Raw genomic sequence first — 54,784 nt, forward strand, 5'->3', positions numbered from 1 at the left:
GTGATGGGCGACGACGAAGAAGTGAGCGGCCTGCGCGGTGCGCGACCGATTGCCGAACTGCTCAAGTCGCGCAACGTGCGCCTCGACTGGGTGCTCGACGAAGGCCTGCTGATTCTCGACGGCGTGCTGCCCGGCCTTTCGAAGCCGGCTGCGCTCATCGGCCTGGCCGAGAAGGGCTACGGCACCTTCTTTCTTTCGCTCGATACGGCTCCCGGCCATTCGTCGATGCCGCCGCAGCGCAGCGCCATCGGCAGCATGAGCGCAGCGCTCGCCCGGCTCGAGGCCAACCCGATGCCCGGCGCGATCCAGGGCGTGGCGGCGCAGATGTTCGGTGCCCTTGCGCCCGAGATGGGCGGCGTCAACCGCGTGATGCTTTCCAACCTGTGGCTCACAGAGCCGCTGGTGCGCAGCCAGCTCCAGAAGAGCCCGAGCAGCAATGCGATGCTGCGCACGACCACGGCGCTCACCATCGTGCGCGCCGGCAACAAGGACAACGTGCTGCCCGGGCGCGCCGAAGCAGCGGTCAACTTCCGCATCCTGCCGGGCGACACCATCGACAGCGTGGAAGCGCACCTGCGCGAGGCGCTTGGCAACGACGAGATCAAGATCAAGCGCTACCCGGGCAATTCCGAGCCTTCGCCCGTGTCGCCGACCGACAGCACCGGCTACCGTGCCATCCAGCAGGCGGTGCGACAGTCGTTCCCCGACGTGGTGGTGGCCCCGGGCCTCATGACCGCTGCCACCGATTCGCGCCACTTTAGCCTGGTGAGCGACGCCGTCTACCGTTTTTCGCCGTTCCGAATGAAGAGCGAAGACCTGGCGCGCTTCCACGGCAACAACGAACGCCTGGCCATCTCCAACTACGGCGAGATGATCGGCTTCTATCACCAGCTCCTGCGCAACACCAACGCTGCGCCGGCGCAATGACGACCACGACCTCTTTTCCCTTCCATCTTCAAAGGACCTCACCATGACCAGCGCCGTCATCGTTTCCACTGCCCGCACGCCGCTCGCCAAGAGCTGGAAGGGTGCCTTCAACATGACGCACGGCGCCACGCTCGGCGGCCATGCGGTGCAGCACGCCATCTCGCGCGCCGGCATCGAAGCCGCCGAAGTCGACGACGTAATCATGGGCTGCGCAACGCCCGAAGGCGCCACCGGCTCCAACATTGCGCGCCAGATCGCGCTGCGCGCAGGCTGTCCCGTGACCACCTCGGGCATGACCATCAACCGCTTCTGCTCGTCGGGCCTGCAGACCATTGCCACCGCCGCCCAGCGCATCATTGCGGGCGAGGGCGACGTGTACGTGGCCGGCGGCGTCGAGAGCATTTCGTGCGTGCAGAACGAAGCCAACAAGCACATGCTGGCCGACCCCTGGCTGGTAAAGCACAAGCCCGAGATCTACTGGAACATGCTGCAAACGGCCGAGCAGGTCGCCAAGCGCTACAACATCGGCCGCGACGCCATGGACGAGTACGGCGCCGCCAGCCAGCAGAAGGCCACCGCCGCGCTCGAAGCCGGCCGCTTCAAAGACGAGATTGCTCCCATCACCGTGCTGGCCGGCGTGGCCGACCCCGTGATGGGCCTGCGCACGAAGGAAGTCACCGTCGAGAACGACGAAGGCATTCGCCCCGGCACCACAAAGGAAGGCATCAGCGGCATCCGCCCGGCACTGCCGGGGGGCCTCATCTCGGCCGGCAACGCCAGCCAGTTTTCCGATGGCGGCGGCGCCTGCGTGGTGGTCGACGAGAAGTACGCCCAGCAAAAGGGCCTGAAGCCCCTGGGCCGCTTCCTCGGCTTTGCCGTGGCCGGCTGCGAACCCGACGAAATGGGCATCGGCCCGGTCTTCGCCATTCCGAAGGTGCTCAAGCGCCTGGGCCTCACGGTCAACGACATCGACCTGTGGGAGCTGAACGAGGCCTTCGCGGTGCAGGTGATCTACTGCCGCGACAAGCTCGGCATTCCGGGCGACCGCCTGAACGTGGACGGCGGTGCCATCGCCGTGGGCCACCCCTACGGCGTGAGCGGCCAGCGCCTGACGGGCCACGCGCTCATCGAAGGCAAGCGCCGCGGCGCGAAGAAGGTGCTGGTGACCATGTGCATCGGTGGCGGCATGGGTGCTGCCGGGGTGTTTGAAGTTCTCTGACTCTCCTCCGGCCGGCGGCGCATAGCGCGTCGCCGCTTCCGCCACCCCCTTTCCGGGGGCGACATCGGCGGGCCGGCTGAGCCGGTTCGGCGGTGTTCCTGGCACAGAACCCGCGCATCCATTCACACCGAGATCCGATCATGAGCCTGCGTCCCACCCTCGACTTCCTGCTCTACGACTGGCTCGACGCGGAATCGCTGAGCCAGCGCGAGCGCTTTTCAGACCATTCGCGCGAAACCTTTGACGCGGTGCTCGACACCTGCGAGCGCATTGCACGCGAAAAGTACGCCCCGGCCAATCGCATCGTCGACACGCAGGAGCCGCATTTCGACGGCGAGAAGGTCGTGCTGCCGCAAGCCACGCACGATGCGCACAAAGCCTTCGTCGAATCCGGAATGATGAGCGCGGCGCAGGACTACGACATCGGCGGCATGCAGCTGCCCTACACGCTGCAGGCCGCGGCCAACAGCTTCTTCGCGATGGCGTCGGTGAGCATCGGCTCCAACATGCTGACGAGCGGCAACGCCAACCTGCTGATGGTGCACGGCACCGAGATGCAGAAAGAGGTGTTCGCCAAGAACGAATTTTCGGGCCGCTGGGCGGGCACCATGTGCCTGTCGGAGCCGCAGGCCGGCTCTTCGCTGAGCGACGTGACCACGCGCGCTGTGCCCGACGGCGACGACTACCAGAACGATCCGCTCGGGCCACGCTTTCGGCTCACGGGCAACAAGATGTGGATCTCGGCCGGCGACCACGAGTTGACGGAGAACATCGTGCATATCGTGCTTGCCAAGATTCCGGATGCCAACGGCAAGCTGGTGCCGGGCACGCGCGGCATCTCGCTGTTCATCGTGCCCAAGCGCATGGTGAACACGAATGGCGAGTTGACCGGCGAGCGCAACGATGTTGCACTGGCAGGCCTCAACCACAAGCTCGGCTGGCGTGGCACCACCAACACGCTGCTGAACTTCGGCGAGGGCAAGTACCCCGTGGGCGGCAAGGCGGGCGCGGTGGGTTACCTGGTCGGCGAGCCCGGCAAGGGCCTGCACTGCATGTTCCACATGATGAACGAGGCGCGCATCGGCGTCGGCACCGCGGCCACCATGCTCGGCATGGCCGGCTACTACGCGTCGCTCGAGTATGCGAAGACCCGGCCGCAGGGCCGGCTCGTGAAAAAGGCCGAGCAACCCGGCACCGCAGTCGCAAAAGATTCGGCCAGCCCGCAGGTCCGCATCATCGAGCACGCCGACGTGCGCCGCATGCTGCTCGCACAGAAGGCGTACTGCGAAGGCGCGCTGGCGCTGGAGCTGTATTGCGCCCGGCTGGTCGACGAGCAGAAAACCGGCGGCACGCAGGCGTCCGACGATGCGCGCCTGTTGCTCGAGGTGCTCACGCCCATTGCCAAGAGCTGGCCCAGCGAATGGTGCCTCGAAGCCAACTCGCTCGCCATTCAGGTTCACGGCGGCTACGGCTATACGCGCGATTTTCCGGTAGAGCAATACTGGCGCGACAACCGCCTGAACATGATCCACGAGGGCACGCACGGCATCCAGGCGGCCGACCTGCTGGGCCGCAAGGTGCTGATGGAAAAGGGCCGGGGCCTGCAGCTGCTGGCCGGCCGCATCACCGACACCATCAACCGCGCAGCCGAGGTGCCGGCGCTTGCGGCGCACGCCCGCACATTGAAGGTGGCCCTGCAGCGCATAGCCCGCGCGACCGAAGCCGCGTGGTCCACCGGCGACCCGGCCGATGCGCTGGCCAATGCGGTGCCATACATGCAGGCGTTCGGCCACACCGTGCTGGCCTGGATCTGGCTGGACGTGGCGCAGCGGGCACTCGAAATCGACGCGCAAAAGGCGAGGGCGGTAACAGCTGGCAAGATTGGAGCCACGGACTATTTCTTCCACTACGAGCTGCCGAAAATCGGCGCCTGGCTCAACGTGGTCGAAAGCCGCGATCCCACCTGTACAGCATTGCCAGAGGAAGCCTTTTGAAGATGGCCAACGCCGCCCCCAACAACAACACCCCCAACCCCGCCAAGCCACCCAAGCCGCACGCCCGGCTCGAAAAGTGGATCTGGATCCTGATCTACGGCGGCCTGTTTCTCGTGATCCTTGGCATTGCCACCGGCCGCACCGAACCGGCGCTCGGCTGGTCGATGGCCGTGCCCGGCGCGGTGGTCGCGCTTGTGGGCGTCGTGCTCATCTATGTGCGCTCGCGCCTGGGCGACAAGTAGCACGCATCTCTTCTGAACATCCTGAATATCGGAGACACCCAATGACCCCTCGCACCACCAAGCAGCTGTTCGACCTTACCGGCAAGACCGCCCTCATTACCGGCGGCTCGCGCGGCCTTGGCCTGCAAATGGCGCATGCGCTGGGCGAGGCGGGCGCGAAGATCATGCTCAGCTCCCGCAAGGCCGAAGACCTGGAGCAGGCCGCGGCCGAGCTGCAATCCGCCGGCATCGACGCGCGCTGGATCGCGGCCGATTGCTCGAAGGAAGAAGACACGCGCCGCCTGGCCGACGAAACGCTGCAGCGCATGGGCGCGATCGACATACTCGTGAACAACGCGGGTGCCAGCTGGGGCGCGCCGGCCGAGAGCCATCCGGTCGAGGCGTGGGACAAGGTGATGAACCTCAACGTGCGCGGCTATTTCATCCTGTCGCAGCATGTCGCCAACGGCTACATGATTCCCAAGAAGACGGGCCGCATCATCAACATTGCATCCATCGCAGGCCTGAACGGCAACCCGCCCGAAATGCAGACGCTGGCCTACAACACCTCGAAGACGGCGGTGATCGGCTTCACGCGCACGCTAGCCGCCGAATGGGGCAAGTACAACATCAACGTAAACGCCATTTGCCCCGGCTTCTTCATGACGAAGATGGCCGCCGGACTGATCAAGTCGCTCGGCGAGGAAAAGATGGCGTCGCATGCGCCGCTCGGCCGCCTGGGCGACGAAGAAGACCTGAAGGGCCTGACGCTGCTGTACGCAAGCGATGCCGGCAAGCACATCACGGGGCAGTGGCTCGCAGTGGATGGCGGTGTCAGCGTGGTGCTTGGTGCGTAAGCTTGGTACGTAATGACTGAAGATTCCACCGACATCAACATCCGCTCGTACACGAGCCAGATTCCGTTCGCGCGCCACCTGGGCTTCGAGCTCACCAAGTTCGAGGGCGGCGAGTCCGAGATCGTCTACACCGCCAAGCCCGAGCACCTGAACACCTTCGACGTGACTCACGGCGGCGCCTGCATGACGCTGCTCGACATCACCATGGCGGCTGCAGCGCGCAGCGTGGCGCCTGAAACCGGCGTGGTCACCATCGAGATGAAGACCAGCTTCATGCAGCCTTCGGTCGGCCCGCTGCACGCGCGAGGCACGCTCATTCATCGCACCGCGACGCTGGCCTTTACCGAAGCCAAGATCTACGACGAGCAGGAGCGCGTGTGCGCCCATGCCACCGGCACCTTCAAGTACGTGAAGCGCCGCTTGCCCACCGGGCCCGCCAGCGCGAACGCGATGCGGCCACCTTCGACCGACTGACCGACCACCGAACGAATCTCCAGGAGCCATACATGCCCACCAACAAACAGATCCACCTCGACAACCGCCCCGATGGCGAAGCCGTTGCCAGCAACTTCAAGCTCGTGGCCGCCGAAACGCCCGCGCTGGCCGAGAACCAGGTGCTGGTGCGCCACCACTACATGAGCCTGGACCCGTACATGCGCGGCCGCATGAACGACTCCAAGAGCTATGCGCAGCCGCAGCCGCTCGGCCAGGTGATGCAGGGCGGCACCGCCGGTGAAGTGGTGGAAAGCAAGCATCCCAGGTTCGCCCCCGGCGACAAGGTGGTGGGCTTTGGCGGCTGGCAGGAATACAGCGTGGTCGATGCATCGCAGCCCGGCGCGCTGAAGAAGGTCGACACCACGCACGTGCCGCTGTCGCACTACCTCGGCGCGGTCGGCATGCCGGGCGTCACGGCCTGGTATGGGTTGGTGAAGATCATTGCCCCGAAGGCCGGCGAGACGATGGTCGTTACCGCCGCCAGCGGCGCGGTGGGCAGCGCGTTCGGCGCGCTGGCCAAGGCGCGCGGCTGCCGGGTGGTCGGCATTGCGGGCGGCCCTGACAAGTGCAAGTACGTGACCGAAGAGCTGGGCTTCGACGCCTGCATCGACTACCGCCAGCACCCCGATGTGAAGAGCATGAGCGCCGCGCTCAAGGAAGCCTGCCCGAACGGCATCGACGGCTACTTCGAGAACGTGGGCGGCTATATCTTCGACGCCGTGCTGCTGCGCGCGAATGCCTTCTCTCGCGTTGCGCTGTGCGGAATGATCGCGGGCTACGACGGCCAGCCGCTGCCGCTCGCCAACCCGGCGCTGATCCTCATCAACCGCATGAAGATCGAAGGCTTCATCGTCAGCGAGCACATGGAAGTGTGGCCCGAGGCGCTGACTGAGCTCGGCACGCTGGTCGCCACGGGCAAGCTCAAGCCGCGTGAGTCGGTGGCGCAAGGCATCGAATCCGCCCCTGAGGCCTTCCTGGGTTTGCTCAAGGGCAAGAATTTCGGCAAGCAGTTGGTCAAGCTGATCTAGGCTGCCGGGGGCCACGCCAGCGGCCCGGCAATCCGGTGCCGCGGTTTTTCTGGAACTGACTTTTCGGAGGTTCTGTATGAAGAATGCTGGAACGCACGAGGTGTTCAACCAGCCCGCGCCGCTGGTGGACTACAACCTCTTCGAAACCAACAGGCCCCTGCGCGATGCGTTGCAGTTCAACGCGCCGGCGCTTCAGCTGGCGCAGCTGCATGAACTGGGCGCCGCCGTCGGCTCCGCCGACATGCAGACGCATGCGCGCCTGGCCAACACCCACACGCCCGAGCTGCACACGCACGATCGCTTTGGCCGGCGCATCGACGAGGTGGAGTTTCACCCCAGCTACCACGCGCTGATGAAGGCCGCAGTGGGCGCGGGCCTGCACGGCACACCCTGGACCGGCACTTCCGCCTCGCCGCACGTGCAGCGGGCGGCGGGCTTCATGCTCTTCACCGAGCTGGAATCGTCGGTTCTTTGCCCCATCTCGATGACCTACGCCGCGACGCCCGCACTGCGCAGCAATGCGGCGGTGTATGCCGACTGGGGGCCCAAGCTCGGCAGCCTTTGGTACGACCCGGCGCTCAAGTCGTTCAAGGACAAGCCCGGCGTGACCATGGGCATGGGCATGACCGAGAAGCAGGGCGGCTCGGACGTGCGGGCCAACACCACAAGCGCGGTGCGCGAGGGCAGCGACGCCTGGGGCGAGCGCTACGCGATCACCGGCCACAAATGGTTCTTCTCGGCGCCGATGTGCGATGCCTTCCTGGTGCTGGCGCAGGCGCCCGCCGGGCTGAGCTGCTTCTTCTTGCCTCGCGTGTTGCCGGAATGGATGGGGAATGGCGCCCGCAACGCCATTCACATCCAGCGCCTGAAGGACAAGCTCGGCAACAAGGCCAATGCGAGCTCGGAGGTCGAGTTCCTTGGCGCAAGTGCCTGGCTCGTCGGCGAAGAAGGCCGCGGCATTCCGCAGATTCTCGAGATGGGCACGATGACGCGGCTCGACTGCGCATTGGGCACCAGCGGCCTCATGCGCCAGGCGCTGAGCCTGGCCATCAACCACACCGTGCAGCGCAACGCCTTCGGCAAGCCGCTCGTCGAGCAGCCGCTCATGAAGAATGTGCTGGCAGATCTGGCGCTCGAAAGCGAAGCCTCTACCGCGCTTGCCATCCGCCTCGCCCGCGCGTTCGACCGGCAGGACGACGAACATGAACGGCTGATGGCGCGCCTGCTCACGCCGGTCGCCAAGTTCTGGATCTGCAAGCGCGGCAGCCACTTTGCGCAAGAGACCATGGAATGCCTGGGCGGCAACGGCTATGTGGAGGAGGGCGGCGAAGGCACCATGGCCCGCATCTACCGCGAGATGCCGCTCAACTCCATCTGGGAAGGCGCGGGCAACATCATGGCGCTCGACCTCCTGCGCGGCCTGCGCAAGGGCGACGCCGTGGCCGCGCTCGCCAAAGAGCTGGCGCCGGCACGCGGCCAGCACGCCGCACTCGACCGGTTGGCCGACGCGCTGCCTGCACGCATCGAGGCGATGGCCTCCGAAACCGAGGCGCGCCGTCTGGCACAGGACGTGGCCCTGGCGGTGCAAGCTGCGTTGCTTGCGCAGACCGCGCCGCCCGCGGTTGTAGGCGCGTTTTGCGCATCGCGCCTGGGCGGCGATTGGGGCAACGCATTCGGCACGCTGGGTGCGGCCACCGATTTCGATTCGATCATCGAGCGCGCCAGCCCGCGCTGATCGCATTTCCCCGAACAATTCAAAGAAAGAACACAAGGACCCCGATGGCCGAACTCATCCTGCACCACTACAACACCTCGCCGTTTTCCGAGAAGGTGCGGCTCATCCTCGGCGCCAAGAAGCTGCCGTGGAAGTCCGTTCTCATTCCGGCCATCATGCCCAAGCCCGAGGTGGGGGTGCTCACCGGCGGCTACCGCAAGACACCTTTCCTGCAGATCGGCGCGGACATCTATTGCGACAGCGCGCTCATTGCCGATGTGCTGGAGCATCTCCAGCCCGAAGCCACGCTCTACCCGGAACCAGAAAAGGGCATGTCGCGCATCCTCTCGCAGTGGGCCGACACCACGCTGTTCTGGGCTGCGATGGCCTGGAACCTGCAGCCCCGCGGCGTGGCCGAGGTGTTTGCCAAGGCGCCGCCTGAAGCTGCCAAGGCCTTCGGCGAAGACCGCGCGAAGATGAGCACGGGCAACATGACGCGGCTGCGCCCCGCCGACGCGACGAGTGCGTACAAGTCTTACCTGCGCCGCCTGTCCGACATGCTCGACGACAAGCCTTACCTGCTGGGCGAAGCGCCGTGCATTGCCGACTTTTCGGCGTACCACCCGCTTTGGTACACGCGCCGCATCGACTCGGTGCGGGGCATTCTCGACCTCACGCCCGCGGTGGTCGACTGGATGGACCGCATGGCCGCCATCGGCCACGGCGCGCCCGAAAAATCGAACCCGGACGAAGCCATTGCCGTCGCCAAGGCCGCAACGCCGCATACGCTGCTGACCGACAGCACCTTTCAGGACGACCATGGCATTCCGCTGGGAAGCGCCGTCACCGTCCGTGCGGAGAGCTTCGGCCTAGAGGAAACACCCGGTACGCTGGTGGCCGCCACGCGCACGCACTACACGCTGGAGCGCAGCCACGGGCGCGTGGGCACGGTGCACGTGCATTTTCCGCGCATCGGCTACGTGCTGAAGCAAGCCGAAGCCTGAAAGCTTGTTGCGCGGGGCACCTTCGTGACTGCGCCGCAGCGCTTTTCGTATTTCAATTGCCGCACCAACGTCAGTCAGAGACAAACTTTCAACGCAAGAAGGACACCGGCAAATGATTCAGGACTTCAAGGGCAAGACGGCCGTACTCACCGGCGCGGGTTCGGGCTTCGGGCTGGAGTGCGCACGCATCGGGGCCGCGCGCGGCATGAACCTGGTGCTGGTCGATGTGCAGCAGGACGCGCTCGACAAGGCCCAAGCCGAAATGGAAGCCGCCGGCGCGCAGGTGCTGGCCCGCAAGGTCGACGTGTCTGACGCGGCGCAGATGGAGGCACTGGCCCTTGCGGTGAAGGAGCGCTTCGGTGCGCCGCACTTCGTGTTCAACAATGCCGGCGTGGGCGCCGGCGGCCTGGTGTGGGAAAACACGGTGGCCGACTGGGAGTGGGTGCTGGGCGTCGACCTGTGGGGCGTGATTCACGGCGTGCGCCTGTTCACGCCGATGATGCTCGAAGCCGCCGCCAAGGACCCGGGCTACCGCGGCCACATCACCAACACGGCCAGCATGGCGGGCCTGCTCACGCCGCCCAACATGGGCATTTACAACGCGGCCAAGGCTGCGGTGGTGAGCCTGACCGAAACGCTTTACCAGGACCTGAACCTCGTGACCGTCCAGATCGGCGCGAGCCTGCTGTGCCCATACTTCGTGCCCACCGGCATCACGAGCAGCGAGCGCAATCGCCCGAATGCGCCGAAGGAAACCGAGCTCACCAAGAGCCAGCTGATCGGCCAGGCCATGAGCAACAAGGCGGTGAGCAGCGGCAAGATCACGGCGGCCGAGGTGGCGGCGAAGGTGTTCGAGGCCATCAGCGACAACCAGTTCTACGTATTCAGCCATCCGAAGGCGCTGGGCAATGTGCGCAGCCGCATGGAGAACATCGTCGAGGTCAAGAATCCGGCGGATCCGTTTCTCGAGCGGCCCGAGATCGGGCAGAAGCTGCGGGAGCAGTTGCGGGCGGCTTGATCGTTTGCGGCTACAACCGGGGCATGAATCCTTCCACTTCTCCCTCGATCCTTCAACTCCAGGACCTGGGCTTCGCGTACCCGGACCAGCCCGCGCTGGCGTCAGGGTGGTCCGTGGCCATCGGGGAGGGCGTCACGCTGCTGTATGGCGACACCGGCACCGGAAAGTCCACCTTGCTTCGCGTGATGGCCGGCGCGCTGGCTGCGACCGGGCGGCTGACGGCAGTGGGTGCGCGGCTCGACCTCGCACCCGATGCCTATCGCCGGAACGTCTTCTTCTGCGACCCAACGACGGAAGCCTTCGACCAGGTCACGGCCCACGCATGCACGGCAACGCTCAGCGAAGGTGATGCGGGTTTCGATGAGGCTTCATGGCAAACCCTCGTCGAAGGCTTCGCACTGACCCCGCATCTCGAGAAACCGATGTACATGCTCTCGACCGGCTCGAAGCGCAAGGTGTGGCTGGCGGCAGCACTGGCATCGGGACGTCCGCTGGTGCTGCTCGACGAGCCTACGGGTGCGCTCGATGCCCGATCGATTCATCACCTGTGGAATGCGCTGGCCCGCCGCGCCGCGCAGCCCGGCCGCGCCGTCGTGGTTGCGAGCAGCGAACGCGTCACTGCGGTGCCGCTTGCAGGCTGCATCGAGCTGCCGCTGCGCTGAAGCTTTCAGGCCGCCGGCGCTGAAGGAAGCTGCTTCTCCAGCAGCCGCAAGCCGAATGCCATGACCAGGAAGATCACGGCAACCACCACCGAGTTGAGCACCGCACGCCCGAACCCCAGGGCACCGACATCCATGAACGGATACGGATACCAGCTGACGAATGCACCGCGCGCGAAGGTGTAGACGATCCATGCCAGCGGCAGCAGTACCGAAAGACCGATGGTGCCGCCGTCGATGCGCGGCCGCGGGCCGACGAGCAACCAGCCGAGCACCGCGACGACCGGTGTCACGGTGTGCAGCAGAAAGTTGGCCAGCTGCCCGGACGGCGTCAACTCGCGCAGCCCGGTGAGCACGGTGTGGAAGACGATGCCCGTCACGGCAATGCTCAAGACGGCGGTCAGCCGCAGCGGACGGAACAGTCGGCCATCGTGCGCGGGACGAAAAGCGAGCAGGGCGCTTACACCGCCGATGAGGATGTTCGCGTCGATGGTGAAGTAGCTGAAGAGCCGCACGAAGCGCTCGAGATGCGTCGGGGCGGCTCCCGCGCCACCGGTGATTGCTGCGGCGAGTTCGAGGCCGATGCCCGCCAGCGCGGCGAGTGCGACAACGCCGTGAAGAAGGCGTGCCAGTGCGACGTTCATGTTCTTCATCTTGGGTGCCTTTCAGGTATGTGAGGCTGCATCAAGCAACTGCCGCGCGCTGCGACGCGATCCAGTCCCAGACGCCGCGAATCGCCGGTTCATTTTCGCGTCCCTGCGCCGTCGCGAGAAAGTAGCTTCCGGTGTCCAGCGCCGGCCCGAAGGGTTGCACCAGCGCGCCACTGCGTAGCTCTTCGGCCGCGAGGGTAAGGCTGAGCAGCGCCACGCCATGGCCTGCAAGGGCGGCAAGGATGGCGTGGGTTTCGTCCGAGAACGACAGGCCCGCGGCCTTCATCGATCGTCCGCGGGGCGGCGCAATGCCGGCCTCGCGAAACCATCTGGGCCAGGTTGCGGGCGCAGCCGCGCCGGGTTGCCAGTCGGCATGGATCAACTGGTGCTTCGGCAAATCGCTCACGCGCTTCAGGCCGAGCATCGGGCTGCACAGCGGTGCGTACTGTTCAGCCATCAACTCGCTCACAGTGAGACCGGGCCAGTTGCCGCTGCCCGAACGCACCGCGATGTCGGCATCGCCACGCGCCAGGTCCACGAGCGTATCGCTGGCGTGCAGCCGCAGCTCGATGCCGGGGCACGCCTTGCGGAAGCCGGCCATGCGCGGCAGCACCCAGCGGGCGGCGAAGGCGGTGTTGGTAGTAAGCGTGACGGCCTGCAGTGCGGCTGGCTGACGCAGCCTTTCGATTCCGGCTTCGAGCGCGTCGAAGCCCGCGTGCAAGTCGTCGAAAAGCCGCTGGCCCGCGGGTGTCAATGCCAGTTGCCGCGTGAGCCGGCGAAACAGCGGCCGGCCGAGCGTGTCTTCGAGCGCGCGCACCTGGTGGCTGATGGCCGATGGCGTCACGGAAAGCTCGTGCGCCGCCCGCTGAAAGCTCAGGTGCGCGGCAGCCGCTTCGAATGCGCGCAGCGAGAGCAGTGGCGGCAAGCGGCGCGGCCGGCGAACAGGTGAGCTGATTTCGTTCATCGATGGAGAAATGATCGTTTGTAGGAGTCTGGTCTCGTCTCTAGATTAGAGGCCCGTGCAGTCATTTTGAACGCACCAGACAGAACAGATCAACTCACTCATTGACGACCATGAACCTGCTCCATATCGACACCAGCGCCCGTCCCGGGCTTTCAGGCATCGACCCTCACGGCTCGCACACGCGCCGGCTTTCCGCGCGCTTTGTCGAGCGTTGGCGCCAGGCCCGCCCGGGCGACCGCATCGACTACCTCGACGTGGGCCAGCACCCGCCGGCACACGTCAACGGCCGCTGGATCCACGCGGCCTTCACTCCGCCCGCCGAGCGGGAGCCCTGGATGGCCGAGGCACTGGCCGAGAGCGACCGGCTCGTCGACCAGCTGATTGCCGCCGACGTGATCGTGGTGGGCTTGCCGATGTACAACTTCAGCGTGCCCGCGCAGTTCAAGGCCTACATCGACAACATCGTGCGTGTGGGCCGCACCTTTGGTTTCGACCGTGCGCGCGGCGCCGTGCCGTATTGGCCGATGCTCGCGGATGCGGGCAAGCGCATGGTGCTGCTCGGCGCGCGCGGTGACCACGGCTATGGGCCGGGTGGACGCATCGCGCACCTGAATCACACTGAAAGCTCGGTGCGTTCCGTGTTCGGCTACATCGGCATTACCGATGTGTACGAGGCGGCGGTGGAGTCCGACGAGTTCGGCGGCGAGGAACTCGCGCAATCGCTTCGCAAGGCCGAGCAGGAAGTCGACCGGCTGGTGGACCAACTTGGCGGAGCACTGGCGAACGAGCGCTCCGTCGACGCCGCGCTGGCCTAGGCGTTCATCTACCTCGGCCGGCTCATACCGCCACGGGGCTGCGCTCGGCGAACTGCCCGTTCCAGTACGGGTAGTAAGGGTAGGGCGGCGTCACGGCGCTGGCCGCATCGAGCCGCTTGATCTGCTCGGCGCTGAGCTGCCAGCCGAGTGCGCCCAAGTTCTGCTTGAACTGCTCTTCGTTGCGCGCACCGATCAGCACGCTCGACACAGTGGGCCGCTGCAGCAACCAGTTGAGCGCAATCTGCGGCACGGTCTTACCGGTTTCCTCGGCCACCTGGTCCATGGCATCGACCACGCGGTACAGGCGCTCGTCGTCCACGGGCGGTGCGAAGCCGGCGGTTTCGTGCAGGCGGCTGCCGGCGGGCAGCGGCTGGCCGCGCCGCACCTTGCCGGTGAGGCGGCCCCAGCCCAGTGGGCTCCACACGATGGCGCCCAGGCCTTGGTCGATGCCCAGCGGCATCAGCTCGAATTCGTAGTCGCGGCCGATCAGCGAGTAATAGGTCTGGTTGGCCACAAAGCGCTGCAGCCCGAGCCGGTCGGAGGCGGCAAGCGACTTCATCAGCTGCCAGCCCGAGAAGTTCGATGCGCCGATGAGCCGCACCTTGCCCGCGCGCACCAGGTCGTCGAGCGTGTCGAGCACCATTTCGACCGGCGTCATCGCATCGAAGGCGTGCAGCTGCAGGATGTCGATGTAGTCGGTGTCCAGGCGTTTGAGCGCAGCTTCCGTCGCGGCGATCAGGTGGTGGCGCGAGGCGCCGACATCGTTCGGCCCGTCGCCCGCTCTCAGCGAGAGCTTGGTCGAGATGATCGCCTTGTCGCGCCGGCCCTTGAGTGCGGCGCCGAGTATCGATTCCGATGCGCCGTTCGAATACACGTCGGCCGTGTCGAACAGCGTCACGCCGGCATCGAGCGCCAGGTCGACGATGCCGCGCGCGCCTTCGACGTCGGTGTTGCCCCAGGCGCTGAAAAGCGGGCCTTGTCCGCCGAAGGTGCCGGCGCCGAAGCCGAGCGCGGGGACCTTGAAGCCGGAGCGGCCGAGAAAGCGTTGTTCCATGATGGTGTCCTTGTTATGGTCGTTGAGTGGTTCAGGCTTGCGCCGAAGAGGCGCAGTCGGCCGGCGAGCCGTTGCTGCTTTCGCGCCGGTCGAGCGAACGGCTCCAGAGCGCAATCGCCAGGCCAACGAGCGTGAGCAGCGCCGCCACCCAGCCGAGCGCACGCAAGCCCGGGCCGTGGTCGATGACCACGCCACCCATCCATGCGCCGAGCGCATTGCCCAGGTTGAAGGCCGCGATGTTGAGGCTCGACGCCAGGTTCTGGCCCGCGCCCGAGGCCTTTTCGAGCACGCGCAGTTGCATGGGCGCCACCGTCGCGAAAGAAGCGATGCCGAGCAGGCCGACGAACACCACCGCGGTGAATGGCGTGCCGATGGTGAACTGCATCGCACCGAGCACCGCGGCCAGTGCCACCAGCGTGCCGATCACGGCAGGCATCGTTGCGCGGTCGGCCAGCTTGCCGCCCAGAATGTTGCCCACCGCAAGGCCGCCGCCGAACACTAGCAGGATCGGCGACACCGCCGATTCCGGCAGGCCGGTGACTTGCGTCAGCAATGGCTGGATGTAGGTGAACACCACGAACACGCCGGCAAAGCCGAGCACCGTCATCGCCAGCCCCAGCAGCACCTGGGGCCGTGCGAGCACCGCAAGCTCGTCGCGCAGCGGCGCCGGCTTGGCCTCGCCCTTGACGCGGGGCACAAAGATCGCGAGCACTGCAAACGCCAGCACGCCAATCAGCGTCACGGCCCAGAAGGTAGCGCGCCATCCGTACTGCAGGCCAAGCCATGCACCCGCCGGCACACCGAGCAGCGTGGCGGCCGTGAGACCAGTGAACATGATGGCAATGGCCGAGGCGCGGCGTTCCGGCGCCACGAGGCCCGTGGCCACCACCGAGCCCACGCCGAAGAAGGTGCCGTGCGCGAGCGAGGTGACCACGCGCGCAGCCATCAGCAGCTCGTAGTTGGGCGCCAGCGCGCAGGCCAGGTTGCCGAGCGTGAAGATCGCCATCAACGCCAGCAGCACGGTCTTGCGCGGCAGCTTGCGGGTGGCAATGGTGAGCATGGGCGCGCCGACCGCAACGCCGAGCGCATAGCCCGAAATCAGCAACCCGGCAGCGGTAATGGAGACATGGAGATCCGCTGAGACCTGCATGAGCAGGCCCATGATGACGAATTCGGTGGTGCCTATTCCGAAGGCACCGGCGGTAAGGGCGAGTAGAGCAATTGGCATGATGGCTCTACTGTGCGGGTTATCCCGATGGATGACTAGAATGCCGCCTGTACATAGACTTGTGAATTGAAGTCACAGTAATCGGAAGCCAAGGAACTACCATGCCGCGTATCGACGTGAATCGCTCCGGTGAAATGGAAGCCTTCGTGCAGGTGGTCGAGTCCGGCGGCTTTTCCGCCGCGGCGCGCCTGCTCGACATGACGCCTTCTGCCGTGAGCAAGCTGGTCGCGCGGCTCGAATTGCGCCTGGGTATTCAGCTGGTGCACCGCTCCACGCGCAAACTGCAACTGACACCCGAAGGCCTGCATTTCTATGAGCGCAGCACGCGCGTGCTGGCCGACATGGACGAGGCCGAGCGCTGCGCCGCAGCGGGCGCCGCGCCGCGGGGGCGGGTGAGCATCAACGCGAGCGTGTCTTTCGGGCACCACAAGCTGGTGCCGCTGGTGCCCAGACTGCTCGAGCTGCATCCGCAAATCACGCTGGACATTGCGCTGACCGACCGCATCGTCGATCTGATGGACGAGCGCGCGGACATCGCAATCCGCTGGGGGCAGTTGCCGCCTTCCGACCTGGTAGCGCGCCGCCTCGGCGAAACCAGCCAGGCGATCGTGGCCTCACCCGACTATCTTGCAAAGTACGGCACGCCGCACACGCCGCAGGAACTGGAAGCGCACAACAGATTGGGCTGGAGCTACCGGCGCAATACGCCGGATTGGCCGTTGCGCGTCGATGGGCGAATGATCTCGTTGCCCGTGGCAGGCCCGGTGCGCGCGGGCGACGGCGAAACCTTGCGGCAACTGGCGATTGCCGGTGCCGGCGTGGCGCGGCTGTCGCTGTATCACATCCAGCACGACATCGATGCGGGCCGGCTAGTGCCTCTGCTGCACGAATTCAACCCCGGCGAGGTGGAGCCGATCCACGCCGTGTACATCGGCAAAGCCGGCACCTTGCCTGCGCGGGTGCGCGCGGTGCTCGACTTTCTGGTGGCGTGCTCGGGCGTGGGGGGAGGGCGCTACACGGTCAAGCGAACCGAGCCGATGCCCGCAAATTCGGCCGTTACCTGATCGCCGCGGCGGCAGGGCAAGATGCCGACCCACGACCCTGTGGTAACCACGGTTCCGGCCGGTGCAGTTTGGCCGTGGCGCGTGATGTGGCGCAGCCAGATGGGCAGCAGCCATGCGGGGTCGGCCAGCGGATGGGTGCCTTCGCGCACCACGGTTTCCGAATTGCCGACTTTGGTTTCGCAGCGCTGCGAAGCCCAGTCGACGGCCGCATAAGGTTGCCATTCGCCGAGCACCAGGGCGCCGTGTACTTGCGAGTCGGCAAGGCGAAGCAATGGAGGTGTAGCGGCCAGGTCTTGCCAGCGCGAATCGACGATTTCGACCGAGACTGCCATGGCGTCGATCAGCGACGCGGCGTCTTGGTGGTCGAGCTTCGCGGCCATGGCGGGTGTCACGTCTTGTCCGAGGCGCAGGGCAATTTCAGCCTCGATGCCGGGCGAGTGAAAGGCCAGGTCGCTGAAGTCCGCCGGGCTCTTGCGCACGCCGTGTGGAGGCAGCGGCGCATGGGTGAGAGTTACGTTTCTGGAGGCACCGCCGGATTTCCAGTGGGCGGGGACGGTGCCACTCTGGAACCAGCCTAGCGCGGAAGCGATTGCGTCCTGCACTTCGTAGGCTTGGGCTGCGTCTTGCAGCGCATCGGTCCAGGGGGCGACATCGAGGGTGGTGTTGCTGGGGCGGGCTGCAACGAGCGCATCGGTCAGGGCTGTCATTTGTGAGGTCATCTTGTGATTTTGTCAGTTGCGTCCTGGGCGAGTGCAAAGGCCACCGGGTACTCCCCTCCGCGAATGTCCCCCGGCCTTCGGCCTCCTCCTTTATTTCGCTGCGCGGAGCACCCGATGCCCTGTGCACTGGGACACGCTGCTGGTGTGCCGTGATCAACGACTGCTCTGTGCAACGCACCCGTCGATGGGGTGCCTTGCGCAGCGAAATAAAGGAGGAGGGGCGCAGCCCCGGGGGACATTCGCGGAGAAAGGTACCCCGTCGGCGGGTGCGCGCCCTGAATCCCCGAACCCCTGAGCCCCTGAGCAAGGTAGCAAGTCAAGTATCGACATGCACCTTGCCATCCTTCACCACCTTGGCCCACTTGGCGATTTCGGTGGCGATGAACTGCTTGAATTTGTCCTGCGAGCCGCCACCGTCCTCCGCGCCATAGGTGTCGAGCTTTTCCTGCACGTCGGGCATCGCGAGCACCGCGTTGACATCGCGGTTGACCTTGTCGGCCACGGGCTGCGGCAGCTTGCCCGGGCCTGCCAGGCCGTACCAGGTGGTGGCCTCGAAGCCCGCGAAGCCTTGCTCCTGCATGGTGGGAACGTTGGGGTGGCCCTTGGCGCGTTTGGCCCGGGTCTGCGCCACGGCCAGCACGCGGCCGCTTTTTACATGCGGCGTGGCTGCGGTCATGGTTTCGAAGCTGTATTGAATCTGGCCGCCCATGAGGTCGGCCAGGAGCGGGCCGCTGCCTTTGTAGGGCACATGCAGCGCATCCACCTTGGCCTGCAGCTTGAACATCTCGAGCGCAAGGTGCTGTGCAGAACCGGCGCCCGCGGAGCCGAAGCTCACCGTGCCGGGCGAGGCCTTGCAAGCGGACACGATGTCGTTCACCGTGAGCGCCTTTTGCGCCGGGCTGGCAATCAGCAGGTTGGGCGTGACACCCACGAGCACGATCGGGACGAAGTCGCGTTCCACGCTGTAGCGCAGCTTGGGCTGCAGGCTGGGCGCGAGCGCGTGGCTGTTGATGTGAGCCATGAGCAGTGTGCTGCCGTCGCTGGGCTGCTGCGAGACGTATTCGGCCGCCAGCACGCCCGCCACGCCGCCCTTGTTCTCGACGATGACCTGCTGGTTCCACATGGTCGTGAGTTTTTGCGCCACCACGCGCGCAAGCGCATCGGTGCCCCCTCCCGGCGGAAACCCCACCACGATGCGCACCGGCCCGCTGGGCCACTCCTGCGCAAAGAGCCGGGGCACGCCCAGCGTGGCGGCCGCGGCACCCGCGGCTTGAATCAGCGAACGTCTCTGCATCATCTTTGTCTCCAGTGTGTGGTGGGTCTGATGCGCGCCGGTGTCGTTTGCGACTACGCGGCTTTTTGCAAGCTGGCAGGCGCTGCCGCGTGGCTGGCGAAATGGTCCATTGCCGCGTGCACGCCGCTGCCCGCCAGCTTGATGCCCGCGAGCTTCATGCCCATTTCGACGCCCGCCACCATGGCAACCAGCGTCAGGTCGTTGCTGTCGCCCAGGTGGCCCATGCGGAACATGCGGCCCTTGAGCTTGCCGAGGCCGGTGCCCAGCGAAAGATCGAAGCGCTGGTGAATCAGGCGGCGCAGCGCGTCGGCATCGACGCCTTCGGGCGTGATCACGCCGGTGAGCACGGGCGAATACACGGCCGGGTCGGCGCACTGGATCGGCAGGCCCCAGGCGTTGACCGCCGCGCGCACGCCGGCAGCCCAGCGCCGGTGGCGCGCAAACACGTTGTCCAGCCCTTCGCCGAGCAGCATGTCGAGCGACTCCGAGAGGCCGTAGAGCAGGTTGGTGTTGGGCGTGTAGGGCCAGTAGCCGTCCTTGTTCATCTCCACGATCTCGTCCCAGGCCCAGAAGGCGCGCGGCAGCTTCGCGCTTTTCGATGCTTCGAGCGCACGCGGCGAAAGCGCGTTGAAGCTGATGCCCGGCGGCAGCATCAAGCCCTTTTGCGAGCCGCTGATGGTGACGTCCACGCCCCATTCGTCGTGCCGGAAATCGGCACTTGCGAGGCCCGAGATGCTGTCGACCATCAGCAGCGCGGGGTGTCCCGCCGCATCGATGGCCTTGCGCACCGAGGCAATGTCGGATGTGACGCCGGTCGAGGTTTCGTTGTGCACCACGCACACGGCCTTGATCTTCTTTTCAGTGTCCTTGCGCAGGCGCGCCTCGATGAGGTCGGCCTGCACGCCGCGGCGCCAGCTGGGTGCGGCGGGCAGTTGTTCGTCCTTGCCCGTCCACGCGAGGAACTCGGTCGATAGGCCGAGCCGCGTGGCCATTTTTTGCCACAGCGATGCGAAGTGCCCGGTTTCGTACATCAGCACGTGGTCGCCAGGGCTCAGCGTGTTGGCCAACGCGGCCTCCCATGCGCCAGTGCCGGAAGCAGGGTAGATGGCAACCGGATGCCTGGTCTTGAAGATCTGCTTGATGCCGCCGAGCACCTTGACACCGAGCGTGCCGAACTCGGGCCCGCGATGGTCGATGGTCGGCAGGCTCATGGCCCGCAGGATGCGGTCGGGCACCGGGCTGGGGCCGGGAATCTGGAGGAAGTGGCGGCCGGTGGGATGGATGTCGAGTTGCAGCATGGACTGTCCTTTCGCTTTCAGTTTTGCATTCAAAACCGAATAAAGCATGCTGGTTTACCCTTAACAAGACGGATTGCAGCTGTGGTTTTTTGCATTCAAAATGCATTCAAGGGAAACAGACATGACTGCAGACATCATCGAAATCTCGCGCCTCGCATTGCACGACCAGGTGGCTTCGCGCCTGCGCACGATGCTGGTCGAAGGGCATATCGCGCCGGGCGCCAAGCTGAATGAACGCGAGCTGTGCCTTCAGCTGCGCGTGTCGCGCACGCCGCTGCGCGAGGCCATCAAGCTGTTGGCGGCCGAAGGGCTGGTCGACCTGCTGCCCAACCGCGGCGCGGTGGCAGTGAAGCTCACCGAGGCCGACGTGCTCAACACCTTCGAGGTGCTGGCCATGCTCGAAGGCATGTCTGGCGAGCTGGCGGCCAAGCGCATCACCGACGAAGAGCTGGCCGAGGTGCGCGCGCTGCACTACGAAATGATGGCCTGCTTCGCGCGGCGCGATCTCTCGGGCTACTACCGCCTCAACGCGCGCATTCACACCGCCATCAACGAGGCCGCGGGCAACCCGGTGCTGGCCAGCACCTACCGCTCCATCAACGCTCGCGTGCAGTCGCTGCGCTTTCGCACCAACCAGAACGACGCCAAGTGGAAGCACGCCGTCGAAGAGCATGAGCAGATGGTCAACGCGCTGGCCACGCGCGACGCACCGGCGATGCGCAAGGTGATGGTCGCGCACCTCATGCGCAAGCGCGACACGGTGCTGGAGCTGATGCGCGCCGGCGAAATCTACCCACAGACCCACAAAGCGAGCTGACCCCACACCATGCGCGTCGATCCCGCCAGCCACATCCAGCCCGCCGGAACCGTTCTTCCGCCCAACGAAACCTGCGATGCGCTCGCACGCCGGCTGCGCGCTGAAACGCAGGGCGAGGTGCTGTTCGACGACGGTTCGCGCGGGCGCTACGCCACCGACGCGTCGATCTACCAGATCACGCCGGTCGGCGCGTTCGTGCCGACCAATGAGCAAGACATTGCCACCGCCATCGACATTGCGCGCGACCTGAAGGTGCCTGTGCTCGCGCGCGGCGGCGGCACCAGCCAGTGCGGCCAGACCACGGGCGCCGCACTGGTGATCGACAACAGCAAGCATTTCCGCCGTGTGCTCGACGTGAATGTGGAAGAGGGCACCGCCACCGTCGAGCCGGGCCTGGTGCTCGACCACCTGAACGCGCATCTCAAGCCGCACGGCCTCTGGTACCCGGTGGACGTGTCGACCAGCGCGCAGGCCACGCTGGGCGGCATGGCGGGCAACAACTCCTGCGGCTCGCGCTCCATTGCCTACGGCAACATGGTGCACAACGTGCTCGGCGCGAGCGCCTGGCTTTCGAGCGGCGAGCTGGTCGAATTCGGCCCGCAGGCCACGCTGGCCCCCCGCGCTGCCGGGATTGCGCAGTTCGTGCATGGGCTGGCTGTCGAGCACCGCGAGCAGATCCACGCCCACTGGCCCAAGGTGCTGCGCCGCGTGGCCGGCTACAACCTGGACATCTTCGACAACCAGAGCGAGCGGCCCTACACGGCCGACGGCAGCGTGAACCTTGCGCACCTGCTGATCGGCGCGGAAGGCACGCTGGCCTACACCAAGAGCCTCAAGCTCAAGCTCGCGCCGCTGCCGCGCGCCAAGGTGCTGGGTATCGTGAACTTTCCGACCTTCCATGCGGCCATGGATGCGGCGCAGCACATCGTGAAGCTCGGCCCCACTGCGGTGGAACTGGTCGACCGCACGATGATCGAGCTGAGCCTTGCCAACCCGGCCTTCAAGCCCACGGTGGAAACGGCGCTCATCGGCAAGCCGGCGGCCATCTTGCTGGTGGAGTTTGCGGGTGCCGACAAGGCCGCGCTGCTGCCGCGGCTCAAGCAACTGGTCGAGCTCATGGGCGACCTGGGGCTGCCCGGCAGCGTGGTCGAAATGCCCGACGACGCGCGCCAGAAGAACCTGTGGGAGGTGCGCAAGGCCGGCCTCAACATCATGATGAGCCTGAAGGGCGACGGCAAACCGGTGAGCTTCATCGAAGACTGCGCCGTGCCGCTCGAGCACCTGGCCGAATACACCGATGCCCTGACCGAAGTGTTTGCCCGGTACGGCAGCCGCGGTACCTGGTACGCGCATGCCTCGGTCGGCACGCTGCACGTGCGGCCGATTCTGGACATGCGCGCAGACGGCGGCGCCAAGATGCGTGCCATTGCCGAAGAAGCCGCCGCGCTGGTGCGCAAGTACAAGGGTGCCTTCAGCGGCGAGCATGGCGACGGCCTGTGCCGCGGCGAATGGATCGAATGGCAGTTCGGCCCCGCCATCAACGAGGCGTTTCGCGCCATCAAGCAGAAGCTCGATCCGGCCAACCTGTTCAACCCCGGCAAGATCATCGACACGCCGCGCATGGACGACGGCGCGCTGTTCCGCTTTGCGCCGCCCACGGCGCCCAAGCCCTACCGGCGCATCGAACTCAAGCCCGTGCTCGACTGGTCGGCCTGGAACGTCAACGCCGATCCGGTGACCGAGCAGACCACCGCACCCGGCACCGGCGGCGACAGCACCGGCGGCTTGGCCAAGGCCGCCGAAATGTGCAACAACAACGGCCACTGCAGAAAGTTCGACGCCGGCACCATGTGCCCGAGCTACCGCGTGACGCGCGACGAGCAGCACCTCACACGCGGCCGCGCCAACACGCTGCGGCTCGCGCTCTCGGGCCAGCTCGGACCCGACGCCTTCACCAGCGAAGAGATGCACGAGACCATGGACCTGTGCGTCGGCTGCAAGGGCTGCAAGCGCGACTGCCCGACCGGCGTGGACATGGCGAAGATGAAGATCGAGTTTCTCGATCACTACAAGAAGCGCCACGGCCACACGCTGAAGGACAAGATCGTGGCCTACATGCCCGACTACGCGCGCACGGCCAGCCGCATGCCGTGGCTCATGAACCTGCGCAACACCTTGCCCGGGGCGGCCTGGCTGGGCGAAAAACTGCTGGGCTTTTCCGCTCGCCGGTCGCTGCCCGAATGGCGCTCCGACACCTTCTGGCGCGCCAAGGCCGACCTGCACGGCACGTTCGCCAGCCGCGAGGCCGTGCTGTCGGTACAGGCGAACGGCGGCAAGGCCGCGGTGCTTTTCGTCGATACCTTCAACGGCACCTTCGAAAGTGAGAACGCGCTGGCTGCAGCGCGCGTGCTCAAGGCCGCGGGCTACACGCTGCACACGGTCGAAAAAAGCGGCGGGCACCACTGCTGCGGCCGCACCTTCCTGGCGAGCGGCATGGTGGCTGAAGCAAAACGCCGTGCCGAGGCACTGATCGACGCGCTCAAGCCGCTGGCCGAGGCGGGCATTCCTATCGTCGGGCTCGAGCCGTCATGCCTGCTGACGCTGCGCGACGAAACCCTGGTGATGGGCTTTGGCAAGAAGGCTGAAACCGTGGCCAGGCAAGCCCTGCTGTTCGAAGAGTTCATTGCACGCGAGCTGAAGGCCGGCCGCTTCGCGCTTGCGCTCACGCCCGCGACGGCGCCGATCCTGCTGCACGGCCATTGCCACCAGAAGGCCTTCGGCGCGGTCAGCCCGGTGCTGGAGGTGCTGCGGCTCATTCCCGGCGCCGAGCCCGAGCTGATCGAAAGCTCCTGCTGCGGCATGGCGGGCAGCTTTGGCTACGAGGCGCGCCATATCGACGTGTCAATGCAGATGGCCGAGGCCAGCCTGTTGCCGGCGATCCGCGCGAAGCCGGGAGCCATTGTGGTGGCCGACGGCACCAGCTGCCGCCACCAGATCGGCGACGGCGCGCAGCGCGAAGCCGTGCACGTGGCCGTGCTGCTGGAGCGGCACCTCGCACCGCCAGCCCCGGTCGGTTGAACGGCCTTCGCGGGTGGCACAAAATGACGCGATGAACGATGAAGCAGCAGCGACAACAGCAGCAGCCGCAGTTGCGGCGGCGCCCGGCTTCGCGCTGTTCGACACGGCCATAGGCGCATGCGCGCTGGCCTGGGGACCGCGCGGGCTCATCGGCGTGCAACTGCCCGAAGAAAGCGGGGCGGCTGCCACCCGGGCGCGCATGCGGCGCCGCTTTCCGGATCTGACCGAGGCCGTGCCGCCCGAGAGCGCGCAGAAGGCAATCGCAGCCATCCAGGCCCTGCTGCAAGGCGCGCCCGATGACCTGAGCGGCATCGAGCTCGACATGAGCCGCGTGTCGGAATTTCATCAACGCATCTACGCCATTGCCCGCCGCATTCCGCCCGGGCAGACGCGCACCTATGGCGACATTGCGGCTGAGCTGGGGGACAAAGCCCTCTCGCGCGCGGTAGGCCAGGCCATGGGCCACAACCCCTTCGCGCCGGTGGTGCCGTGCCATCGCGTGCTGGCCGCGGGCAACAAGCCCGGCGGCTTTTCGGCGGGCGGCGGCACGCTGACGAAACTGCGCATGCTCGACATCGAAGGCGCGCGGCCGAACGGCATGGCGTCGCTGTTTTAGAAAAATCGGCGGCGGAGCAAATCAGCGGCTGGCGGACAATTTCTTTTCGCGCAAAGCGGCGGTGGTTACCGGAACGTGCACGCTCCAGCGCTTGTGAGGCAGCGCGACCTGCGCGCAGGTGACCATGACATTGCGCCCCGTCATGCCGTAGCTGCGGGGTGTCCACTGCGTCGCCAGAGGGACCTTGCACCTGGGGACGAGGATCTTCAGATTCGGATCGAGCGCTACCCAGCCGCCATGCCCGGCTGCGTTCTCCCTGGCGACAAAGCTGCGGGCCTCCTCCCGAATCTCGTACAGGCCGTGAATCTCGGCGTTGGAGCGGGCGTCTTCAATGCTCCATGAAGCCAAGCAGTGCGCCGATGCAAGGAGCAAACTGAGGGACAGGAGGAGGGGCCTGTGCACATGGCCGCTGGCAGCGCGTTTCCTCATTCCTGCTTCGACGCCGCCTGCTCGGCCCTCATGATCTGGTGCCGCTGCCAGTAGCGGCCGACGGCGCCCTTGAAGTTGTCTTTCTGCTTGCCCAGCCCGCCCACCTTCACCTTGGTGGTGCGCGCACCCAGCATGCCCTTGTCGTGGTGGGTGACGATCAGCATGTCGGCGAAGGCGTTGTCCTGGAAGGTCAGGTCCTTGACCTCGTCCCATCCGATCGTCGAACCGCCGTCGACGCTCTGGTGCAGCCCCTGGTAGCTCACCTGTACGCGCTCGTTGTTCTTCAGCGCAAATTCGACCGGCGGAAAGTGGCGCAGCACCACGGCGCGTTCTTCTTCCGTGGCGGGTTGGTAGCGGTAGGCAAGGCTCAGTTCGTGGTTCTGCACGAAGCGCTGCTCATAGTCGCTCCACATCCGCGCCTCGATGTCGGCGGCAGTCTCGATTTCGTCGGCCCAGCAAGCTCCCGGCGTGGTCGCGACAATGGCGCCATAAGCGCTCTCGGGCACGTGATGCCCCACGTTGCGCATGCGCTCCAGCAGCGGAGGGTGGGTGTCGTAGGGGTGCGGCACATCGGCGGTTTTCATCGTCTCGATGAAGGCCTCCGAGCCCGCATACGGCGGCAGGCCCGCGGCCACGAAGCCCGCAATGCCAAGCGCGCCGTCGTGCTGGCGGTTGTGCTCGAAGAGTTTCTGCTCCACGTCGTTGCGGTAGCTCGCATAGGCAGAAATCTTGATGAGCGACTGCACGATGGCGTTGGGCGCCGTCAGGCCCGCGGAGACACGGTCGGCCATGAATTCGCGTTCGCGGCTGTCGCGCGCCAGCGCGAACGAAAAGATCATGCGGTACAGGCGCAGCAAGAAGTGCGCAACGATGGTCAGGCCGCCGCTGCGCATTTCCCAGGTGTACTGGTCGAACTGCTGCAGCTTGGGGCCGAGCGCCGCGCTGCTTCGGGTGTCGCCGCCGCCCAGGTGGGCCAGTTCGTGTGCGAGCACCGCATCGGCTTCGGTCTGGTCGAGCACGCGCAGCAGCGGAATGCTCACGAACAGCGTGCGCCCATGCAGCGTACGGCCGCGGACGTCGCAGGGCGTCTCGGTCACGAAAAAGTTGGTGTCGATGCCGGCAACGATCTGGTCGGGCGGCGCGGTCTTTACGCGGGCGGCCAACTCGCGGATGCGATTCCACAGGCGCGGGGCATCGGCTTCGGCGACCACTTCACCCTCGATCACATTGCCGAAGGGCAGCTTCTTGAAAAGCGTGTAGATCGCATAGAACACGGCCATGGCCGCCGCAATGCCGGCAATGGCAATCAGCTTGACGTAATAGCTCTGCATGAAATACGCAGTGAGCCAGAACGACAGCCACACCAGCATCGCGCTCTGCAGCACGACCTCGACCGCGCTCGACACGGTCATGAGCCGCCAGCCCGCCACAAAGCTGGCATAGCGCAGGCCGCGGTTGGCAAAGGCGAGGGCGCCCAGCACCAGGGCCGCTGCCAGCAGCGCCGCGCCGAGCGCCAGCGTCCATATGGCTGCGCGGTCGGCCCAGTGGAACTGCCATTGCATCGAATAGGGGCTGCACACCTGGTCGCGAAAGTCCTTGTCTTCGGGGGCGGTGGCGCTGCAGGCCCCGGACAGCGGATGGCTGCGATAGAACTCGGCAGTCAATGCCTTGTCTTCTGCAGACAGGCGGGTGTCGGAAGCGATGCGCGCTTCGATTGCCTGCAAGAACTCGGCGTCTTGCGAGCGCAGCGCGTATTCGGTGAAAACCAGTGTCGCCGCCGGTATGGCGAAAAGCGACACCAGCGTGAGCAAGAACACGCGAAAAAGGTCTTTATGGATCGTGCGCGCGACGGCCATGGCTAGCTCCCTCCAGGAGACAGTTGTTGTGAATCGTTCTAAATTTCCGGGAAGCCGATAGCGTAGCCGCCGATTGCGTCGTTGCGAATATCCAGGAGGGCGGCGGTGCGAACCATCTGAATACCAAGTTCGTACTCTTTCGCCAGAATTAGCAATGGCCCGGCGCCGACCCCACGCCTGCACCGTTCGCCGCGCTTGGCGACAATCGGTTCGATGCGTTCTTCTCCCTTCTTCAAGATGGCCCTGTTGCTGGGCCTGCTCTCCGCCATCGGTCCCTTCGCCATCGACATGTACCTGCCGGCGCTGCCTGCCATCGGCCAGAGCTTGCGCGCCGACATCGGCGCGGTGCAGATGAGCCTCACGGCGTTCTTTCTTTCGCTGGGCGCGGGCCAGTTGCTGTACGGACCGATCTCCGACATGGTCGGGCGCAAGCCGCCGCTCTATGCCGGGCTGGTGCTGTTTGCGCTTGCGAGCATCGGCTGCGCGCTGGCCACCGACATCCATACGCTGATCGTGCTGCGCCTGGTGCAAGGCCTGGGGGCGGCGGCTGGCATGGCGATTCCGCGCGCGGTGGTGCGCGACCTGCACACCGGCACCGACGCGGCACGGCTCATGTCGCTGTTGATGCTGGTGTTCAGCGTGTCGCCGATCCTCGCACCGCTGGCCGGCAGCGCCGTGATTGCGCTCACGGGATGGCGCGGCGTGTTCTGGGCCGTGACCATTGCCGCGGCGGCGGGCCTGGCGATGATGGTCACGCAGCTGCAAGAGACGCGGCCTCCGTCGCAGCGTGTGGAAAGCAGCCTCGGCAGCGCCTTGTCGGCCTACTGGCTGCTGCTGCGCGACTGGCACTACCTTGGGCTGGTGTTCATCGGCAGCTTCGCGATGGCGGGCTTTTTTACCTACCTGGCGAATTCGTCGTTCGTGATGATCGACCACTACGGCCTGTCGCCCGCGATGTACAGCGTGGCCTTCGGCGTGAACGCAGCGGCCTTCATCGGCGCCTCGCAGCTCACGGGTTCGCTCGGCGAGCGCTTCGGGCTGGTGGGCCTCGTCAAGTTCGGCGTGGTGGCCTCGTGCGCAGCCATGGTTGCCATGTTCACTTACTTTGCGACGGGCGGCGACAACCTCTGGGTGCTGATCGTCCTTTACTTCATTGCCTCGGGCTTCATGGGCCTGGTGATCCCGACCACCGGCGTGCTGGCGCTGGAGATGCACGGCGCCATTGCCGGCACGGCCTCGGCGTTGCTCGGCACGCTGCAGATGCTGACCGGCGCGCTGGCCATGGCGGTGGTGGGCCTCTTTACCGACGGGCGTCCACTGCCGATGGTGACCGGCATGGCCGGCGGCGCGCTCATTGCGCTGGTGCTGACCTGGCTCACGCTGGGGCGCGTGCCGTCGCAACCCACCCGTAGCGCACAGGGAGCGCAAGAGGCTTGAACACGACGCGGGCAGGCGCCGAGGCCCAGGCGCCCAAGAACACCGAATCCACGCACCCGGTCGACGGGCTGGAGCAACCCGCGCGCCGCCGCGCGATGCTGGTCATCATCCTCGGCATCATGGTGGCGGTGCTCGACGGCACCATCGTCAACCTGGCGCTGCCCGGCATCGCACGCGAGCTCCAGGCCAGCCCCTCGCATGCGATATGGGTGGTCAACGCCTATCAGATCGCCACGCTGGTCATGCTGCTGCCGCTGGCGTCGCTGGGCGACCTGGTGGGCTACCGGCGTGTCTACCTGGTCGGCATGGCGGTGTTCACGGTGGCATCCATCGGCGCCATTTTCGCCAATTCGCTCGGTACCTTGATTGCCGCCCGCACCTTCCAGGGCCTGGGGGCGGCCGGCATCATGAGCGTGAATGCCGCGCTGGTGCGGCTGACTTTTCCCTCGGCGCTGCTGGGGCGCGGCATGGCCATCAACTCGATGGTGGTGGCCACGTCTTCCGTGGCGGGGCCCTCCGTGGCGGCGGCCATCCTGTCGGTGGCTTCATGGCAGTGGCTCTTTGCCATCAATGTGCCGCTCGGGCTGCTCGTGTTCGCGCTGGGCATGAAGGCGCTGCCGTTCAATCGCGTGGCGCCGGCAGCCGGCCTGCGCTTCTCGCCCGTAGACGTGGCGCTGAACGTGCTGATGTTCTCGCTGGTGTTCCTCGGGGTTGACCGCCTTGGCGTGCGCGAGGGCGTCGCGGCAGCCAGCGGTTCGCATGCCTCCGCCTGGCTCATCCTGCTGGCCGGGGTAGCAGTGGGCTTCTTCTATCTGCGGCGGCAGCGAACGCTGGCGGTGCCGCTTTTTCCGATCGACCTGCTGCGCATTCCGGTGTTTGCGCTGTCCATGGGCACCTCGGTGGCGGCTTTCTGCGCGCAGATGCTGGCCTATATCGCGCTGCCGTTCCTGCTGCTGGACGTGTACGGCCGCAGCCACATCGAAGCCGGCTTGCTCATTACCGCCTGGCCACTGGCCATCGTGGTCATGGCACCGCTGGCGGGCCGGCTGATCGGGCGCTACCCGGACGGGTTGCTCGGCGGCATCGGGCTGGGCCTGCTTGCCATCGGGCTGGCATTGCTGGCCGCGCTGCCGGCGCACCCGGGCAATGCCGACATCGCCTGGCGCATGGCGCTGTGCGGCCTGGGGTTCGGCCTGTTCCAGTCGCCGAACAATCACACCATCGTGACCTCGCCGCCGGCGCACCGCAGCGGCGCGGCCAGCGGCATGCTGGGCACGGCGCGGCTCACGGGGCAGACACTGGGGGCGGTGGTGCTGGCGGGCGTGTTCAGCGTGTGGAGTGCGCACGGCGGCCACGGGCCGGTGGTTGCACTGGTGCTGGCAGCCTGTTGCGCCGGTATTGCGGCGGTTTTCAGCAGCCTTCGGCTCAAGACGACAGGGCACCATGGCTGAATAGGGTAGGGTACGGCCCCATGACGGAAGTACCTGAAACCGTGGTTTGCCCGGGCTGCGATGCGGTCTTCAGCCGCACGCCCCTGAAGCCGCGCGAGGTTTCGCGCTGCGCCCGCTGCGGCACCGAGCTTTATCGCCACGCCGGCGACCAGCAGCGCCGCATCCTGCCGCTGACGGTGGCGTCGCTCATCATGTTTGCCATTGCCAACCTGTTTCCGATCGTCGAGATCGAGCTCCAGGGCCTGCGCAGCCAGACCACGCTGGTCGGCGCCGTGCTGGTGCTGAGCACCGAGGGCATGTCGCTGGTGGCGGTGCTGGTGCTGGCGACGACGCTGCTTTTTCCGCTGCTGCAGCTTTGCATACTGGCCTATTTGCTGGTCCCGCTGCAGCGCGAGCACCGGCCGGCCGGCTTTGCCGTTCTGGTGCGCGCCATGCAGATGCTGCGGCCCTGGGGCATGGTCGAGGTGTTCCTGCTCGGCGTGCTGGTCGCCATCGTCAAGCTGTCGAGCATGGCCACCGTGGTGGCCGGGCCGGCGCTCTGGGCCTTTATTGCGCTCACCGTCATGCTCACGGCGGTGCTTTCGTTCAATCCCAATGCCTTCTGGGAAATGACCTTTCGCCCGCCCGGCGAGCCGAAGGAGGGCGCTGCGTGATCGGCCCTTTTCTCCATACGCACGACGACGGCGACGAAACCCCGGTGGCCACGGCCGCTTCGCTCGGCCTGGTGGCCTGCCCGCATTGCGACGCCGTCTGGCGCGACGCCGCCGAGGGCGAGCCCTGCGGCCGCTGCGGCACCCGCCTGTACACGCGCAAGCCCTACAGCCTGAGCCGCACCTGGGCCTTCCTGATTGCGGCCTGCATCATGTACATACCGGCCAACCTGCTGCCGGTGATGATCACGCGCACGCTGTTCGGTGCGCAGTACGACACCATCCTGAGCGGCGTCATCTATTTTTGGGTTTCGGGTGCCTACGGGCTCGCGGCGATCATCTTCATCGCAAGCTTTTTGGTGCCGCTGTTCAAGCTCACGGTACTGATCTTGCTCGCGCTGCTGGCCCAGCGAGCGAGCGATTGGCGCAGGCCCGAGCGGGCCAAGCTCTATCACATCGTCGAGATCATCGGCCGCTGGTCGATGCTCGACGTGTTCGTGGTGTCGCTGCTCACCGGGCTGGTGCAGATCCAGGGCTTTGCGGTCATCAATGCGGGCGTGGGCATTGCGGCCTTCGGCTCGGTGGTGGTGCTGACCATGCTCGCCTCGCTGAGCTTCGACCCCAGGCTCACATGGGACAGCAAGGAACAGCAGCAAGCCGAGCGGCAACGAAATGAACCGGCACCCGACAACAGGGAAGAAAAACCAGCATGAGTGAAGAAGACGTCAAACCGAACGACAACCAGGCCCCGCCCGGCTTGCCGCCGCCCCGCGTGGTGCGCCGGCGCCAGTGGCTGCCTTCGCTGATCTGGCTGATTCCCATCGTGGCCGCGCTGGTCGGCGTGATGCTGATCGCCAAGATACTGATGGAGCGCGGGCCCGAGATCGTGCTCACCTTCAACACCGCCGAAGGCCTGGAAGCCGGCAAGACCGCCGTCAAGTACAAGGACGTGCAGATCGGCACCGTGCAGAGCCTCCGGCTTGCGCGCGACCGCTCGCACGTGCGGGTGATCGTGCAGCTCAACAACGAAGCCAAGAGCTTCACCGCCGAAGACTCGCGCTTCTGGGTGGTGCGGCCGCGGCTCGACACCTCCGGCATTTCAGGCCTGGGCACCTTGCTGTCGGGCGCATACATCGGCGCCGATGCGGGCGTGTCGACTGAAACCGCGAGCGAGTTCAAGGGCCTCGAGGTGCCGCCCATCGTCACGCGCGATGCATCGGGCCAGCAGTTTCTGCTGCGCGCCACCGACATCGGTTCGCTCGACGTGGGCTCGCCGGTGTACTTCCGGCGCATCAAGGTGGGCCAGGTGGCCGCCTATGAACTCGATGGCGACGGCCGCGGCGTGACGCTGCGCATCTTCGTCAATGCGCCTTACGACAAGTTCGTGGGCGTGAACACGCGCTTCTGGCAGGCGAGCGGCATCGATGCGCAACTGAGCGCGAGCGGCTTTACCCTGCGCACGCAATCGCTTGCCACCATCTTGCTGGGCGGCATTGCCTTCAAGGCGCCGGACGACGCCATGGGCCCGCTGGCCAAGGAAAACACGGCTTTCACGCTCGCCGAAGACGAAACCACGGCCATGAAGGAGCCTGACGGTCCGCCGCAAACGCTGCTGATGTACTTCAACCAGTCGCTGCGCGGCCTCACGCCGGGCGCACCGGTCGACTTCCGCGGCGTGGTGATCGGCGAGGTCAAGTCCATCGGCGTGGAGTTCGATCGCGCCGAGCGGGAGTTCCGCATGCCGGTGTTGGTGCAGGTCTACCCGGACCGCCTGCGCCGCCGCGCCGGCGAAAGCGGCGTGGAATCGCGCGCCACGCAGCAGGAGCGCCTGCGCTTCCTGGCTGAAAAGGGCCTGCGTGCGCAGTTGCGCAACGGCAATCTGCTGACAGGGCAGGTGTACGTGGCGCTCGACTTTTTCCCGAAGGCGCCGCCGGCAAAGATCGACGTGACGAAGAACCCGATCGAGCTGCCCACCATGGCCAACAGCCTCGACGAGATCCAGTCGCAGGTGCAGGAGATTGCGAGCAAGCTCAACAAGGTGCCATACGAGCAGATTGCCGCCGACCTGCGCACCACGCTCACCACGCTGAACAAGACGCTCACCAGCACCGAGCAGGCGGTAACGCGCATCAACACCGACGTAACGCCCGAGCTTGCCGCGGCCATGAAGGACGTTCGCAAGACGGTCAACAACGCCGAGCGCACGCTGGCCGACGATTCGCCGCTGCAGCAGGACATGCGCCAGACGCTGCGCGAGCTGACCCGCGCCGCCGGTTCAGTGCGCGTGCTGACCGACTACCTCGAGCGGCACCCCGAGTCGCTGCTGCGCGGCAAACCGGACGACAAGAAATGAAGAAAAATTCAAAACCGCTCCTTCTTGGTGCCGCTGCGGCCGCGCTGATGGTCCTTGCGGGTTGCGCGAGCAAGCCCGACAACTACTACACGCTGGCCAGCACGGTACCGGCGGCCGAGGCCGCCCCTTCGACCATCGGCACCGCTGCGCCTATCTACATAGAGCTGGCGCCGGTGGCGGTGCCCGAACGGCTCGCAAGGCCGCAGATGGTGGTGGGGCGCTCCAACGGCAGCGTGCAGGTCGATGTGCTCGAGCAGCACCGCTGGGCCGCGTCGTTCGAAAGCGAACTGCAAGATGCTTTGGCCAGCGGCATCGCAGCCCGGCTTGGCGCGCTCGACGTTACCAAGGGCGGCCGCCAAACATCTCAGCCCGTGTGGCGTATTGCGGTGCAGGTGCGCCAGTTCGACGCCATCGATGGCGGCCGCGTGGACGCAGGCTTCAGCTGGACGCTGCGGCGCACCGACGAGACCCGCACCATGGTCTGCCAGCTGAACGTGGGCGAGGGTGTCGCAAGCGGCATCGACGCGGTGGCGCAAGGCGCACAGCGCATCACGGCGGCAGCGGCGGCGGCCATTGCACGCAGCGTGAGCGCGGCAAGAGCGAATCCGTCAGCAACGGCTTGCCCGGCCTGAAAATGCCATAGCCAGGCCCAGGAGCGAACGCCATGGCACAGATCGGCAAGGCACCCTGCGACAACGCGCTGATCCTGCATGGCGCCAAGGCACAAGAGGGCACCTGTCCCGACGCCTCCAAGCCCTGGGTGCTGGCCGCCGCGATCATCGGCTCCAGCATGGCCTTCATCGACGGCACGGTCGTCAACGTGGCGCTGCCGGCCATCCAGGCAGATCTGCGGGCGACCGCATTCCAAGCGCAATGGGTGGTCGAGTCTTATGCCTTGCTGCTGGCCGCGCTGCTGCTGGTGGGCGGCGCGCTCGGCGACCATTTCGGGCGGCGCCGCATCTTCGCGGTCGGCGTCGGCATCTTCGCCGTTGCATCGGTGGCTTGCGGCCTTGCGGCCAACGTGCAGCAACTGATTGCCGCCCGCGCCGTGCAGGGCATCGGCGGGGCCTTGCTGGTGCCCGGCAGCCTGGCGCTCATCAGCGCTGCGTTTCCTGAAAAAGAGCGCGGCAAGGCCATCGGCGTCTGGTCGGGCTTCAGCGGCATTACCGCGGCCGCGGGCCCGGTGCTCGGCGGCTTTCTGGTCGACCATTTCTCGTGGGCCTGGGCCTTTCTCATCAACGTGCCGATGGCGCTCTTGGTGCTGTGGATCGTGTGGCGGCATGTGCCTGAAAGCCGTGGTTCGTCGGCCAGCGGCGGGCTCGACTTTTTGGGCGCGCTGCTCGCAACCGCCGGGCTCGGCGGCATCGTCTATGCGTTCATCGAGGCCCCCACGCAGCACTGGAATTCGCCCGCGGTGATCGCCGCCATGGCCATCGGCATCGCGGCCAGCGCGGGCTTCATTGCCGTGGAGCGCAAGGCGCAAACACCCATGCTGCCTCTGGCGCTGCTGCGCATCGGCAACTTCAGCGGCGCCAACCTGCTGACCTTGCTGTTGTACGCCGCGCTCGGCGGTGGCCTCTATTTCTTTCCGCTCAACCTGATCCAGGTGCAGGGCTACTCGGCCACGGCGGCGGGTGCGGCGCTGCTGCCGTTCATCCTCATCATGTTCGCGCTCTCGGGCTGGGCCGGCCAGCTGGTGGACCGCTTCGGACCGCGGCTGCCGCTGGTCATCGGTCCCGCGATTGCCGCGGTCGGCTTTGCATTGTTCGCGGTGCCCGGGGTCGGTGCGAGCTATTGGAGCGGCTTCCTTCCCGCGGTGGTTGTGCTGGGCTTCGGCATGACCGTGACGGTGGCACCGCTCACCACCACCGTAATGAATGCGGTGGGGCCGGAACAGGCCGGCGTTGCTTCGGGCGTCAACAACGCCGTGTCGCGCGCGGCCGCGGTGCTGGCGATTGCGGTGTTCGGCCTGGTCATGGCCTGGGCTTTCGACAGCGCGCTGGCCGAGAGCCTGCGCGGCATGGGGGCCTCGGCAGAGGTCTCGGCATTCCTGGAAGGCGAGCGCGACAAGCTGGCTGGCGCCGCGCTGCCGCCGGGCGTCGATGCGGCAACCGCCGCGGCCTTGAAGCGGGCCGTGGCCGAATCCTTCGTGGCCGGTTTTCGGTGGGTGATGCTGCTGAGCGCCGGGCTGGCGGTGCTCAGCGCCTTGAGCGCGTGGCTGATGATCGGCGGTGGGGCGGCAAAAGATCACGGCGGCGGATAGAAAAGCCTCGTTCTCGGCGGCTATTGCCGAGGCATCAACTCATAGAAGTCGAACCCGTTGCTGCGCCCGCCAAGGCACACCGCCAGGGTGTCCTCGATCTTGCGCCATTGCGCCAGCCGGTTGCGCCACTTGCGCACGCTGTGGCCCTCGTCGGGAAAGCTCATGTACTCGACCGGCCGGCCGAGCTTCTGGAGCGTGGCCACCACATCGTCCGAATCCTGCCGCAGTACGCGTACATCGTTGGCGCCGTGAATCACGAGCAGCGGCGCTGTGATGCGGTCGATCTGCGAGATAGGCGAATCCTGCAGCATGCGGGCGCGTTCCTCCGGCTTGTTCACATCGCCGAAAAAGAGTGCGAAGTAGTGGCGGTTGCGCCAGAAAGGCGGCCAGTTCTCGATCACGCGGGGCCAGTTTGCAACGCCTACGAGGTCGACGCCGCAGCGATAGTCGTGCGGCTTCTGGATAAGCTGCGCGAGCACCGAGAAACCGCCAAAGCTGCCGCCGAGCACGGCCATGCGCTTCGGGTCGGCCACGCCTTGGTCGATGGCCCATTGCACAGCCTCCGCAATGTCATGCTGGAGCCGGCCGTTGGTTTCGCGCGCGCCCGCCATCATGAAGGCTCGCCCGTAGCCGCCGGAGCCACGGTAGTTCACGTTGAGAACGGCGTAGCCCCGGTTCGCAAGCATCTGCGTGGGGGTGAAGCTCGCTGACTGCCATGAGTCGCGGACCCAGGGGCCGCCGTGAATGTTGACCACCAGTGGCGCGGGCCCCTTTACCCCGAGCGGCCGCACCAGATAGCCATGCACCACGAGACCATCTGACGCCTTGAAGGAGAAGGGCTCCATGGGCGAGAAGAGATCGGCGGTCGGCTCGCGCGGGGGAGTGAGTCGTGTGAGCTGACCGCTCGCGCGGTCCAGCAGCAGTTCGACGCTTTCGTTCTCGGTGGTCGAACGCAGCACGATGCGGCGCACGTCGTTGGCCATGCTCGCGGGACGTGTGATGACGGGCTCCGCCTCCAGCCAGCCGCGCTCCCGGGCCGTCTTCACGGCGCCGGCCACTTCACCGGCCAGTGCAGTGTCGAGGTAGGAGATGCGAGGGCGACCGGGTTCGGAAACATACGCCAGCGGCGCTCCCTGCTGCGGCGGGAACACGCCGTAATCGAGATCGACCTCGGCGTCCTCCGCGAGCAGCTTCTCCGTGCCGACGGCGAGATCGACTTCGACCAGCGCAAGCTTGTCGCGTCCCACATTCGTCAATGCCCAGAGCCTCCCCGCGCCGAGATCGATGCGTTGCGGCCAGAAGGAATCGAATGCCTTCACCGTTCTGAAGGCGCGCCAGCTGCCGTCGGGTTGGCGCAGTTCCAGCAGCCGGTCGGAGCCGTCCGCGCTTCCGAGCTGCCTCATGCGGCCCGCGAGTTCGCGCCGGGTATCGACGAACCAGGCCAGCACGCGGCTGTCGGGCTCGCTGCGCGCGATCTCGCGCACGGCGCGCGTGCGGGCATCGCCTTCGAAAAGATCCATGCTGGAGCGGTCCCGCTGGTTGGTCGCGAACAGGAAGGTGGCGCTGCCCGGCGCGCCCCCTCCCAGCATGGCCGAGCGCACGCCCGGCCAGGGCGTCACGGCCCAGGGCTTGGCGCCCGACGCCTCGGTGTCGAGCACGAAGATCTGCGTGTTCTCGTCGCCCGTGAAGTCCTTGAGGTAAGCCAGATGGCGGCTGTCGGGCAGCCACATGTAGGTTGGCCCGGACACGAAGGGCCGCGCGAGCGTGCCGGTCGCAAAGGTGCGGGTGCTGGCGCTTTTGACCTCGGCTGCATCGGTCGTCTTGCGCACGCCGAGTCCCACATCGGTACCGACCGCCTGCACCCATACAAGCTGTTGTCCATCGGGCGAGAGAACGTGGCCGTTGACCGCATCGATGTTCGCCACGAAGCGCCGCATCGGCACGAGAGGCGGGAGCGTGTTGTCCTGCCGCGCCGACACCAGTGCGGAGTGCGTGGGGCCGGTGGCGCAGCCGGCAAGCAGTGCCGCGGCGCCGCACATGGCCGCAAGAGCGGCGTACCAACGGCTTGGGGTCCTGATGTTTCTCATGCTTTTTCGTCCCTCGTGAATGTTCTGGCGTGCGGCCTTGTCCGCGCCTGGATTCTGCGGGCGACAACCTTTGGCTTTGCCAAAGGTTCGCTCGCGCACAATGGCCGGGTGCACATCCTGCTGATCGAAGATGACCTTGAACTTGGCCGCGCCCTGCAGGCCGCGCTCAAGGTCGACGGCCTGAGCAGCGAATGGCGCCGGCGGGCGGCGGATGCGCCGCGCGAGCTGGACGGGAGCGCCTTCGACTGCGTGCTGCTCGACCTGTCGCTGCCCGACGGCAATGGCCTTGAGTTGCTCGCGCGCTGGCGGCGCGAGGGCAGCAGCCTCCCGGTCATCGTGATCACCGCCCGTTCGGCGGTGGAAGACAGGCTGGCCGGGCTCGACGGAGGCGCTGACGATTTTGTGATCAAGCCCTTCGCCACCGCCGAGCTGATTTCGCGCATTCGCGCCGTGCTGCGCCGCTCGGCGCGGCAGGCCAGCGAGGTGTGGACCCTGGGCGCGCTGGCCATCGAACCGCGCCGGCATGTGGCGTCACTGAACGGCGAGCCGTTGGAACTGTCGCCGCGCGAATTCCGGCTGCTGCTCGAGCTGGCGCGCGAGCCGGGCGCCGTGGTTGCCAAGGGTGTGCTCGCGCAAAAGCTGGAGCCCCTGGGCGAGCCGGTGGATTTCGCCGCGGTGGAGGTGCATGTGTCCAACCTGCGGCGCAAGATCGGCGGTGCCATGGTGCACACCGTGCGCGGCGTGGGCTACATGCTCGTGTCATGAGCAGGCTGTGGCGCCCCTCGCTCGTGCAGCGTGTGTTTCTTGCGGTGCTGCTGGCCTTCGTTTTCGTGCTGCTGGCATTGCAGGCGTACATGTATATCAACTTCCGGCAGTCGTTGACCGTCGACCAGGGGTTGAGCCGGCTCGGCAGGTCGTTGACGCAAGCGATCTCGCAGCTCGATGACGAAGCGCGCGTGCGCGCCGTGATCGCCTCGGCCGAAACGATCTACAAGACCATGCGGATCAGCGGCAACCCGGCGGGGACGCTCCGGTTCCAGCTGTCGAACCGCGGTGGCAAGCTGATTCATTCGTCGCCGGAACTGCGCAGCGAGATCCTGGCCGGGCCGTTGGGAAAGGTGGCAACGCAGCATATCGATGGCGAGCCGTATTGGGTGTACCAGGACGAAACGCCGCGCTGGTCACTGCGCATCGCGGAGCCCGAGCGCACGTTCGCCAAAGTGCTGCCCAACAACACGCGCAGCGTGCTGCCGTACCTGCTGCTCGCCTTTCCTATCGTGCTGCTTCCGGTCTGGTTTGCGGTGAAGCACGGCTTGCGGCCGTTGCGGCGCCTGGCCGACGGCATCGGGCATCGGAAGGCGTCCGACCTTTCGCCGCTCGGAGTCGCTCCGCCCTATGCGGAACTCAAGCCTCTGACCTCCGCGCTCGAGCGCATGCTGCAGCAGCTGCGCGACAAGGTAGAGCGCGAACGCGCGTTCGTGCATGACGCCGCGCACGAACTGCGAACGCCGATGGCAGTCATTGCCGCGCAAGCGCACGCGCTGGCGGGCGCAAACAGCAGCGAGAGCAGGGGCCGCGCGCAGGCCCATCTGGAACAGGCGATCGCGCGGGCTTCGCATCTGACGCAGCAGCTACTCGATCTTGCGCTGCTGGACGATGCCCAGCCCGCGGTGCCAAAGCACATCGACGTTGCCCAGCTGACGCGCGAGATCCTCGCGCAGGCAGCGCCGCGCGCGATGGCTCGGGGCATCGACCTGACATTCGATGCGCCGGACAGCCTGGACGCGACCATCGATGTGCCGGCGTTCCAGTCGATAGTGGAGAACCTGCTCAACAACGCGATTCAGTATGTGCAACACGGTGCACACGTGACCGTAACGCTTCGCGCCGAAGACGCAGCAGGCCTGGTGCTCACGGTGGCGGACGATGGTCCCGGTATTCCGATGGCCGAGCATCAACAGGTGTTCGAGCGTTTCTATCGCGGAGCGGGGCACGAAGCGAGCGGTTCCGGCCTGGGACTTGCCATCGTCAGGCAGGCTGTTGGCCGCATGGAGGGGAGGGTGGAGGTGACCGAAGGCCTTTTGAAAAAGGGCGTGGGCTTCCGCGTCGTGCTCCCGGCGGCCCCGGAGGGTTGACAAGCACCTCCCGCCAAATTGATACCGGACCTATAGGCTCACAATCCGAGCCAGATCCGGATGTTCCTGGACAAGGATGCGGCCAAGGCCGCCCGCGCAATGCGGGCGATGATGAGGATGATCAAGCTCGACCTCGCCGCCGCGCAGAAAGCCTTCGACGGCGAGTGAGCAAGAGCTGGCCCTACACCAGCCGCCGGATCGCCTTCTTGCGCCACACCAGCCGGTAGTAGGCCGTTTGCAGCAGCAGCATCGCCCCGAAAGTCACGGGGTAGGCATACCAGATGCCGTTGAGGCCGATGCGGTGGCTCATGAACCAGGCCACGGGCACCTCGATGCCGATCAGGCAGAGGATCGAGATGGCCGTGGGCACCAGCACCGAGCCGCTGGCCCGCATGATCCCCGAGATGGCCGCGGCCATGCCGAAGATCACCAGGCTCCACAGCATGATGTGCAGCAGCGTCTGCGCGATTTCGATCACCGGCGCGCTGGTGATGAAAAATCCCATGAGATGGCGCGAGAACAGGTAGCCCAGCAGCACCAGTCCGCCCGTGAGCGCCAGGTTCATCAGCAGCGCGGTCTTGGCGATGGCGCCGAGCCGGTCCGCTCGGCCCGCGCCGATGGCCTGGGCGCCGAGGATCGATGCCGTGATGGCGATCGAGATGGCCGGAAACTGCACATACGCCACCACCTGGTTCACCGCGCCATATGCCGCGGTAGCGCTGGAGCCATAGCCGTTCACCAGCGAGAGCAGGGCGATTTCAGCCAGCGCCACCACGATCATCTGCACGCCCGTGGGCACGCCGACCTTGAGCACCGCCTTCAGCAGCTTGGGGTCGATGCGCAAGTGGCGGATCAGCTCTGCATCGGGTGCCAGCGGACTGCCGCGGCTGCGCAGGCGCCACGCCATCCACAGCGTGGCAACGACGAAGGCAATCACGGTCGCCCAGGCGCCGCTCGCAACGCCGAGCTGCGGCAAGCCGCCCCAGCCGCGAATGAGCGCCGGGGTGACGATGAGCCCCACAACCGTGGAAATGATCAGCGTGAGCAGCGGCGTGACCGTGTCGCCCACACCGCGCAGCATGGCGGTGGACAGCAGAAAGACGAACAGGCCCGGCATCGCGATCAGCATGATGCGGGCGTAGCTCGTGGAGTCGGCCAGCACGTCCGGCGGCGTGCCGAGCAATGCCAGCAGCGGCGTGGTGAAGGCGCCGCCGAACACCGCCACGGCGAGTCCCAGCAGAATGCCGACCGCCAGCGTGGTGCCCGCCACGGCCTTGGCCTTGGCGACGTCGCGCGCGCCCCAGGCCTGGCCGATGAGCACCGAGGCCCCGGCGCCCAGTCCGATGACGAACGCGATGAAGAAGAACATCACCGGAAAGAAGCTCGACACCGCCGCCAGTGCGCTGACGCCGATCATCTGGCCGATGTAGATGTTGTTGATGGTGCCGGACAGCGACTGCAGGATGTTGCTGAGCAGCATCGGTGCCAGGAAGAACAGGAAGGTCTTCCACAGTGCGCGTGGCGCGCCGCGCAGTCCGGTCTTGTCCGTCGGGTTTTCAGTGGTGGCGGTTGGCGTCGTGCTCATGCGGCGGCGCTCCATCCGGCAGCAGAAAGCTTCTGCAGATGCGCCCTGATGTCTTCGGGCCATGGCGCGACAAGCTCGTCGAAGCGCTCGCGTTCGCCTGCAAACAATGCGCGCGTCGCTTCCTCGAAGCCGGGCAGGTCGCCCGCAATGGCCGTCATGAAGCGGTAGGTGGCTTCTCTCGCGGCGCGCTCGGTGTCGCGATCGGCGTGCACGCGGCGCGCGTCGTCGACGAGGCGGCGCAATGCGACCGAGGCGCCGCCTGGCTGGCGGCCGAGCCAGTCCCAGTGGCGCGGCAGCAGGGTGACTTCACGTGCCACCACACCGAGCTTGGGGCGCCCGACGGTGCGCGGCGCTTCGTCCGGGGTTTCGGGTTCGGTGGGCGCCTCTTCGCGCAGGTCGAGATCGAGCTGTGCACCGGTCGCATCGTCGAAAAGCAGCACCGAGGCGGCATCGGGGAGCAGGCGCAGTTGTGCGAGGACCTCGGTTTTGGTGCCGCCTGCAATGCGCCGGAAACCGGAAAAGGCGGTCATGGTGGTGCTGGCCAAGGCTGTTGGAGTTGTTGTGTTCATGGGATTTATTTTATCCGGGTAAAACCACAAAGGCAATATACCCGGGTAAAAATATCAAAGCGCTTCGCCGCGCAGCCGGCGCCAGAAGCGATGCGCGCGCCAGTTGAAGGCGCGCACCACTCGCCACGGGCGACTCTCGCGGACGAGCGTCAGCACGTGGTCTTTCCACGCTTTCCAGCGCGGATACCAGCGGGCGAACAGCGGAATGCGCATGAGCGCAGCTTCGACCAGCTGAAAAATGCGCGCCACGATGGCGGTGCCCACCAGCTTGGCGACGACCAGCAAGCTGACGGCGGTTGCCGAGTGGCCATGGCCGAACAGGTAGAGCGCCAGCACCTTGACCGGCAACAGCAGCAGCACCGGCAGAAAGAAAGCGAGCAGCGCGCCCCATGGAGGCAGGTTGCGCAGCCAGTTTTCCGCGCGAGCCCACAGCGGCAGGCGCGCCAGCCGGGCGGCCAAGGCGGCCAACGGCACCCAACCCCACTCCTCGAAAAGCAGCACCGGCACCAGCAGCACGGCCATCAGCGTGCGCAGGAGTTTTCGGGGTACGGAGGCGGGACGAGGGCCTGCCGGCGGGGGAGAGGACGGGGGAGGGGTTTGCACTGCGGCGATTGTGCGGTCTGCCGCCGGTACCTACCGAATGGCCGCCTTCGGCCCTATGGCAAACTCCAGCGCTTTATTCGCCAAGCACCGCCGGCCCAGCCGGCCGTGCGTGACAGGGACGTCATTCAGACATGCAGAAAATCATTCGCCAGCTTGCCGCCGAGATCAAGGTAGGCGAGCACCAGGTGAAGGCGGCCATCGAACTGCTCGATGGCGGTGCCACGGTTCCGTTCATTGCCCGATACCGCAAGGAGGTCACCGACGGCCTCGACGACATTCAGCTGCGCGAACTCGAGGCGCGCCTCGCCTACCTGCGCGAGCTCGAAGACCGCCGCGCCGCGGTCATCAAGAGCATCGACGAGCAGGGCAAGCTCACCCCCGAACTGCGCGCCGCCATCGAATTTGCGCCGACCAAGCAGGAGCTCGAAGACCTGTACCTGCCGTTCAAGCAAAAGCGCCGCACCAAGGGCCAGATTGCGCGCGAATTCGGCATCGAACCGCTGGCCGACAAGCTGCTGGCCGACCCGACGCTCGACCCCGCGGTGGAGGCCAAGGCCTTCCTGCAGCCGGCCACGACGCTCGACGACGGCAAGCCGGGCCCCGATTTTTCGACCGTGCCGGCCGTGCTCGATGGGGTGCGCGACATTCTTTCCGAGCGCTGGGCCGAAGACGCGGCGCTGGTGCAGGGCCTGCGCGAATGGCTGTGGGCCGAGGGCCTGCTCAAGTCCACGCTGATGGCCGGCAAGGACGAGAACAACGCCGACGTCGCGAAGTTTCGCGACTATTTCGACTATAACGAGCCCATCGGCCGCGTGCCTTCGCACCGGGCGCTGGCCGTGTTTCGTGGCCGCGCGCTCGACATCCTCGACGCCAAGCTGGTGCTGCCTGTGGAGCCCGAGCCGGGCAAGCCCAGCATCGCCGAAGGCCGGATCGCGCTGCACCTGGGCTGGAGCCACGCAGGCCGCCCGGCCGACGACCTGATCCGCAAGTGCGTGGCCTGGACCTGGCGCGTGAAGCTCGCGCTTTCGACCGAGCGCGACCTGTTCACCCGCCTGCGCGAAGACGCCGAGAAGGTCGCCATCAAGGTGTTTGCCGACAACCTGCGCGACCTGCTGCTGGCCGCTCCCGCCGGTCCGCGCGTGGTGATGGGCCTGGACCCCGGCATTCGCACCGGCGTGAAGGTGGCCGTGGTCGATGCCACCGGCAAGTTGGTTGAAACCGCCACCGTGTTCCCGCACGAGCCGCGCAAGGACTGGGAAGGCTCGCTGCACACCCTCGGCAAGCTGTGCGCCAAGCACGGCGTGAACCTGATCGCCATTGGCAACGGCACCGCGAGCCGCGAGACGGACAAGCTGGCTGCCGATCTGATCAAGCTGCTCGCAAAGATGGCCGCCCAGGCCGGCGCGCCCGAGATGAAGGTCGACAAGGTGGTGGTGAGCGAAGCCGGCGCTTCGGTGTATTCGGCCAGCGAATTCGCCTCGCAGGAAATGCCCGATGTGGACGTGAGCCTGCGCGGCGCCGCCAGCATTGCGCGCCGCCTTCAAGACCCGCTGGCCGAGCTCGTGAAGATCGACCCCAAGAGCATCGGCGTGGGCCAATATCAGCACGACGTGAACCAGAGCGAACTCGCCCGCACGCTGCAGGCCGTGGTGGAAGACTGCGTGAACTCGGTGGGCGTGGACCTCAACACCGCAAGCGTGCCGTTGCTCAGCCGCGTGTCGGGCCTGTCGGCCAGCGTGGCCAAGGCGGTGGTGCGCTGGCGCGAATCGAATGGTGCGTTCTCCACGCGCAAGCAGCTGCTCGACGTGACTGGCTTCGGCCCCAAGGCGTTCGAGCAGAGCGCGGGCTTTCTGCGGATTCGCGACGGCGCCGACCCGCTCGACATTACCGGCGTGCACCCCGAAACCTACCCGGTGGTGGAACAGATCATCGTCAAGACCGGCAAGCCGATCGCCGAGCTGATGGGCCGCGCCGAGATGCTCAAGACGCTCAAGCCCGAGCTGTTCGCCAACGAGAAGTTCGGCGTCATTACGGTGAAGGACATCCTTGGCGAGCTCGAAAAGCCGGGCCGCGACCCGCGCCCCGACTTCAAGGTGGCGCGCTTCAACGACGGCGTGGACGACATTGCCGACCTGAAGGAAGGCATGATCCTCGAAGGCACCGTGAGCAATGTGGCGCAGTTCGGCGCCTTCATCGACCTGGGCGTGCACCAGGACGGCCTGGTGCATGTGAGCCAACTGAGCCACAAGTTCGTGAACGATGCGCGCGAAGTGGTGAAGACCGGCGACATCGTCAAGGTGAAGGTGATGGAGGTGGACGTGGCGCGCAAGCGCATCGGCCTCTCGATGAAGCTCGATGCGGCCCCAGCCCGCCGCGACGGCCCGCGCGACAACCGCTTCGAAGGTGCGGGGCGCGGCCAGCAGCAGGGTTCGCGCCGCGACAGCGCGCCGCAGCCCGCGGGCCAGATGGCCAGCGCGTTCGCCAAGCTGCAGGGGCTGCGCAAGTAAGCCGTGCCGCACGGTTCTTGCTGATGCAGCCGGCATGACGATGAAGGCACTGCGCATCTATGCCGGCCCCGCGGCCCGCAAGCACATCGAGGCGAACGGCTTGCGCCCGCAGGACGTGCGCACCATTCCCGGTGCGGCGGGCGGCCCGAAAGGGCTGATCCTCGGCCCGCTCGATCGCTTCATCTTCGGGCGCTGGCTCACCCAGTCGAGCCAACCGGTGCACCTGGTGGGCGCATCGATTGGCGCGTGGCGGCTTTCGACGGCCTGCTTGTCCGATCCGCAGAAGGCTTTCGAGCGCTTCGAGCACGACTACGTGCGCCAGCAGTTCGAAGTGCCGCCGGGACAGAAGCGCCTCCGCCCCGACCAGCTGAGCGCGCGCTTTGCCGAGAGCCTGCACGACTTCTACGGCGGGCGCATCGGCGAGGTGCTCAACCACTCGCGCTACAAGCTCCACGTGGTGACCTCGCGCGGCCGCCACATCCTCGGGCGCGAGGGCAGGGCGCGCACGCCCTTTGGCTACCTGGGCGCCTTTGCCACCAACAGCTTGCACCGCAAGAGCCTGGGCGCATGGCTGGAGCGCTGCGTGTTCTCCACGCCCGGCGCAGCCCTGCCTTTCGGCACCAAGGACTTTCGCACGCGGCAACACGCGCTGAGCGAAGAGAACTTCAACATGGTGCTGCAGGCATCGTGCTCGATTCCGTTCCTGCTTGCCGCCGTGCACGACATTCCGGGCGCGCCGCGCGGCGCCTATTGGGACGGCGGCATTACCGACTACCACCTGCACCTGGACTACCAGCCTGCGGACGAAGGCATCGTGCTGTACCCGCATTTCCAGCAGGCCGTGGTGCCGGGCTGGCTCGACAAGGGCTTGCGCTGGCGGCACAAGTCCACGGGCTTCCTCGACCGCATGGTGGTGCTTGCGCCCGACGCCGACTGGGTGCGCTCGCTGCCCAACGGCAAGCTGCCTGATCGCAAGGACTTCATCCACTTTGCGAACGATGCGCAGGCCCGCATCGGCGCGTGGAGCAAAGCCACGCGCGAGGCCCAGCGGCTGTCGGATGAGTTCGAAGCGTGGCTTTCAGCCGGCCGCACGCAGGACCTGCTGCCGCTCTGAAAACGCTTCGCCGGGGCAAACCCTGAGGCTGCGGGCGCGCAGCGGCTTCGAGAATGGCCAGCTCACTCTTTCAAGAGAAAGCCGCCCCTCATGCAGCAGGCCCCAATTTCACGCCGTCGATTCACGCTAGCCGCCGCAGCGGCCGCAACCATCCCGATGCCGACGCTGGCCCAAAGCGCCTGGCCCAACAAGCCGATCCGCATCATCGTGCCGTACACGCCGGGCGGCTTTACCGACCAGATGGCACGGCTGGTGCAGGTGGGCCTGCAGGCGCGGCTCGGCCAGCCGGTGCTCGTCGACAACAAGCCCGGTGCCAACAGCCTGATCGGCGTCGACGCCATTGCCAAGGCCGCACCGGACGGCACCACCTTCGGCGTTGTCATTGCGGCCTATGCGGCCAACACCACGCTGTACCCCAAGCTGCCGTATGACCCGAAGAAGGACCTGACCGGCGTTTCGCTGATGGGCGTGTCGCCGCTGCTGGCTGCGGTGAACATCGATGCGCCGTTCAAGACCGCGCGCGAACTCATCGACTACGCGCGCGCCAATCCGGGCAAGGTGAGCTTCGGCTCGTCGGGCAACGGCTCGGCCGCGCACCTGACGACCGAGCTGTGGAAGTCGCTCACGCAGACCTACATGATCCACATTCCGTACCGCGGCGCGGTGCCCGCGCTCACGGATTTGATGGGTGGCCAGATCCAGCTGTTCTTCGATGCGCCCACGGGCCTTATCAACCAGGCCAAGGCGGGCAAGGTGCGGCTCATCGGCGTGGCCGGCGACAAGCGCCTGGCCGCCGCGCCCGATGTGCCCACCTTCATCGAGCAGGGTTTCGCGGGCTTTACCGGCAGCACCTGGGCCGGCATGCTCGCGCCGGCGGGCACGCCGCGCGACATCGTCAAGCGCATGTCCGAAGAGGTGGCGCGCGTCATCAAGAGCGACGAGACGCGCGCCAAGCTCGATGCCATGGGCACGATTCCGGCGGGCAGCACGCCGGAAGAATTCGACGCCTTCATTGCGGCCGAAACCACCAAGTGGGCGAAGGTGATCCGCACCGCCGGCGTGAAGGCGGAATAGCGGAACAGGCGAGCGACGAAAGCCTCAGGCCGCCAGCACCAGCACCTTGAACTGGCTCGGCACGATCCGCATGCCGACGATGTTGCAGCGGTTCTGCACCGACAGGCTGGTCATGCGCGTACAGGGCGTACCCTTGAGCAGCACGGTGAAGGCGCCGGTGATGTGCCGCGAAGGCCCCATCACTGTTTGCGAGACCACGCCCATCAGCACGCCCGCGTTGTCGCCGTTGGTGATGGGCGTGGTGGTGGCCAGGTTGTGCGCCGGCGTGCCGCCGTAAAGGATGTTCCAGGCGTTGGGGATGGCCGTGGGTCCGAGCGCGATGTTGGGGTAGGGAATGGGCAGCGCTGGCGGCGTCTTGCAGACGTCGGGAAAGGCGAGATCGAGGCCCATCATCTGGCAGTTGGCGAACATTGCGGTGCTCCTTTTTTCAGCCCATGTGAATCTGCTCGGCATCGACCTTGACCAGGCCCTTGCTGGTCAGCAGCGTGTTGTTCGAATGCAGGCGCAAGGTCTGCTCGGCCTGAATGTCGATCTGGCCGGCACGCACCTGTTCCATTTCCTCGGTCAGGCGGAAGCTCGAGCGGGTGAGCAGGTTGAGGCGATCCAGCACCACCTCGCAGGTGCGCCCGACGAAGCGCGACACCAGCACGCTGAAGCGGATGTGGGCGCCTTGGTAGTCCATCTCCCCGATCTCGCAATGGGCCCGCTGGGCCTGCGCGCGCCACTCGGGCGACTGCATGGCAATCGAGGTGTCCGACTCCAGCGCCATCGGGCCGGCGCTGCGCGCGCGGATGCCGCCCGAGCGCGACACCAGCGTCAGGTCGCCGTCGACGGCCAGCGTCGCCTGCCGCGGGTCGGCCTGGACCACCACCGCGATGACGAAGCTGTCGCCCTGGCGGGTCGAGGTGATCAGCACCGTATCACCCGGCGCAGGCAGCAGCAGGCAGCTGGCGACGCGCCGGCAGCGCAGCGATCCCTGGCCGTCGTCGAGGTCGACCTCGAACCAGGGATCGCCATCGCTGGCGATCACCGTGGCGGTGCGCGTGCCGGAGTCCGTGCGGGCCGCATGCGAAGGGCGCTGCATGAGCGGATCCAGCACGCCTTGCGTTGCATGGCGTGCAGTGGCAATCGTGTCGCCGGCGGTGGTCCGGGTGGAGGTCCGGTTGGAGGTCATGGGCTTTCTTTCTTGGGGCGGCGGCCATGGATGTCGCGGTCCAGGCGGGATGGGCGCTCGGGTTGCTGGAGCGCCACCTTCTCGGCTTCGTGCAGCGCAGGGTCCCGCTCCAGCGTACCCAGGCGGGTACTGAACCTGGCGCCGTCCAGGTCGGCGCGGTGAAACACGGTGCGCAGGAAAGCGGCATCGCGGAAGTCGGCCTGGACCAGCGAGGCGTAGGAAAAATCGGCGTAGTCCAGGCGGCTGCCGGTGAATGCGGTCTGCCCGCAGTGCGCGCGATGGAAGACGCCTTGCTCGAGCTGCGCCTGCGAAAAATCTGCGCCGTCGAGATGGGCGTCGACCCAGATGCTCTGCTGGAAGTGGCCGCGCCGCGCATCGACACCGCGCAGGTCGGCCTCGGGAAACAGGCACTGCATGGCCTGCGCCCCTGCCAGCACCGCATTGCGCAGGTCGGCACCCTTGAAGTTGCACTGCGTGAGGCGCGCATCGCGGAACTGGCACGCCGCCAGCGCTGCATCGATGAACTGGCAGAGGTGGAACTGCTGCCCGGAGAAGTCCTGCCCCGCAAGGTCCGCCTCGCTGAAAATCGCGTTCGTGAAGCTGGCTCCGGCGTAGCGCGTGCCCGCCAGCGCTGCGCGAAAGAAGATGGTCGACGAGAAGGCCACCGCATTGAAGGACGCGCCCGTCAGGTCGCACTCGGAGAACACGGCTTTGTCGAGGCTGGCGCGGTCCAGGCAGGCGTTGCGCAGCTCGCTTTGATGGAAGTTCGCCTGGTCCATGAAGGCTTCTTCCAGCCGAATGCCCCACAGCGTGCAGCCGCTGAACACCGAATGCGGCATGGAGGCCGCATCCAGCACCGCATCCTGCAGGCTGCACTCGTGAAAGGCGGCGCGCGTCAGCTCCGCCGCCGGCAACTGCGCCTGGTCGAAGCGGCATTTCTCGAAGAGTGATTCGCCCAGGCGCGCGGCGTCGGCCTGAACGCCCCGGAAGCTGCATTCGCTGAACACGCCGCCGCGCAGGTCGATGCCTCTCATGTCCATGTTGCTGAAGTCCTTCTCGCGGATCGGCTCGCCGTTGCGGACCTGGGCTGCCAGCGTCTCCGCGTTCACGCGCCGCTCGCCTCGGGGCGCCGGGGCAGTGTCTTCATCTGGTCGATGTGGGCACCCAGGGTGATCGTGCCGGGGGTGATGAGAATCTGGGAGACATCGGCACGGAACAGGTTGGCCTCGCCCAGGTCGGCATCGACCAGGCAGGCCTTCTGAAGGTTGGCATTCATGAGATTGGCGAGCCGCAGGGAGGCACGCGTGAAATCGGCGCGGATGAAGAGGCTGTCGGGCGCTGCCGCCGCGCGCAGGTCCGCGCCCCTGAGCGACGCGGAAGAGAAATCGCAGGTATCGAGCGTAGCCCGCCTGAAGTTCGCGCCATCGAGAGGCAGTTCGCGCAGGGTGCAATGCACCAGCGTGGCATCCTCGAAGTCGGCCTCGCGAAGATCCGTGGTGCCCACGAAGCTGGTGGTCTTGAGCAGGGCATGCCGAAACCGGATGCCCTTGTGCAATGGAGTGTGGGCCCAGCTGCAGGCTTCGACGGTAGCGCCGGAAAAATCCACCGACTCGAACTCGGCCTGCACGAACAGCACCTTTTCCAGGCGTGCCTCGCTGAAGTCGCAGCGCGCCAGCCGGCAGTGTTCGGCCATGCTCACGTAGCGGAGGTCGGCGCGCCGCAGGCTGCAATCCGCGAGTTCGATCCCCTGCAGCAACAGATGGCTCCACCTTGCTTCGTCGAGACAGCAGCGGTCGAGGCGCAGCTTTTCCATCTGCGTGCGCTCGAAGCGGGCCTGCGCGAAGTTGGTGTTTTCGCAGCGCGCGAGGCTGAGGTTGGCACGCTCCAGGTTGCAGCCCGTCAACGAGGCCTGGCGCAGGTCGGCGCGCACCAGCACCGATTGGCTCAAGTCGGCGCCATCAAGGCGGGTGCCCTGGAGGAGGGCGCCTTCGAGCAAGGTCTGGTGCATGCGGGCGCCCCGCAGATCGAGGCCCGACAGGTCGCAGCCCGTTAGATCCATGGCGGACAGGTCGCGGTCCGCGGCCATGGCGGCGAGCACGCGTTCGCGCGTCTGCGCATTCTGTTCGGCGGCCATCGGATCGGCAGCGGCCTGGTGGTGGGCCGCCATGCGGTACAGCGTCAGCATGTCCTGCCGGCCCCGCTGCCCGAGGGCCTGCAGCTCGGTGTGTTCGGCGGCGCTCATGGCCGGGGTGCCCGTGGCCGCGGCGATGCCGGCCAGGCCCTTGACGATCGTCTCGGCTTCGAATTTCGGCGGGCCCTTGAGTTGCGCATTCCGGCTTTCCTCGTCGGTGATCCGGCTGCTGTCGAAGCCCGCCTTGCGCGATTCGGATGCGTTGTCCCGGGCCGCCTTCGCGACCTCCTGCCTGGCTTCCTCCAGCTTGCGTTCCTGTTCGCGCTGGTAGGCGCGTGTCTTGTCGATGAACTCGGGCAGTTCGGCCAGCGTGGGCATCTTGTCGAAAGGCTTCGGTAGGGGCCGTTCCCGGAAATGGCGCGCCTTGTGGCCGGCCTCCAGGCCGCGCGCCGTCAGTTCGGCGCGCAGGCGCTCGCCCTTGTCCTTGATGTTCCTTGCCAGGATCGATTCGCGCGCGTCGATCTGGTCCAGCCAGGGGCCGATGGCCGAGGCCGGCAGCAGTTCCTCGTCGAGGAACGCATGGATCGCGCCTTTCTCGAGGTTGCAGCGATTCTCGAAGACCTTCTCGTAGTGGGAGAGGGGGCGCAGCGGGCTGTCTGCCGCCTCCATCGCCGGCATGACATGCGTGATGTCCGCGGCATCGTCCTCGGTGATGAGCGTTTCGCCGTGAAAGATCAGCATGACTTGCGCCATGTGCGGGAAGAACCAGGCGGTGGTCAGCCGCAGCGGCACCTCTTCCAGCGCAAGGGGCCGCGCAGACTTTCTCGCCACGAAGCCGCGTGCGCGCAGGTCCGGAAGCCGTCCGCGCAGCACCGCATGCTCAGGGTGCATGTTCCAGATCTCGTAGGGCGCGGCTGCGGGAATGGACAGTTCGTCGTTCCAGCGTTGTTCCGGAGCCGCGGCGTTGAAGAACTGCCAATCCATGTCGCGTGCAAAACCGGGGTAAAGGGTCTCGCGCCACTGGTCGCCGTAGTCCGTTCCCAGCAGCTTCAGGCGTTCGGGCAGATCGACGTCCATCGCACCCGGGCAGGCCGGGGCCGGCCTGCGATCGGGGCGGTCCATGCCATCGCCCGGGCGTTCGACGTTGGGAAGCCGCTGCACCAGCAGGCCATTGACCATCTCGGGTGCGTACCCGATGCCCGCGGGGTTGGCGGCAAAGCCGGGGCCACCGAACGCGTGCCGCCAGTCCAGGCGCATGGTGTCGAAAGCCTGCGGCTCGGTGGCGCGGCCATCCAGCCAGTAGCGATCGCCCGAAACGAGGAACTGGCGTCGCAAGGTGCCGACGCGCAGGTCGACCGCGCAGCGTGTCTTGTCCTGCTGGTGGCAGGTGTAGGCCTGGCCGCTCACCAGGAATTCAGGCCGCAGCTTGGGAATGCCGAGATCGATTGCGGACTGGTTTCCCAGTTCGGCAGAGACGGTTTTCCAGAGCTCCGTCTCGGGCAGCAGCACGCCCCCTTCGCCAAGGGTGTGCATGCCGATCACGGTGAGTGCGAGACGCTGGCTTTGCGCGCGCAGGAAGGGTCGCGTAAGGACGCTCAGGCGCAGGGGTTTGATGGTTTTCACGGCGGCATCAGCGCCTTGCGCCGCGGATCACCAGTGGGGTGTGCCTGCGGTCGATGGCCAGTCGCGAAGGGTCTTGCGGGTCCTGCAGTAGATGAATGTCGGGTCGGCCCGCGGAAAAATGGGCCAGCAGGTCCTCGTCGATGAGCGTGCGCAAGGTGGTCTGCTTCTCGATGCCGGCGGCATCGACGTAGGCGACGCCCAGCTGCACGGCCGTCATGCGCTGCCCGACGGGGCCGCGCCGCGAGTAGCCGCTGGGCGAGCGCATCAGGGAAACCGCGACGCCTTGCAGCGGACGCCCGCCGGCCTGCAGTTGCTCCCACAGCCGGCCTTCCTCGGCATAGGCGCGATGGCTCATCAGCGCCACCGCGAGCACAACTGCGGCGAGCGCGATCACGCCCAGGCTGACGATGCCGAACACCCCCCACAACACGAAATCGAGCACGTTTTCCACGCTTCAGAGCAGGATCTTGAGCGCCTGGATGCCGGCGCGCAGGCCGCCCGTCTTGATCTCCGTGCCCACGAGCTGGATGAGCGCACCGGCATCTCCCAGCGACATTGCCTTGTTCTTCCACTCCGCGCCCACGGCCTCCAGCTTCACGCCGATGGCCTGCGCCTGCACGCCGATGGCCATCGAACGCACGGCCACCACGCCCAGCGAAATGCCCGACACGTCCATGTTCAGGCCGGTGCCGCCCAGGCGGAACCACCTCCAGTCGCTGCTCTTGGAGTAGTTGTTGGTGTAGGAGATGGAGTTGTTGGTGTAGTTGACCGTCAGGTTGTTGTAGGTGTTCGACGTCGTGTTGTAGACGCTGGTGTTGATGACGTGCTGCGTCGTGTTGTGGATGTGGTTCGTCGTGTTGAAGGTCACATCCGGGGAGGTGTGCACCGTCGGGCCGGTCACTGTGGTGTTCGAGGGGCCGTTGACCAGCACGGTGTTCGAGGTGTCGATGGTGTCGTTGCGTCCGCCGCTCACGAAGCGGATCTCCTTTCCATCGATAGTGCCGTGGAAGCCGCCGGTGATCGCGAGGTTGACGCCGCCGCTGATGGTGTCGTTCAGCCCGCCGCTGAGCGTGCGCTTCTTGCCGCCCGAAATGGTCTGCGTGACACCGCCGCTGACCGTTTCGCTGAAGCCGCCGGTCACGTCGCGCATGTCGCCGCCGGTAATGGTTTCTTTCGCGCCCGCGGTAATGTCGCGCGTTTCGCCGCTCTTGTAGGTGGCCGATTCATGGCCCTTGATGAGCGTGGTGCGCGTGCCGTCGGTGGTGTGCGTTTCGTCGGCTTCCACCTCGACGTCGAGGTTGCGCTCGGCGTGCAGCAGGATCTGCTCGGCGCCGCTGCGGTCTTCGAAGCGAAGCATGTTGGCCTGGTTGGCCGCGCCGCCTGTGCTCGATCGCGTGAGGATGCCGCTGGCCGTGGCATTTGCGGGAAGCTCCCACGGCGGCATCTGGTCGTTGTTGTAGACGCGGCCGGTAATGATGGGGCGGTCGGGCTCGCCGCCGATGAAATCGACGATCACTTCCTGGCCCACGCGCGGCATGTGCATGGTGCCGTAGTTGGCACCGGCCCAGTTACTGGACACGCGCACCCAGCACGAGCTGTTTTCGTCGGCCTGTCCATAGCGGTCCCAGCGGAACTGCAGCTTCACGCGGCCGAAGCGGTCGGTCCAGATCTCTTCAGGGCCGACCACTGTGGCGGTTTGCGGGCCGTTGGTGCGCGGCTTGGGCGTCTTGCGTGCGGGCCGGTAGGGCACGTTCGAGGGCAGCACCGTGAAGTCGAACCGGCACACCGACTCTGTGCCGGTGCCCGTGGAGTACTCGGGTTCCTGCAGGTCGTAGCGGGTTTCGGTGACCAGGTATTCGCGGTTGTCCGACTCGCGTGGGCAATGCGTCATTTCGAACAGGTAGCCCGGCGCCATGCCGACCACGTTGGTGTGGCCCGCGGCAAGCTCGTGTGCACACTGCAGCTCTTGCAGGCGAATCTTCGCGTAAGTGTCACCCTGCTGGTGCTCGCTGTAGCCGCCCAGCCATTCATAGACTTCGTACGTCGAATGGTCGTGGCCCTTGGGGTCTTGCCGCACGCTTTGCAGCGACGCGCGCGACTTCTTGAAGTCGAAGTCGTCGAGCATCACGCGACCCGAGGTGATCTGCTCGGCCACGCGCCACTGGTCGATGCAGGGCTCCATCGCATGCAGCACGCGGTCGCGCGGGCGGTACGGAATGGTGGGGTAGCCTGGAAGCTTGCGATAGCCGCCGGTGTCGTCGGCCAGCACGAGCAGGTGCGAGTTGCTGGCGTGCTCGAAGTGGTACGCGATGCCTTCGTGTTCCATGAGGCGGTTCACAAAAGCAAAGTCGCTCTCCTGGTATTGAACGCAGTATTCCCAGGGGCGGTAATTGCCGGTGAGCCGCTTTTCAAACTCGAAGCCATATTTGCCCAGCACTTCGTCGAGCACCTCGGGCACGCTCTTGTTCTGGAAAATGCGACAGTCGGTCGTGCGTGTGAGGTACCAGAGCCACGGCTGCACCAGGGCGCGGTACACATAGTGCCGGCCGGTTTCGTTGGCGCGGCCCACCAGTTCGAAGCGCACCACGGTACCGTTGAGAAAGCGCGGCGCACCGCCGTCGGTCACCTCGATGGTGAGAGAAGTTCCAAGCAGTTTCTTCAAGTCGAGGTTGAAGCTCGGGCTGACCATGTCGACCTCGAACTCGAACAACTGCGACAGTGCTTCCTGCCCCCGCATGGCGCGGAACTTGAGCTGCTCGGCGCTGAGTACGGTGTGGACCTGGACGGTACGCGTCATTCGGAAATTCCCTCGCCCTTGGGGCTTGTTCGGATGCAAAGCCTTCGGTTGGCAGTCTAGAAATTCCTTATGTCATATACATGACGTGGCTGTTTGGGGCTGTTGTTCTTAGGGCTGTTGTTCAGGGCGCGTGCACAGGCCACCGGGTACTCCCCTCCGCGAATGTCCCCCGGCCTGCGGCCTCCTCCTTTATTTCGCTGCGCGGAGCACCCG

Annotated in this window: 48 protein-coding genes (1 of these 48 running past the window's edge); 28 read left to right on the forward strand and 20 right to left on the reverse strand. The window is 66.4% G+C overall.

The window, feature by feature from the left end; all coding sequences use genetic code 11:
• The 11 genes from V9L21_RS09965 to V9L21_RS10015 form a co-directional block, all read left to right on the forward strand.
• A protein-coding gene (locus V9L21_RS09965; protein WP_337311390.1) for a M20 family peptidase crosses the window boundary here: on the forward strand, positions 1–927 show its 3' portion. Its footprint begins 558 nt before the window's first position; only the last 927 of its 1,485 coding nucleotides appear in the window; its start codon lies beyond the left edge, outside the window; the stop codon is at positions 925–927.
• Positions 928–970: 43 nt separating this feature from the next.
• Positions 971–2,146 (forward strand): acetyl-CoA C-acyltransferase, encoded by a 1,176-nt coding sequence (locus tag V9L21_RS09970; RefSeq protein ID WP_337295809.1) that lies wholly within the window; start codon positions 971–973, stop codon positions 2,144–2,146.
• Between the two features lie 140 nt (positions 2,147–2,286).
• Positions 2,287–4,140 (forward strand): acyl-CoA dehydrogenase, encoded by a 1,854-nt coding sequence (locus tag V9L21_RS09975; RefSeq protein WP_337311392.1) that lies wholly within the window; start codon positions 2,287–2,289, stop codon positions 4,138–4,140.
• A gap of 2 nt (positions 4,141–4,142) precedes the next feature.
• Positions 4,143–4,382 (forward strand): hypothetical protein, encoded by a 240-nt coding sequence (locus V9L21_RS09980; RefSeq protein WP_258506106.1) that lies wholly within the window; start codon positions 4,143–4,145, stop codon positions 4,380–4,382.
• A gap of 41 nt (positions 4,383–4,423) precedes the next feature.
• Complete coding sequence (locus V9L21_RS09985) at positions 4,424–5,218, forward strand: SDR family oxidoreductase (RefSeq protein ID WP_309957095.1); 795 nt, start codon at positions 4,424–4,426, stop codon at positions 5,216–5,218.
• A 12-nt stretch (positions 5,219–5,230) separates the two neighbouring features.
• Positions 5,231–5,692, forward strand: a complete 462-nt coding sequence (locus tag V9L21_RS09990; protein ID WP_258506108.1) for a PaaI family thioesterase — start codon at positions 5,231–5,233, stop codon at positions 5,690–5,692.
• A 32-nt stretch (positions 5,693–5,724) separates the two neighbouring features.
• Positions 5,725–6,741, forward strand: coding sequence for an NADP-dependent oxidoreductase (locus V9L21_RS09995; protein WP_337311393.1), 1,017 nt, complete (start codon positions 5,725–5,727; stop codon positions 6,739–6,741).
• A 76-nt stretch (positions 6,742–6,817) separates the two neighbouring features.
• A complete protein-coding gene (locus V9L21_RS10000; RefSeq protein WP_337311395.1) occupies positions 6,818–8,476 on the forward strand; it encodes an isovaleryl-CoA dehydrogenase in 1,659 nt (552 codons plus the stop codon).
• Positions 8,477–8,520: 44 nt separating this feature from the next.
• On the forward strand, positions 8,521–9,459 hold the full coding sequence (locus V9L21_RS10005; protein ID WP_337311398.1) for a glutathione S-transferase family protein: 939 nt from the start codon (positions 8,521–8,523) through the stop codon (positions 9,457–9,459).
• A 112-nt stretch (positions 9,460–9,571) separates the two neighbouring features.
• Positions 9,572–10,477 carry an SDR family oxidoreductase gene (locus V9L21_RS10010; RefSeq protein ID WP_337311400.1) on the forward strand — a complete coding sequence of 302 codons (906 nt, stop codon included), beginning with the start codon at positions 9,572–9,574 and terminating at the stop codon, positions 10,475–10,477.
• A 23-nt stretch (positions 10,478–10,500) separates the two neighbouring features.
• On the forward strand, positions 10,501–11,139 hold the full coding sequence (locus V9L21_RS10015) for an ABC transporter ATP-binding protein (protein WP_337311402.1): 639 nt from the start codon (positions 10,501–10,503) through the stop codon (positions 11,137–11,139).
• A 5-nt stretch (positions 11,140–11,144) separates the two neighbouring features.
• Here the strand turns inward: V9L21_RS10015 and V9L21_RS10020 are convergent, their stop codons facing one another.
• Both V9L21_RS10020 and V9L21_RS10025 read right to left on the reverse strand, forming a co-directional pair.
• Positions 11,145–11,789: a Pr6Pr family membrane protein gene (locus V9L21_RS10020; protein WP_337311404.1), complete on the reverse strand. Its 645-nt coding sequence runs from the start codon at positions 11,787–11,789 to the stop codon at positions 11,145–11,147.
• Between the two features lie 31 nt (positions 11,790–11,820).
• Positions 11,821–12,750 (reverse strand): LysR substrate-binding domain-containing protein, encoded by a 930-nt coding sequence (locus tag V9L21_RS10025; RefSeq protein ID WP_337311406.1) that lies wholly within the window; start codon positions 12,748–12,750, stop codon positions 11,821–11,823.
• A 110-nt stretch (positions 12,751–12,860) separates the two neighbouring features.
• On the opposite strand from V9L21_RS10025, the gene V9L21_RS10030 reads away from it, so the two are divergent.
• Positions 12,861–13,565: an FMN-dependent NADH-azoreductase gene (locus V9L21_RS10030; RefSeq protein WP_443304585.1), complete on the forward strand. Its 705-nt coding sequence runs from the start codon at positions 12,861–12,863 to the stop codon at positions 13,563–13,565.
• Between the two features lie 22 nt (positions 13,566–13,587).
• On the opposite strand, the gene V9L21_RS10035 is transcribed toward V9L21_RS10030, so the two are convergent.
• The gene (locus tag V9L21_RS10035; protein ID WP_337311410.1) at positions 13,588–14,619 is read right to left on the reverse strand and encodes an aldo/keto reductase; all 1,032 of its coding nucleotides are present in this window, start codon (positions 14,617–14,619) and stop codon (positions 13,588–13,590) included.
• A gap of 31 nt (positions 14,620–14,650) precedes the next feature.
• A complete protein-coding gene (locus V9L21_RS10040; RefSeq protein WP_337311412.1) occupies positions 14,651–15,847 on the reverse strand; it encodes an MFS transporter in 1,197 nt (398 codons plus the stop codon).
• A gap of 101 nt (positions 15,848–15,948) precedes the next feature.
• On the opposite strand from V9L21_RS10040, the gene V9L21_RS10045 reads away from it, so the two are divergent.
• On the forward strand, positions 15,949–16,911 hold the full coding sequence (locus V9L21_RS10045) for a LysR substrate-binding domain-containing protein (protein WP_337311414.1): 963 nt from the start codon (positions 15,949–15,951) through the stop codon (positions 16,909–16,911).
• On the opposite strand, the gene V9L21_RS10050 is transcribed toward V9L21_RS10045, so the two are convergent.
• From V9L21_RS10050 to V9L21_RS10060, 3 genes are all read right to left on the reverse strand, one after another.
• Positions 16,860–17,630 carry a 2-keto-4-pentenoate hydratase gene (locus tag V9L21_RS10050; RefSeq protein WP_337311416.1) on the reverse strand — a complete coding sequence of 257 codons (771 nt, stop codon included), beginning with the start codon at positions 17,628–17,630 and terminating at the stop codon, positions 16,860–16,862. The two genes, V9L21_RS10045 and V9L21_RS10050, sit on opposite strands and share 52 nt — an antisense overlap.
• A gap of 316 nt (positions 17,631–17,946) precedes the next feature.
• Positions 17,947–18,924 carry a Bug family tripartite tricarboxylate transporter substrate binding protein gene (locus tag V9L21_RS10055; RefSeq protein ID WP_337311478.1) on the reverse strand — a complete coding sequence of 326 codons (978 nt, stop codon included), beginning with the start codon at positions 18,922–18,924 and terminating at the stop codon, positions 17,947–17,949.
• A 53-nt stretch (positions 18,925–18,977) separates the two neighbouring features.
• A complete protein-coding gene (locus tag V9L21_RS10060) occupies positions 18,978–20,222 on the reverse strand; it encodes a pyridoxal-phosphate-dependent aminotransferase family protein (RefSeq protein ID WP_337311418.1) in 1,245 nt (414 codons plus the stop codon).
• A 121-nt stretch (positions 20,223–20,343) separates the two neighbouring features.
• Here V9L21_RS10060 and V9L21_RS10065 point away from each other — a divergent pair, with 121 nt between their 5' ends.
• Genes V9L21_RS10065 through V9L21_RS10075 form a run of 3 tightly spaced genes read left to right on the forward strand, consistent with a single transcriptional unit; the run spans position 20,344 to position 24,733 of the window.
• A complete protein-coding gene (locus V9L21_RS10065) occupies positions 20,344–21,039 on the forward strand; it encodes a GntR family transcriptional regulator (protein ID WP_157613807.1) in 696 nt (231 codons plus the stop codon).
• 9 nt (positions 21,040–21,048) lie between these two features.
• Positions 21,049–24,117 (forward strand): FAD-binding and (Fe-S)-binding domain-containing protein, encoded by a 3,069-nt coding sequence (locus V9L21_RS10070; RefSeq protein WP_337311420.1) that lies wholly within the window; start codon positions 21,049–21,051, stop codon positions 24,115–24,117.
• Positions 24,118–24,148: 31 nt separating this feature from the next.
• A complete protein-coding gene (locus tag V9L21_RS10075) occupies positions 24,149–24,733 on the forward strand; it encodes a methylated-DNA--[protein]-cysteine S-methyltransferase (protein ID WP_337311422.1) in 585 nt (194 codons plus the stop codon).
• Positions 24,734–24,754: 21 nt separating this feature from the next.
• On the opposite strand, the gene V9L21_RS10080 is transcribed toward V9L21_RS10075, so the two are convergent.
• The 3 genes from V9L21_RS10080 to V9L21_RS10090 form a co-directional block, all read right to left on the reverse strand.
• Positions 24,755–25,081 (reverse strand): hypothetical protein, encoded by a 327-nt coding sequence (locus V9L21_RS10080; RefSeq protein ID WP_337311424.1) that lies wholly within the window; start codon positions 25,079–25,081, stop codon positions 24,755–24,757.
• A 77-nt stretch (positions 25,082–25,158) separates the two neighbouring features.
• Positions 25,159–27,018: a M48 family metallopeptidase gene (locus V9L21_RS10085; RefSeq protein ID WP_337311426.1), complete on the reverse strand. Its 1,860-nt coding sequence runs from the start codon at positions 27,016–27,018 to the stop codon at positions 25,159–25,161.
• A 38-nt stretch (positions 27,019–27,056) separates the two neighbouring features.
• Positions 27,057–27,254 carry a hypothetical protein gene (locus tag V9L21_RS10090; protein ID WP_337311428.1) on the reverse strand — a complete coding sequence of 66 codons (198 nt, stop codon included), beginning with the start codon at positions 27,252–27,254 and terminating at the stop codon, positions 27,057–27,059.
• Between V9L21_RS10090 and V9L21_RS10095 the strand changes: the two genes are divergently transcribed.
• From V9L21_RS10095 to V9L21_RS10125, 7 genes are all read left to right on the forward strand, one after another.
• On the forward strand, positions 27,232–28,455 hold the full coding sequence (locus V9L21_RS10095; RefSeq protein WP_337311431.1) for a multidrug effflux MFS transporter: 1,224 nt from the start codon (positions 27,232–27,234) through the stop codon (positions 28,453–28,455). The genes V9L21_RS10090 and V9L21_RS10095 overlap by 23 nt on opposite strands.
• 95 nt (positions 28,456–28,550) lie before the next feature.
• Positions 28,551–29,906: an MFS transporter gene (locus tag V9L21_RS10100; protein WP_337311480.1), complete on the forward strand. Its 1,356-nt coding sequence runs from the start codon at positions 28,551–28,553 to the stop codon at positions 29,904–29,906.
• A gap of 20 nt (positions 29,907–29,926) precedes the next feature.
• On the forward strand, positions 29,927–30,559 hold the full coding sequence (locus tag V9L21_RS10105; protein ID WP_337311433.1) for a paraquat-inducible protein A: 633 nt from the start codon (positions 29,927–29,929) through the stop codon (positions 30,557–30,559).
• A complete protein-coding gene (locus V9L21_RS10110; protein WP_337311482.1) occupies positions 30,559–31,269 on the forward strand; it encodes a paraquat-inducible protein A in 711 nt (236 codons plus the stop codon). The genes V9L21_RS10105 and V9L21_RS10110 overlap by 1 nt, the downstream gene beginning before the upstream one ends.
• On the forward strand, positions 31,266–32,909 hold the full coding sequence (locus tag V9L21_RS10115) for a PqiB family protein (protein ID WP_337311435.1): 1,644 nt from the start codon (positions 31,266–31,268) through the stop codon (positions 32,907–32,909). The genes V9L21_RS10110 and V9L21_RS10115 overlap by 4 nt, the downstream gene beginning before the upstream one ends.
• Positions 32,906–33,541 (forward strand): PqiC family protein, encoded by a 636-nt coding sequence (locus tag V9L21_RS10120; protein WP_337311437.1) that lies wholly within the window; start codon positions 32,906–32,908, stop codon positions 33,539–33,541. The genes V9L21_RS10115 and V9L21_RS10120 overlap by 4 nt, the downstream gene beginning before the upstream one ends.
• 32 nt (positions 33,542–33,573) lie before the next feature.
• Positions 33,574–35,172, forward strand: coding sequence for an MFS transporter (locus V9L21_RS10125; protein WP_337311439.1), 1,599 nt, complete (start codon positions 33,574–33,576; stop codon positions 35,170–35,172).
• 20 nt (positions 35,173–35,192) lie between these two features.
• Here the strand turns inward: V9L21_RS10125 and V9L21_RS10130 are convergent, their stop codons facing one another.
• Positions 35,193–37,259 carry a S9 family peptidase gene (locus V9L21_RS10130; RefSeq protein WP_337311441.1) on the reverse strand — a complete coding sequence of 689 codons (2,067 nt, stop codon included), beginning with the start codon at positions 37,257–37,259 and terminating at the stop codon, positions 35,193–35,195.
• A 108-nt stretch (positions 37,260–37,367) separates the two neighbouring features.
• On the opposite strand from V9L21_RS10130, the gene V9L21_RS10135 reads away from it, so the two are divergent.
• Both V9L21_RS10135 and V9L21_RS10140 read left to right on the forward strand, forming a co-directional pair.
• Positions 37,368–38,024, forward strand: a complete 657-nt coding sequence (locus V9L21_RS10135; protein WP_337311443.1) for a response regulator transcription factor — start codon at positions 37,368–37,370, stop codon at positions 38,022–38,024.
• Positions 38,021–39,394, forward strand: coding sequence for a sensor histidine kinase (locus V9L21_RS10140; protein ID WP_337311445.1), 1,374 nt, complete (start codon positions 38,021–38,023; stop codon positions 39,392–39,394). Before V9L21_RS10135 ends, V9L21_RS10140 begins: the two co-directional genes overlap by 4 nt.
• Before the next feature lie 181 nt (positions 39,395–39,575).
• Here the strand turns inward: V9L21_RS10140 and V9L21_RS10145 are convergent, their stop codons facing one another.
• The 3 genes from V9L21_RS10145 to V9L21_RS10155 all read right to left on the reverse strand — a co-directional run bounded on the left by V9L21_RS10145 (position 39,576) and on the right by V9L21_RS10155 (position 42,151).
• Positions 39,576–40,874, reverse strand: a complete 1,299-nt coding sequence (locus tag V9L21_RS10145; protein WP_337311484.1) for an MATE family efflux transporter — start codon at positions 40,872–40,874, stop codon at positions 39,576–39,578.
• Positions 40,875–40,975: 101 nt separating this feature from the next.
• Positions 40,976–41,548: a DUF2239 family protein gene (locus tag V9L21_RS10150; protein WP_337311447.1), complete on the reverse strand. Its 573-nt coding sequence runs from the start codon at positions 41,546–41,548 to the stop codon at positions 40,976–40,978.
• A 54-nt stretch (positions 41,549–41,602) separates the two neighbouring features.
• Positions 41,603–42,151, reverse strand: coding sequence for a hypothetical protein (locus V9L21_RS10155; RefSeq protein WP_337311449.1), 549 nt, complete (start codon positions 42,149–42,151; stop codon positions 41,603–41,605).
• A gap of 131 nt (positions 42,152–42,282) precedes the next feature.
• Here V9L21_RS10155 and V9L21_RS10160 point away from each other — a divergent pair, with 131 nt between their 5' ends.
• The 3 genes from V9L21_RS10160 (at position 42,283) to V9L21_RS10170 (ending at position 46,846) form a co-directional block, all read left to right on the forward strand.
• The gene (locus V9L21_RS10160; RefSeq protein ID WP_337311451.1) at positions 42,283–44,658 is read left to right on the forward strand and encodes a Tex family protein; all 2,376 of its coding nucleotides are present in this window, start codon (positions 42,283–42,285) and stop codon (positions 44,656–44,658) included.
• A gap of 40 nt (positions 44,659–44,698) precedes the next feature.
• A complete protein-coding gene (locus tag V9L21_RS10165; RefSeq protein WP_337311486.1) occupies positions 44,699–45,772 on the forward strand; it encodes a patatin-like phospholipase family protein in 1,074 nt (357 codons plus the stop codon).
• Between the two features lie 90 nt (positions 45,773–45,862).
• Positions 45,863–46,846 (forward strand): tripartite tricarboxylate transporter substrate binding protein, encoded by a 984-nt coding sequence (locus V9L21_RS10170; RefSeq protein WP_337311453.1) that lies wholly within the window; start codon positions 45,863–45,865, stop codon positions 46,844–46,846.
• A 24-nt stretch (positions 46,847–46,870) separates the two neighbouring features.
• On the opposite strand, the gene V9L21_RS10175 is transcribed toward V9L21_RS10170, so the two are convergent.
• The 6 genes from V9L21_RS10175 to V9L21_RS10200 are packed head-to-tail and all read right to left on the reverse strand — an operon-like array spanning position 46,871 to position 54,571.
• Complete coding sequence (locus tag V9L21_RS10175; RefSeq protein WP_337311455.1) at positions 46,871–47,257, reverse strand: DUF4150 domain-containing protein; 387 nt, start codon at positions 47,255–47,257, stop codon at positions 46,871–46,873.
• A 16-nt stretch (positions 47,258–47,273) separates the two neighbouring features.
• The gene (locus V9L21_RS10180; protein WP_337311457.1) at positions 47,274–48,020 is read right to left on the reverse strand and encodes a DUF3540 domain-containing protein; all 747 of its coding nucleotides are present in this window, start codon (positions 48,018–48,020) and stop codon (positions 47,274–47,276) included.
• Positions 48,017–49,129 carry a pentapeptide repeat-containing protein gene (locus V9L21_RS10185; RefSeq protein WP_337311459.1) on the reverse strand — a complete coding sequence of 371 codons (1,113 nt, stop codon included), beginning with the start codon at positions 49,127–49,129 and terminating at the stop codon, positions 48,017–48,019. Before V9L21_RS10185 ends, V9L21_RS10180 begins: the two co-directional genes overlap by 4 nt.
• Entirely contained in the window at positions 49,126–51,774 is a 2,649-nt protein-coding gene (locus V9L21_RS10190; protein WP_337311461.1) for a DUF2169 family type VI secretion system accessory protein, read from the reverse strand. The genes V9L21_RS10185 and V9L21_RS10190 overlap by 4 nt, the downstream gene beginning before the upstream one ends.
• Positions 51,775–51,781: 7 nt before the next feature.
• Positions 51,782–52,225 (reverse strand): hypothetical protein, encoded by a 444-nt coding sequence (locus V9L21_RS10195; protein ID WP_337311463.1) that lies wholly within the window; start codon positions 52,223–52,225, stop codon positions 51,782–51,784.
• Between the two features lie 3 nt (positions 52,226–52,228).
• Positions 52,229–54,571, reverse strand: a complete 2,343-nt coding sequence (locus V9L21_RS10200; protein WP_337311465.1) for a type VI secretion system Vgr family protein — start codon at positions 54,569–54,571, stop codon at positions 52,229–52,231.
• Positions 54,572–54,784: the final 213 nt, after the last annotated feature.

This window comes from Variovorax sp. CCNWLW235 (genome assembly GCF_037204085.1).
Lineage (GTDB): Bacteria > Pseudomonadota > Gammaproteobacteria > Burkholderiales > Burkholderiaceae_C > Variovorax.

Bases quoted from the DNA above. Each gene is read 5' to 3' on its own strand.
- V9L21_RS09970 (WP_337295809.1), top strand. From the start codon at position 971: ATGACCAGCGCCGTCATCGTTTCCACTGCCCGCACGCCGCTCGCCAAG.
- V9L21_RS09975 (WP_337311392.1), top strand. From the start codon at position 2,287: ATGAGCCTGCGTCCCACCCTCGACTTCCTGCTCTACGACTGGCTCGAC.
- V9L21_RS09980 (WP_258506106.1), top strand. From the start codon at position 4,143: ATGGCCAACGCCGCCCCCAACAACAACACCCCCAACCCCGCCAAGCCA.
- V9L21_RS09985 (WP_309957095.1), top strand. From the start codon at position 4,424: ATGACCCCTCGCACCACCAAGCAGCTGTTCGACCTTACCGGCAAGACC.
- V9L21_RS09990 (WP_258506108.1), top strand. From the start codon at position 5,231: ATGACTGAAGATTCCACCGACATCAACATCCGCTCGTACACGAGCCAG.
- V9L21_RS09995 (WP_337311393.1), top strand. From the start codon at position 5,725: ATGCCCACCAACAAACAGATCCACCTCGACAACCGCCCCGATGGCGAA.
- V9L21_RS10000 (WP_337311395.1), top strand. From the start codon at position 6,818: ATGAAGAATGCTGGAACGCACGAGGTGTTCAACCAGCCCGCGCCGCTG.
- V9L21_RS10005 (WP_337311398.1), top strand. From the start codon at position 8,521: ATGGCCGAACTCATCCTGCACCACTACAACACCTCGCCGTTTTCCGAG.
- V9L21_RS10010 (WP_337311400.1), top strand. From the start codon at position 9,572: ATGATTCAGGACTTCAAGGGCAAGACGGCCGTACTCACCGGCGCGGGT.
- V9L21_RS10015 (WP_337311402.1), top strand. From the start codon at position 10,501: ATGAATCCTTCCACTTCTCCCTCGATCCTTCAACTCCAGGACCTGGGC.
- V9L21_RS10020 (WP_337311404.1), bottom strand. From the start codon at position 11,789: ATGAAGAACATGAACGTCGCACTGGCACGCCTTCTTCACGGCGTTGTC.
- V9L21_RS10025 (WP_337311406.1), bottom strand. From the start codon at position 12,750: ATGAACGAAATCAGCTCACCTGTTCGCCGGCCGCGCCGCTTGCCGCCA.
- V9L21_RS10030 (WP_443304585.1), top strand. From the start codon at position 12,861: ATGAACCTGCTCCATATCGACACCAGCGCCCGTCCCGGGCTTTCAGGC.
- V9L21_RS10035 (WP_337311410.1), bottom strand. From the start codon at position 14,619: ATGGAACAACGCTTTCTCGGCCGCTCCGGCTTCAAGGTCCCCGCGCTC.
- V9L21_RS10040 (WP_337311412.1), bottom strand. From the start codon at position 15,847: ATGCCAATTGCTCTACTCGCCCTTACCGCCGGTGCCTTCGGAATAGGC.
- V9L21_RS10045 (WP_337311414.1), top strand. From the start codon at position 15,949: ATGCCGCGTATCGACGTGAATCGCTCCGGTGAAATGGAAGCCTTCGTG.
- V9L21_RS10050 (WP_337311416.1), bottom strand. From the start codon at position 17,630: ATGACCTCACAAATGACAGCCCTGACCGATGCGCTCGTTGCAGCCCGC.
- V9L21_RS10055 (WP_337311478.1), bottom strand. From the start codon at position 18,924: ATGCAGAGACGTTCGCTGATTCAAGCCGCGGGTGCCGCGGCCGCCACG.
- V9L21_RS10060 (WP_337311418.1), bottom strand. From the start codon at position 20,222: ATGCTGCAACTCGACATCCATCCCACCGGCCGCCACTTCCTCCAGATT.
- V9L21_RS10065 (WP_157613807.1), top strand. From the start codon at position 20,344: ATGACTGCAGACATCATCGAAATCTCGCGCCTCGCATTGCACGACCAG.
- V9L21_RS10070 (WP_337311420.1), top strand. From the start codon at position 21,049: ATGCGCGTCGATCCCGCCAGCCACATCCAGCCCGCCGGAACCGTTCTT.
- V9L21_RS10075 (WP_337311422.1), top strand. From the start codon at position 24,149: ATGAACGATGAAGCAGCAGCGACAACAGCAGCAGCCGCAGTTGCGGCG.
- V9L21_RS10085 (WP_337311426.1), bottom strand. From the start codon at position 27,018: ATGGCCGTCGCGCGCACGATCCATAAAGACCTTTTTCGCGTGTTCTTG.
- V9L21_RS10095 (WP_337311431.1), top strand. From the start codon at position 27,232: ATGCGTTCTTCTCCCTTCTTCAAGATGGCCCTGTTGCTGGGCCTGCTC.
- V9L21_RS10100 (WP_337311480.1), top strand. From the start codon at position 28,551: ATGCTGGTCATCATCCTCGGCATCATGGTGGCGGTGCTCGACGGCACC.
- V9L21_RS10105 (WP_337311433.1), top strand. From the start codon at position 29,927: ATGACGGAAGTACCTGAAACCGTGGTTTGCCCGGGCTGCGATGCGGTC.
- V9L21_RS10115 (WP_337311435.1), top strand. From the start codon at position 31,266: ATGAGTGAAGAAGACGTCAAACCGAACGACAACCAGGCCCCGCCCGGC.
- V9L21_RS10120 (WP_337311437.1), top strand. From the start codon at position 32,906: ATGAAGAAAAATTCAAAACCGCTCCTTCTTGGTGCCGCTGCGGCCGCG.
- V9L21_RS10125 (WP_337311439.1), top strand. From the start codon at position 33,574: ATGGCACAGATCGGCAAGGCACCCTGCGACAACGCGCTGATCCTGCAT.
- V9L21_RS10130 (WP_337311441.1), bottom strand. From the start codon at position 37,259: ATGAGAAACATCAGGACCCCAAGCCGTTGGTACGCCGCTCTTGCGGCC.
- V9L21_RS10140 (WP_337311445.1), top strand. From the start codon at position 38,021: ATGAGCAGGCTGTGGCGCCCCTCGCTCGTGCAGCGTGTGTTTCTTGCG.
- V9L21_RS10145 (WP_337311484.1), bottom strand. From the start codon at position 40,874: ATGCTGCTCAGCAACATCCTGCAGTCGCTGTCCGGCACCATCAACAAC.
- V9L21_RS10150 (WP_337311447.1), bottom strand. From the start codon at position 41,548: ATGAACACAACAACTCCAACAGCCTTGGCCAGCACCACCATGACCGCC.
- V9L21_RS10160 (WP_337311451.1), top strand. From the start codon at position 42,283: ATGCAGAAAATCATTCGCCAGCTTGCCGCCGAGATCAAGGTAGGCGAG.
- V9L21_RS10165 (WP_337311486.1), top strand. From the start codon at position 44,699: ATGAAGGCACTGCGCATCTATGCCGGCCCCGCGGCCCGCAAGCACATC.
- V9L21_RS10170 (WP_337311453.1), top strand. From the start codon at position 45,863: ATGCAGCAGGCCCCAATTTCACGCCGTCGATTCACGCTAGCCGCCGCA.
- V9L21_RS10175 (WP_337311455.1), bottom strand. From the start codon at position 47,257: ATGTTCGCCAACTGCCAGATGATGGGCCTCGATCTCGCCTTTCCCGAC.
- V9L21_RS10180 (WP_337311457.1), bottom strand. From the start codon at position 48,020: ATGACCTCCAACCGGACCTCCACCCGGACCACCGCCGGCGACACGATT.
- V9L21_RS10200 (WP_337311465.1), bottom strand. From the start codon at position 54,571: ATGACGCGTACCGTCCAGGTCCACACCGTACTCAGCGCCGAGCAGCTC.